The sequence below is a fragment of the Mesorhizobium sp. WSM4840 genome (genome assembly GCF_055811755.1).
On record NZ_JBVVQD010000021.1, the window covers coordinates 1 to 54,746 of the forward strand.

Here is a 54,746-nt window from a genome sequence, read left to right on the forward strand (position 1 = left end):
CTGCATATGCGCAAAACGGATCCTGCGAACGAGATGGTCAGAGTAATATATCAGGGACCCGCAATCTTGGAATGGGCGAAGCTGCCGATTGGCACGGCACAGCGGCATCGCCTGCGCGCAGGTTCTTCGCAACTGCCATTCCTCGGTGGCGATGGACCTGTCCAAACAGACCGAGCGCGCGGCCTCGATCCACACGCGCTACCTCCTGTCTGGCGAGGCCACTTGCATCGACTGCCACAAGGGCATCGCCCACGAGCTTCCGAACATGGAAGGCGTCGATCCCGGCTGGAAAGTTCCACCCGAACTTGAGGGGGAGGAACTGCCGGCGGCGTCTGTATTCGATCGCCTGGAAAGGATTGCGCGGTCCCCACACTGAATGATGTGGAGCTTGGACGACGACGACGCTTCCAGATGATCGGTTGGACGGCGGGCCAGGTCGCTTAAGTTGACGCTGCGAAGCGACATTTGCTTTGGAGCTATCGCCGAGCGACATTGATCTGAGACAACGACGGTAGCCTGTGACGCGCGCATTGTGAGACTTCGATGAGGAGTCCCGCCATGATAATTCGAGAACTATCCCTCGCCCAATGCACCGCCCTGATTACTGAGAATCGGCTCGAGCGGCTCGCCTGCTCGTCCGGCAACCAGCCCTATCGCGGCGGCTATGGCCGGGCTGACGCGGCCAGGGGAGGTTTAGACGACGGCGCCACCCTGGCCCGGGCAAGAAAGTCGCCGACCACCTCCCTTGCGTCCTCCTCGTGCCCCACACGGACATGCCCGCCAGTGTGGTAGACGACCAACTTTGCGTTTGGAATCGTGCTCGCTGCGAACTCAGCCGCGGGCAGCGTGTTGAACAGATCATCTCGGGCCGACATGACCAAAGTTGGCGTGGCGATCTTTTCGAGCGGCAGGCGTTGGAGATCGGGCGTACTGTCGATGTTGATGCCGGGGAAGCGCGAAAGCGGTTCGATGCTCCGAACTATGGTCATCACCCGATTCTGCTCTTCTTCCGAGGCTGCATCGACCAATTGCGGCGGCACGCCGATGAAAAAACGGATGAGGGCCGACGGAGCAATCTTCTCGGTCGCCCACCAGGCGAAGTCAGCTCCGGCATTGACCAGCCAGAAGACAAACGCGCTGCCAGGACTGCCCTCGACCATGACAGGGCTCTCGGGCGCGTATGTTCCAGGGACGATCAGAATGAGCGCCGCCACCTTATCCGGATGGCGAAGAGCGAGTTCGATTGTCGAGCGCGCGCCAGCCGAGATGCCGACAATGATGACCTTGTCGACGTCAAGTGAGGAGAGCAGCGCCGCATGCGCGTCGGCCTGAGCGGCGGGCGAAGCAACGGAGGGGATTGGTGTCCCCAGATAGCCGAAACGCGACGGGGCGATGACCCGAAAGCCGTCCCCGACGAGATCGGCAACGTTGGCCAGGCCCTGGCCAGGAGCCACCCAATCTGGACCTCCGATGCTAGTTTCCGCGTTTCCGATCTCTGAAAGCGTGGACCGGAAAAGGTGCGCCAATTCCAGACTTCCTGGCGCTTCTCCAGAGCCGCCGTGCGCGGCCGCTTGAATTGACCCGAAATGGCATTTGGCTTCCCCCAAAGCACTGCGTCACCAAGCCGACTTTCCGAATATTCTACGGACAATCTCGTCTTCATTTGCATCAAAGCAGCGGCCGTGACTGAGAATTACCCGCCGCGGTTGCCACGACTGGAGTTTGCTTATCACTGCCTGGGCTTTCCGCCGATGCAGGAGAATTGGCAGCCGCATGCCAAAGAAGGTCCGCCCGTGCGGGTAAGCCATCCGAGTCAGCTTGGTCACCGTGCGCCAAGGCTCATCGATCATGTCCAATTCGAGATTGATGATCGTGTCTGTAAGAATCAGCGTCTTTGAAGCTTGGTGGAAAAATAGGAACTCTTTGAAGTAGCCACCGGGAAACAGTGTCTGGTCCATGTCCCGCCGCCACTCCTCAGGCGGATCGGCTTCCAAATCTCGTGCGAACGTCACATCCGCGTGCCGTGCGCGTGCTCTTTGGCGGACTCTGGGTGATGCCCATGTTGTTGCCTCAGGGAAAGCCTTCGACCACTCACCGATATGAGCGTAGTGAAACTGGTTGGGTGACACGAGGTGGCGAATTCTGCCCAAGTTCCGTAACTCTTCGGCCAGCGTCGAAGCAAACGTGATGGGCGAATGAAGGAATAGATCGCCGTTCGATAGGCGCACCACCGTCATCCGAGTGGTGAATGGCAGCGGAAGTTTTATTCCTGCTACGGTCAGATACTCAAACGGACCGTCAACGACGCCAATACCGGGTCCCTGAGGTTTGTAGACGTTCACCGGCTCGTAAAGGGACGCACTCACAGCCACTCCACTTCATCAGCTCGGCGCAAGGCGAAGATTATCTGATTGTTGCATTGGCGATGCAATGCGTCTGGCCTGAAGGTCGGCTCCCCACCACCCTTCTTCGACCCAAGAGATAGACGAAGGATCGCCCCCTACGCCGACCATTGAGGCGGCGTCACGAGTCCGGGTGGCGCAATGTCGACGTGACGTTCCACTCATGTCGGCTTTATTGCAGCAGCGCCCGAATCCATCCGACGAAAGTGACGACCAGAAGGGATAGGCGAAGAACGGCAGCGGCGACGTGGTGGGCGACACTTGCTCGCCCAGAAAATCCCCGCAGCGGTGATCAAGAACAAGGCTGCCTGCGACGATGCCGACCCCGAACCCGGCTCGGGAATTGCTTTGGTATGCTGAAGAGCAGGAGCGCCGTCGCCCATAGCGCAACGCCAGCGCCGAACGAAGGGACGCTCGTGTTCGCGCCCGCCGCCGTTCCGGACATTGTGACGCCCTCGCCGATGCTGAACACGAGAAAGCCGCCGGAAACGATCTCGCTTCCCATCCTGTGGAACTTCAAAGTCAGCAAAGCACAAGCATCACAAGCCCACCGATACCCCGCGCCGTTGCCTGGAGGTTTTGGCTGAGCGGTCATGGTCCCGGCCAAGCCGAACACACCGCCGAAAACGGGAGCGGGTGATGCAGGGCTTCCGATCACGGGGCAGTCTGCAACGCTTCGCATGACTTGTCTCAAACAACTTGACATCGCCCCTGTGAGACATAATTGGCTTAACGAGGAAGGGAGGATTTCTGACTCATCGTAGCCGCGAAGATGAGACAGAAATCGCAAGCGGCGAAGCCCGCCACCCTGGACACATTAGCCCGCGCCAGGCCCCTCTTGGCAACCGACGTGGGCGCTGTTGTCGGAGGGAAATCGTGAACGTCCTGATTGTCTATGGAACGACCGAAGGGCAGACCCGGAAAATTGCCGCGTGGACGGCAACGCATGTTCGCGAGCGCGGGCACCAGGTCGAGCTGCAAGATAGCGCAGCGCTCGCATCCGATTTGAAGCTCGGACCTTTCGACGCGTTCGTCATTGCCGCGTCGGTCCACCAGGAGCACCACCAGGAAATCGTCACGAACTTCGTGTTTGCCCATCACGAACTGCTGAACACTAAGCCTTCAGCCCTCATATCCGTCAGTCTGTCGGCGGCGCTGGAAGACCAAAAGACGGAAGCGCAAAACTACGTGGATCGCTTCGTGTCCGTGACAGGGTGGCAACCACGCATGACCCTCCTTCTCGGGGGTGCTTTGCGCTTCACCAAGTACGATTACTTCCAGGAGCAGTTCGTCAAATTCGTCGTCATGAAACGCAGCAGCGATCAGAGCCCTGAGCGCGATCACGAATTCACTGACTGGAACACTCTCGCCGACTTCGTTGATCGATTTCTTGAGACGGCCGGCTAGACAAGGAAGTGCCAAAGTCGATCTAGTGCTCGCCGATCGGCGATCCCGATGATCCCTTGCGAACGGTTTTTCATGTGAATTGGCACTGGGTTAGAGCCAGCCTAACCAGCCTAACCGGGTCAATGTTTGGCGCTGGTCTACACGACATAGGGTGCGACGCCGTTCCCAGGAATTTAGGAAGCAGCAGCAGGAGGGCGGCGCGAGACGTGTGTCGAACGACGTCGAGCTGCCGCACAGAAGTGAGAGGACGCACAGAATTCCAGCGATCTCATTCAACCGGTGACCCCGTTGCCGCCATATACCGGCGACGAAGCGACCCGGCGCGCGCCCCGACAGTTGCGTTCTTCGGCGGGGGTCGCGATCTTCGTGGCCGAGCGCGATGATAAGGATCACTGGATGCGCGCTGGACGCGCCTACCAGCGCTTCGCGTTGCGCGCGACGGCGCTCGGCCTCAAGCTCGCCTTCATCAACCAGCCCGTCGAAGTCGCCGCCCTGCGGCCCCAACTCGCGAGCCTCGTCGGGATGCCCGGCCGCAGGCCCGACATCGTGATGCGCTTCGGCTACGGACCCACCTTGCCGTTCTCGCCGCGCCGACCGGTGGAAGCAGTCCTGGCTTCCGCCTGACTTTCAAATGGGTGGAAGCAGTGGACGTCGTCGTTCGGCGGCCTACCGTGACAAATGCTCAACGTTTGGCGATCATTCGCGACGTCCACACGGCCGTTTACGTCCTGATGGCCGCGTCCACCCTCCTACTCCTCTACACGGGCATTTCTGGCCCTTAAGTCTCTCCCAAATACGCACAGGAGACCCATCTTGCACACGCTCGTGCATGGTGACACTCTCAGCGGGAGAGGCATTGAATGTCCATCGCAAGCACCCACCAGACTTCGGCAGGTTAAGCATCCCTGGCAACTAACAAGAATAAAAGAGCACACGGCGCGTCGCGCCATCCGGGAGGACGATAATGATCTTCCGCCAGCTTTTTGACAGTGTATCGGGCACCTACAGCTATCTTATCGCCAGCGGACGGGGCGCGGAGGCGCTCATTATCGACCCGGTCCTGGAGAAGGTGGACCGTTACATTCAGCTCATGAATGATCTCGACCTCCGCCTAGTCAAGGCGGTCGACACGCATCTCCATGCTGACCACGTCACCGGGCTCGGTGCACTCAGGGATCGCACCCGCTGCATTACCGTAATGGGCGAGAACACCAAGGCCGATGTGGTCTCGATGCGATTGGCCGATGGCGACAAACTCGACATCGAGGGTGTCAGCCTCGATGTCATATACACGCCAGGTCACACCGACGATTCGTATTCCTTCGCTCTGGATGACCGTGTTTTCACTGGGGACACTCTTTTGATCCGCGGCACGGGCAGAACCGACTTCCAGAATGGCGATGCCCGGGCCCAATATGACTCGATCTTCAATCGCCTGCTAAAATTGCCCAACGACACGCTGGTCTACCCGGCTCATGACTACAAGGGGGATACCGTTAGCACCATCGGTGAGGAAAAGCGCTGCAATCCGCGGCTGCAGGTGAAATGTGTCGATGAGTATGTCGAGCTGATGAACAATCTGAAGCTGCCAAACCCGAAGATGATGGATGTGGCGGTTCCGGCCAACATGCGCATTGGCCTGGCCCAGGACGCCGTCGCCCAGAGGGGCTGGGCGGTTCTTGCAGGCGACGCAGTGGAATTGCTGGGACGGCCGGAAATTGCGCTCGTCGATCTGCGAGAAAAGTCAGAGCGTGAGCGGCACGGGACTATTCCGGGTGCGCTGCACGAGCCCTATCCGAAGCTCAGGGACAATCTGGGAACCGGGGGGCTGCTCAGAGCGCTCGGAACCAGCAGGCGGATTGTCTTTTATTGTGCTTACGGCGAACGCTCGGCCATGGCCGTTCAGGCCGCCCAAGAGGCAGGTATTACTTCCGTCTGTCACATCCAGGGCGGTATCGCTGCCTGGAAGGCTGCCGGTGGACCTATCGAACAATGATACCCAGCGCGAGGGTACCATGACAGAGTTTGCGCCGGTCCCTGGTCTCATCGGCGGAGTTCTCATCGGCATCGCTGCCGTCCTGATGATGTACACCATCGGACGCATCGCCGGAGTTTGCGGTATCGTCTTCAACGCGTTGACCGCCAGAGATCCGGCCAACACGCCCTGGCGAGTGGCGTTTGTCATTGGCGTGCCCTTGGGAGCACTCCTGGTGACCTTTATTGGCCTGAAGGATTGGGGCAGCCTGAGCTTCCCGGCCGCCACACCGACAACGATTATCGCGGGCTTCATCGTCGGCGTTGGGACGACATTCGGGTCGGGCTGCACCAGCGGTCACGGCATCTGTGGGCTCGCCCGGTTTTCGATGCGCTCCCTTGTTGCCACCGCGACATTCGTGGTCACTGCTGCGGTGACCGTCTTCATCATTCGTCACATCGTCTAGCTATAGGTAACCGGCATGCCCATCATCTTATCGCTCCTGGTCGGGATCGTCTTCGGCGCCGGGCTCACGCTCTCCGACATGGTCAACCCCGCTCGCGTCCTCAATTTCTTCGATGTGGCTGGGAACTGGGACCCGACGCTGATCTTTGTGATGGGGGGAGCCCTTGCCACCGCGACGATCGGATACAGGCTGGTCTTCGCTCGCGGCACTCCCCTGATTGGCGGCAAATTCCACCTGCCGACCCTACGGCAGATTGACCTGCCGCTCGTCGGCGGCGCCGCACTGTTTGGCGTCGGATGGGGTCTGGCAGGATTCTGTCCCGGCCCGGCGCTCGCAGCACTCGTGTCGCTGGAGCCGAAGGTCTGGTTGTTCGTAGCAGCCATGCTGGTTGGGATGGCAGCGACAAAGGTCTGGCGGGAGCAGCAGTCATCCTGGAGAGCACAATAGCTGTGATTTTGATCACCGGTGCCAGTACCGTACGTCATGGCAGGGAGAGAGATTTCCCTTGTAGTGAAGCGACCGCAGAACGGCCCCGGCCAGTTGCTTTAATAGACGGACGTGCTCTGGCGCTGCTTCGATGTTGCTGAACCGGAATTCTTGACCCGAATTGTCCTGCCTGCGCTACTGAAATGACCCATGGGGTCGACACCTGCCGGAGCGTGAACTTCCGGTCCGGAGATCCGCGGGAACGGCGGCTCATGGCGCGACCGAGCCGGCCGGGGCATCGGCTCGGATTATACCGGATGGTAACACATTCGTTCAGCGTCTTGCTCAGTGTCCCGCCCGTTTTACCTCGTTCGCAAGTCTATTGGGCGACCTGGGAGACGGCTGACATCAGCTCCTGCGGGTTCGGCGCCCCAAACATGTATCGCCCACCCTCTGGAACCTCCGTGAAGCTCCACCGGACGATCCCCTGCCGGTCCAGCAAGAACTGACCGACCAGTTGACCATGTCCCGTTGCCATCATCTGCTCGTCGGCTTCGGTCAGTTCGTAATGGTCCTTCTTATTGAGGAATTCGGTGGCCGCAAAAGGATCCATCGGACCGGGCAACTCGCTTGGTATGTCGACCCGCAAATCCATTGCCGCTGCCATCGAGACCTTGTGCGGCCAGGTCGTCTCGTTTTCGGTGAATTCGAGATTTGGCAGTCCAAAAGCACGATGCGAAGCGCGCTCAGGGTCGGAGGCCGCAAGCAGATTCGGCATCGGGTGGTAGCGGAAATAGAGACGCGCCCGTTCGATCGGCGTGTTGACCACCGTAAGGCTCTCCACGCCCTTTTCGCGCAGCTCCGGGTCGAGCCGCGCCTGGGCGGCGATATGGCGCCGGCAAAACGCACAATGCAGACCTCGAAACAGGCCGACCAGCACCGGTTTTTGTCCGCGAAAGTCGTCGAGCGCGATCTTGCCCTCCTGGGTAATGGCGTCGAGCACCAAGTTCGGCGCACGGTCGCCCGGTTGAAGCGGTACCGAGTCACTACGCGCGGACATATCAACCTCCCACCCGGCTAGTCGAGAAAAGGCAACACCACAAGCGCTTCCGGGTCGAGCCCGTGCTGGGCGCATATAGCCTGCGCCAGGGAAGAGTAGCGTTCTGCCTCGGCCAGATTGTTGAGGTCGAGATTAAGTGTTGCGAGACCATCATAGCACGGAAACAGCAGTTGCGGTTCACCCGTTTCGCCTGCCACGTCCAGTGCTTCGTGAAACAAAGCCAACTGCAAGTTCCACCATCAACGGCACCGGCAGGTGCTCGCGCTGGTCGAGGGCCGGGTCGATCTCGATGGCCTTCTCCGGGGTTCGGGGTCGGCCTGCCGACGGAATTCCGCCGCACTGTTGTGTCATGTCACTGGGGTACTCCAAGCGAAGGACTGTCCAGAGCTTCCACTTTGGCCTTTTGAACGCCAGAAGCGGCCGGGCTGCTCCGGCCCCAAGGCAGACGTTTCCACATGAAATGCGAACGTCGCGACCGTATAGAAAAGTGGAAGTTTGAGACGCCGTTCGAGATGGCTTGATCGCGCCGCTCCGACGTTCGCCACTTGCTCGTATGCGGACGGTTGCTAGATTCAAAACCTCTGGTCAGGAGCCTAATCATGCTGGGTGTGATCGGCTATTGCCTCGATGATTTTCTTGGTTGCCACTCCGGTTGCCGATCTTTCGTTCACCAGAATAGCGGTTCGGAACGGCACCTCTAAGTCGACCTCTTTGCGAGTGATGCCGAATTCCGAAAAGAAGCGGGCCGCGGATGCTGGAAATCGCGCCGTATCTCGACCGGCGCCCCGGCCAGCTCTCCGGCGGCCAGCGCCAGCGCGTCGCGATCGGCCGCGCCATCGTGCGCAATCCAACCGCTTTCCTGCTTGACGAGCCGCTGTCCAATCTCGACGCTGAGCTGCGCATCTCGACACGCGCCGAACTGGCCGCGCTGCACGAGCGGCTGTCGGCGACGATGGTCTATGTCACGCACGACCAGATCGAGGCGATGACGCTTGCCGACCGCATCGTCGTGCTGCGCGGCGGCCGCATCGAGCAGATTGGCACGCCGCTCGACCTCTACAATCATCCGGCCAATCTGTTCGTCGCCGGTTTCATCGGTGCACCGCGTATGAACTTCCTGCCGGTAAAGGTGGCACCCGGCGGCACTGGCAGGTCAAGCCTCACGCTGGACGGTTCAGCTGGATTCGAGATCGACGGGATCGTCAGCGCGGCCGATCGCGACGTGACGCTCGGGCTGCGGCCGCATCACATCAGCCTCGCCGATGCCGGCAAGGGAGACGTTGCGGCGCGCGTCGCGCTGGTCGAAGCCCTCGGCTCCGAGACAATCGTCCACACCAAGACAAGCGGCGGCCAGACCATGCTCGCGGTTGTCGCCGGACAATGCCCGGTGGCTTCAGGCGACACGGTGGATCTGAAGTTCGATACCAGCCATCTGCATCTTTTCGATAACACCGGCCTGCGCATCGCTGTGAGTTAGAAGTCGGCTAACCCCGTCCGGGATGGCGTTGGAGTATGAATGGGCGTCCCGGCATGACCCTGGATCGCGCTCGTGCGAGAACAATCAAACTGTGCGCTGTAGGGATAGCGGAGCTCGATTGGCCCACTTCAGCGCGAAGTTGGCCATAAGGTATTGACCTTGAAAGGTTTTGGTGGGGCCCGGAGGTGTGCCGGGAACGTTGATTTCATTGGCTTTCTCGTGGGCAAATGTCAGAACTCCTCCCGTATCGTTCCTGTTAGTTCCGCGACAGCCAAACAGTCGAAGATAGCGATCCTATTCCTCCCTCGCGCCAACAGCCGCCGATCTTGCCGTCCTGGTGCAACAGGCCGGAGCGTACCGAACACCTCGCCTGCGCTCGATCGGATACTCGTTGATATGCAGCAGCGCGACGTCCATACAATTGCGCTGCAGGCGCTGCCTCGCATAGATGGTCGCGGTGTCTTTCGCACTTGGAAGCTGCGAATAAGACCGGTCGCCATAGAACTGCACTATAAGGTAATAGGTCCCGTTCACCGGCATCCCGTTTGAGCCGCAGTGCTAACGCGTCTGGTGAGATGGGACGTGTTGGCCCTAATGGTGGTTATTGCTCTCGATCAATGAACGCCCAATCTCGTGCTGCTAGGCTTTCGACATCAACCGAAGGAATGTTTGAAGAGTGTTCCGGCGAGGAGATTATGAGCTGGCCAAATATATCGATGGACGGCAGAACATGAGGATGTCCCCCCTTCTGGTTCTTCTGTCGAATTGACAGTGTGCTGATTGAAGACGGAACCTGGTGCGATACAGAGCAGCCCTGTCTAGCGGCCTGGTTCAGGAACTGAAAGGGAAGGTGGGGGTGCCGGAGGAGAACCCATGAGCGAGGATCTATCTGGTCATCATGCCGACCGCATTCAGGCCGCGATCGCTTCGGATGCCGCTGCGAAGTCCGCGCTGGTTGCCTCCTGGCGACGGTCTTCCAGTTTGCATCGGCTCAATCCGACCGATTGCAGCCCGCCACTCTATCTGACAGAGGCGGAATTGGGGGAGGCCCGGCAACGCATCGAACCACTCGTCCGAGCTGCCCAATCGAGTCTGGACCGGCTCTATCTCGCGGTGGGCGGCGTCGGATGCTGTGTCCTGCTCGCCGATCGTAACGGCGTGCCCGTCGAACGGCGCGGCGCGCCTGTGGATGACGAGACGTTTCATTCCTGGGGTTTGTGGACCGGCGCCGTCTGGAACGAAGAGAGCCAGGGCACCAATGGGATCGGCACCTGCCTGGTTGAACAGCGCGCGCTGACGATCCACCGCGACCAGCATTTTCACACGCGCAACACGGGGCTCAGTTGCACCACTGCACCGATCTACGATCATGAGGGGGATCTTGTAGCCGCCCTTGACGTCTCCTCCTGCCGGGCCGATCTGACCGAAGCCTTCGCCAATCTTATTTCGGTGGCCGTGGTCGACGCGGTGCGTCGGATCGAGGCAGAGAACTTCAGGATGGCGTTTCCCAAGGCGCGAATTCTTCTGGCACCAGTGACCGACAAAGGCTCCGGCGCGCTGATCGCTGTCGATGCGGACGACCTTATGGTCGGCGCAACGCGGTCGGCTCGCCTGGCGCTTGGAATTACGCGACAGGGTCTCGACAAGCCGATGCCAGCGGCCGATCTGCTCGGTTGGGCGGAGAGCGGCCCCGCGGTCCTCGCCGAGGCGGAGCGCGGCGTTCTGCAGCGGGCGCTGGCACGGGCGGACGGAAATGTCTCAGCTGCCGCTCAGGCGCTTGGCATCAGCCGCGCGACGCTTCATCGCAAGCTCAACCGCCTGGACGTCCACAGGTCGCACTGACCATTCGAAACGCCACATGACTGTCGCAATTCTGCGACACATCCCGCCCGGCCACTGTCCTCGGCACGGTGACAATAGCGGCGGAAAACGCAAGTCTCTCTTCCGAAGCGTCGCATCCCGCGACGTCAGCTTTGGGAGGAAGACACATGAACAAGGTTGAATTCTCACGCTCGGTCAAGGCGCCGTTCGACAAGCGTTACGGCAACTTCATCGGTGGCAAATGGGCCGAGCCACGCTCCGGCCGCTACTTCGAAAACTACTCGCCGGTGAACGGTCAGCTGCTGTGCGAAGTGGCGCGCTCTGATGCGCAGGACATCGAGGCGGCGCTTGACGCGGCCCATACCGCCAAGGACGCCTGGGGGCGCACCAGCGTGGCCGAGCGGTCGCTCATCCTCAATCGCATCGCCGACCGCATGGAGGAAAACCTCGATCTCCTCGCGTGCGCCGAAACCTGGGACAACGGCAAGCCGATCCGCGAAACGACAGCGGCCGACTTGCCTTTGGCCATCGACCATTTCCGCTATTTCGCCGGCGCGGTGCGTGGCCAGGAAGGCAGCCTTTCCCAGATCGACGACGATACCGTCGCCTATCATTTCCATGAGCCGCTCGGCGTGGTCGGCCAGATCATCCCCTGGAACTTCCCGCTGCTGATGGCCTGCTGGAAACTTGCACCCGCACTTGCCGCCGGAAACTGCGTGGTGCTGAAGCCTGCCGAGCAGACACCCGCCGCCATTCTGCTGTGGGCTGATTCGATTGGCGATCTGCTCCCGCCCGGCGTGCTTAATATCGTCAATGGCTTCGGCCTCGAGGCCGGCAAGCCGCTCGCGTCGTCGCCGCGCATCGCCAAGATCGCCTTTACCGGCGAGACCACGACGGGCCGGCTGATCATGCAATACGCCAGTCAGAACCTGATCCCCGTCACGCTGGAACTCGGCGGCAAGTCGCCCAACATCTTCTTTAAGGATGTCGTCGCCGAGGACGACGATTTCTTCGACAAGGCGATCGAAGGCTTCGTCATGTTCGCGCTGAACCAGGGCGAAGTCTGCACTTGCCCAAGCCGCGCGCTCATTCACGAATCGATCTACGAGACCTTCATGGAACGTGCGCTGAAGCGCGTCGAGGCGATCGTGCAGGGCGATCCGCTCGATCCGGCGACGATGATCGGTGCCCAGGCCTCGTCCGAACAGCTGGAAAAGATCCTGTCCTACATCGACATCGGCCGCCAGGAAGGAGCCGAGGTGCTGACGGGCGGCGCCCGCAACGAGCTGCCGGGCGATCTCGCCGGCGGTTACTACGTCAAGCCGACGGTGTTCAAGGGTCACAACAAGATGCGCATCTTCCAGGAGGAAATCTTCGGGCCGGTGGTTTCGGTGACCACCTTCAAGGATGATGACGAAGCGCTCAGCATAGCCAACGATACGCTCTACGGCCTCGGCGCCGGCGTCTGGACGCGCGACAGCAACCGTGCCTATCGCTTCGGTCGCGCGATCCAGGCCGGCCGTGTCTGGACCAACTGTTACCACGCCTATCCCGCGCATGCGGCTTTCGGCGGCTACAAGCAGTCCGGCATCGGCCGCGAGACCCACAAGATGATGCTCGACCACTACCAGCAGACCAAGAACATGCTGGTCAGCTATAGCCCGAAGAAGCTCGGCTTCTTCTAATCGTCTCTTGGCTCACAGGCGCGGCTCCGCAGGGGCCGCGCCTCAAGCTGGAAATCGAAAAAAGCCATGCATGCGAAGGTCACGGCAACGCCGACAGCGCTTGAATTGATCGCGGAGATCGTTGCCGAGCACGGTCCGGTGCTGTTCCATCAATCCGGCGGCTGCTGCGATGGTTCTTCGCCGATGTGCTATCCGCGTGCCGGCTTCATCGTCAGCGACCATGACGTGCTGCTCGGCCACATCGGCGACGCGCCGTTCTATATCGGGGCGTCGCAATTCGAGGCCTGGAAACATACCGACCTCATTATCGACGTGGTGCCTGGCCGCGGCGGCATGTTCTCGCTGGACAACGGGCGGGAGAAGCGGTTCCTGACGCGGTCGACGATCTGCGCCGTTCAACCGTGATGAGGGTGCATCGGCCTGTTTCCTCTTTGTCTCAGCGCAACGAGCATCCGGCGAAGCGGATGCAATATGTCCGCTTCCAAAGCGCGGACAAACAAGCATGAAACACAAATTCAGCGACGATGCGACGATGGACGAAATCATGAGTAGGTCGCCGGCGGCCATCCGGGTCGTGCTCCAGCACGGCATGCTTTGCGTCGGCTGCCCGATTGCTTCGTTTCACACAGTTTCCGACGCGGCACGGGAGCACGATCTGAGTGAAGAAGAACTCCGTTGCGACCTGCTGGCGGTGACGAACGCCGGCGACCCGGATTAGCCTTTTTCTTCACGGCCCTCCGCGATTAGAAGGAGTCGGTGAGGTTCGACGACGGTCACCCGCTGGCGTCCGCTTTTGACCAATCCCTGGTCTTCCCATGCCGAGAGCAGCCGGCTCACCGTATGGAGCGTTGTTCCCGTCATCTCGGCAATGTCCTGACGTGAGATCGGGAAGTCGATCAGGATGCCTTCCTCGGTCTTTTTGCCGGTCTGCTTGACCAGCTTGAGCACCGCATGGGCGACGCGCTGATCCACCTGCTCGGTGGACATCTCGATGACGCGCGTATGGGCATCCTGCAGCCTGCTGCCCACGGCCTTGTAGGTGTTGGCGCTGAAACTGGGGAAATCGGCGGCGAACGCCGGCCACAGGCGGCTCGGCCAGGCAAGAACCACGCAATCGACGGCAGCTATGGCATTGGCCGGATAGGTGGTGCGGCCAAGCGCGTGGGCGATACCCATCAACTCGCCTGGACTAATGTATCGCACCGTCACCTCGTGCCCGTCAGGCGTCGACTTGACGACGCGCACATGTCCGTCGAGCAGCAGGAAAAAGGAATGTGCCTCCTGCTCCTGCTCGAATACCGGCTGGTCCTTGGCAATCCTCAGTGACCGGGCCTGGCCGACAATGCGGTCGAGATCCGTTGCGGCTATGCCTTCAAAGACAGACAGCCCGGCAATCAGCGAGCGATCGAGGCTACCCAACTCTATCTCCTCCGTTTTTTGGCGGCCGCCGGTGCACCCCGAGCCCGGTCAGAGAATGTCTCATGGGCGACCGGCGGGCGGCAAGGGGTCGCTTCCGCGGCCCTCCCCCCGAAAATTCAATCTTGTTTGCGCAGCGGCAAATTCCGTCTGCCCAGTCAGGATAGAACGACCGGCGTGGCAGGTCGACATGACCTGTCACGTCCGCCCGTAGCTTCCATTTCAGGGGATATCATGGCAATTCCACGCACGCGGCCAAGCGGCTTTCCGGCAGTCCTCTCTTACGGTTTCAGGCCATTCTTTCTGCTCGGCTCCCTGCAGGCCGGCGCGGCGATCCTGTTCTGGCTGCCTTTGTTCTACGGCAAGCTCGAAGCCTCCAGCGTCTTCTCGCCCGTGGACTGGCATGTCCACGAGTTGCTGTTTGGTTATCTGGCGGCTGTTGTGACGGGTTTCCTGCTGACTGCAATCCCGAACTGGACCGGACGTCTTCCCGTGCAGGGTCTTCCCCTGCTGGCGCTCGCATTGCTTTGGTGCGCGGGACGGTTCGCCGTCTTCTTTTCGGCGGAGACAGGCTGGTTGCTCGCAGCCGTCATAGACTGCGCCTTTCTTCTCGCGGTGGTCGCCGCCGCCGCAACGGAAATCATCGCCGGCCGAAACTGGCGAAACCTCAAGGTCCTGCTACCTGTGACTGCGCTTCTGGCAGCGAATATGACGTTTCATGCCGAGGCGCACTATCAAGGCGTGTCCGACATCGGTCGCCGCCTCGGTCTTGGCGCAGCGGTCGTCCTCATCATGATCATAGGTGGCCGCATTATTCCCTCTTTCACCCGCAACTGGCTGGCGCGCGAGAGACCTGGACGGCTTCCGGTCCCGTTCGGCAGGTTCGATGTGGCAACGATCGCGCTCTCCGCAGCGGGATTGACGGCCTGGGCCTTTCTTCCGGACAGTGCTGGCACCGGGGCAATGCTGATCTTGGGGGCGCTTCTCAATACCATTCGGCTTGCCCGGTGGGCCGGAGACCGAGCGCTGCGCGATCCTCTGGTGCTGATCCTGCATGTCGCGTTCGCCTTCGTGCCGATCGGCCTCCTGATTGCCGGCCTCGCTGTCTTCGTGCCCGAGAAAGTGCCCGCAGTAGCCGGCATTCATGCGTTCGGCGTCGGAGCGGTTGCCTGCATGACGCTCGCCGTCATGACCCGCGCCACGCTCGGACACACAGGGCGCGAACTGCGGGCAGGCATCGGCACTTGTGCGGTCTTTGTCGCGATCGCGCTTGCGGCCCTTTTTCGCATCGGAGCTGCATTCGCACCGGCGCAAGCGATGCTCCTCCATATGTCGGCGGCGTTATGGGTCGCATCCTTCATCGGCTATGCGGGCCTATTCGGCGGGATGCTCATTCGACCACGTTTGCAAGCGAGGCAGCCGAGAACCGCCGTTTGAGGCCGACCGGCTCCTTAGACCAGGCAGCTCTCTCCCATGCACATTTCGCATGCCAATTTGCGCCAGCGCAAATTTCCACGTCTCCCGGTCACGTAGAAGAGCGCAACGGTTGATGCCGTAATGAACAAAGAAAGGATCCCCCCATGAAATTGCCACTGATCGCCGCGGCCATCGCCCTGCTCTCCATCGCCGGTGCGGCAAATGCCGAAGAACATGTCGTGCAGATGCTGAACAAGGGAGAGAAGGGCTCAATGGTCTACCAGCCTGCCTTTGTTCGGGCGGCGCCTGGAGACACGATCAAGTTCGTGCCGACCGACAAGTCCCACAACGCCGAAAGCATCAAGGGCATGATCCCGGACGGAGCGGGAGCCTTCAAGGGCAAGCCCAACGCGGAAATTGCCGTGACCGTGACCCAGGAGGGGGTCTATGGCGTGAAGTGCGCTCCACACTACGGTATGGGCATGGTTGCGCTGATCGTGGTCGGCAAGCCCGTCAACCTGGCAGCAGCGGAAGCCGTCAAGCAGGTCGGAAAAGCCAAACCGGTATTCGCCGAACTGTTCGCCGAAGTGACCAAGACCGCCTCTAACTGACCTTTTTCACAAATCCCCTCCGGTTCGGCGGCCGGGGGGAAGGCCGGGTGGACCAGGGGAGAGGTCCAGCCCGGCCTATTTCATTCCCGACTTCATGCAGCAGAGCCGATGCCTCCGATCCAATGGGAGTTGCCTCTCTCAGGCGCGGCTATCAGCGTATTGGATTTGCGTTAGCGCAAAGACTTGGCCGGAGCCGAGACTATTCTGACGACATCGAATGGCCGAAACCAAGGAGATGGAAATGCTTACGAGACGCGAAGCTTTGTTGGGTTCTGTTCTTACCGCAGCCGCGGTCGTCACCATTGGTGCAATGCCGGCGGTGGCAAGCGCCAAGGATGTCGCCCGGCTGCCCCGTGAAAAGGTAACCCTGGTCCCGCCGCCGTTCGTCCATGCTCATGATCAGGTCGCCAAGGGCGGTCCAAAGGTCGTCGAATTCATCATGACGATCGAGGAGAAGCCGGTGGTCATCGACGCCGACGGCACCCAGCTCAATGCAATGACCTACAACGGCTCGATTCCCGGCCCTCTGATGGTCGTGCATGAAGGCGACTATCTCGAGCTCACGCTCGTCAACCCCGACACCAATACCCTCGCCCACAACATCGATTTCCACGCCGCCACCGGCGCGCTTGGCGGTGGCGAATTGACGCTGGTCAATCCGGGCGAGCAGGTCACGCTGCGCTTCAAGGCGACCCGGAGTGGAACGTTCGTCTACCACTGCGCACCCGGCGGCGCGATGATCCCATGGCACGTGGTCTCGGGCATGAGTGGGGCGATTATGGTGCTGCCGCGTGGCGGCCTCAAGGACGACAAGGGCAAGCCGGTCCGCTACGACCGCATCTACTACATCGGCGAGAACGACTTCTACATCCCGCGCGACGAGCAAGGGCAATTCAAGAAGTACGAGTCGGCCGGCGACAACTACGATGAGACCATGAAGGTCATGCGCGGGCTGATCCCAACGCATGTGGTGTTCAACGGCAAGGCCGGTTCGCTGACCGGCGACAATGCCATGAAGGCGAAGGTCGGCGAAACGATATTGATCGTTCATTCGCAGGCCAACCGCGACACGCGTCCGCACCTGATCGGCGGTCATGGCGACTTTGTCTGGGAACACGGCAAGTTCGCCAACCCTCCGGCCAAGGATCTGGAAACCTGGTTCATTCGCGGCGGGTCGGCTGGCGCGGCGCTCTACACCTTCTTGCAGCCGGGCATCTACGCCTATGTGAACCATAATCTGATCGAGGCCGTCGAACTCGGTGCGACCGCGCACTTCACGGTCGAGGGAAACTGGGACGACGATCTGATGATGCAGATCGAAGCACCCAAGGCAATTGCCTCGTAAACGGGAGATCCGATCCTCAGTGCAACCCTGAGGCGAAGCCAAAGGGTTGCAATCGCAGCCGGACTTGACGCCATGTCCTTCGATCCTGTCTTCACCCTCGGAGCAATTGGGGCTGCCGCACTGATCGGCATGGGCATGACCCATATGTTCGAGGAGAGTCCCCTGGAGTTCTCCCAACCGGTGGCCGTGAGCGAACTGGTGGTCCTGGGACCCGGCTCGTTTGAGCACCCACAGGCTGGGGAATTCCTCAAGGAGAACCGTCCCATCGCGGCGCCCATCGAGCAGGAAACCATCGACGCGCTACTGGAAATCATGAAATACCAAGTAAGCGTATCGGAATATGGACGTTGTGTGGCGGACGGCGCCTGCAAACCAGCAGATGCACGCAACGTCGGTGACCTTCCGGTCACCGGTGTGAGCTATCTCGATGCCGAAGCCTACGCGAGGTGGTTCTCGGCGCGGATAGGAGAGGCATGGCGGTTGCCGACAGACGTGGAGTGGGCCTATGCGGCCAGTGAACGGTTCCGAGGTGACATTGAGGGCGGCGAAAGCGACCCGAAGAACCCGGCGCGCCGGTGGCTGACACAGTATCGTCTGGAGGCCTCGCTCGGACGGAAACCTGATCCAGAGCCGAGGGCTCAAGGGTCCTTCGGCACCAATTCAAAAGGCCTAGCGGATATTGCGGGAAATGTCTGGGAATGGACCTCGACATGTTATTCCCACGCCACGATAGATATTGATGGTAAGCGGACCGCGAGTTCGATCGACAATTGCGGAGTGCACGTCGTTGAGGGGTTCCACCGCACCTACATGTCGAACTTCATCCGCGACGGAAAGAGCGGCGGTTGCGCAGTCGGCACGCCGCCCGACAATCTGGGTTTCCGGCTTGTCCGCGACCAGCCCAGTCTCGTGCAGGTTGCCCTTCGGCGCCTGGGCTTCTCCTGACAGCTTAAAACAAGAGTGCATGATGACATTGAAATCAGCTTTGGTCGATCGGGCGCGCCCGATCGCGGAACAGCCTCTGAGCCATACTGGCGTCGATCGAACATCGATCGGAAAACTGGTCCGTGAATTCTACGCAAAAGTCAGGAGCGACGAGCGTCTGGGGCCGATTTTCGCGCGCGAGATCACCGGCGACTGGGAGCCACATTTCGAGAAAATGACGGACTTCTGGTGTTCCATCATTCTCAAGAGCGGCGACTATCACGGCCGCCCGGTGCCTGCGCACCTCAAACTCAAGGATGTCACCGCGGCCGATTTCGAGATCTGGCAGGCCCTTTTCGGTCGAACGGCGGCTGAACTCTTCGCGCCAGAAACGGCGGCGGTGTTTGTCGACCGGGCCGAACGGATCGCGACAAGCCTGAAGCTGGCGATGTTCTTCCGTCTCGGTCCCGTTGCGACGGCCGAACAGGCTGGCTTCGGCGAAACTCGGCCGGTTTTGATTTCGCGCAAGGAACGCACCCCGAGAGATTCCTAATTTCGTCGCATGGCCCTCAATCTCTTCGTCGGCACGGTCGTCATAAGCCTGACGGTCCTGATTCACACCTTCGGTCTGATCGCCGTTACCCATGCGATGAGGTATCTGGTGGCGCGGTTTCGCATGCATGGCCGCCGCAGCCGTATAGTCGCGATGATCAGCGTCGTGATGGGGCTCTTCGCCGTCATCACAACGGAGGTTTGGCTTTGGGCCGGGATTTACCTGTTGCTCGACATCTTTGCCGACTTCGAAACCGCACTGTATTTCTCGACCATTACCTTTTCGACGGTCGGCTATGGCGACGTCATACCCGCTCACGGGTGGCGCGTGCTGGCGGCGCTCGAGGGCGTCAACGGGTTTCTGCTCATTGGCTGGTCGACCGCCTATCTGATCGCGGCTGGCACCCGAATCGGCCCATTCAAGACCGGGGAGCATTTCTGATCAGGCCGGCGCTCAGACTGCCACCGAATGCTTGGCTTTACCGGTTTCGAAATATTTGTCGAACCTGGCCGCTATACTGCGAACAAAGGGACGATTTTCCACCGGCACTACGAAACTGTCGCCATTCAGTTCCAGCAACCGAGCAGGATCACGAAGGGCGACGGAACTCGCCTGGAGCAGAACCTTCTGGCCGATTTCGCCGAAGCGTTCGACCAGATCGATCGCCGAGAAGGCGAAATCGCACATCAGCCGTTCGATAATCCAGGCGCGCACGCGGTCATCATCGGACAACTCGATGCCGCGCACGGCAGCCAGGCCTCCCTGCTCCACCATGCGTCCGTATTCGGCGGTCGCCGGCATGTTCTGTGCATAGCCTTGGCGAAACTGGCTGATCGATGAAGGACCAAGCCCGATCAGTGTCTCGCAGCGATCCTCGGTATAGCCCTGGAAGTTCCGGTGCAAGGTTCCGGTGCGTGCCGCAACGGCCAGCGCATCACCGGATCTGGCGAAATGATCGAAGCCCACGGCTTGGTACCCTGCCTTCAGCATAAGGCCGGCGGCAATTTGCGATTGCACGAAGCGTTCGGCCGAATCCGGCAGCCACGCTTCGTCGATCATCGTCTGGTGTTTCTTGAACCACGGCACATGCGCATAGCCGAACAGCGCCATCCTGTCCGGCTCCAGGGTCAGGGCCTGTGAGACGGTGGAGGAGATGCCCTGCCTAGTCTGGTGCGGCAAGCCGTAGAGCAGATCCAGGTTGACGGACGCGACGCCGCGCGAACGGACCCCGTCGACGACAGCCTTTGTCTGCAGGAAGCTTTGCTCCCGGTTGATCGCCTTCTGCACTCTCGGATCGAAGTCCTGCACGCCGAGGCTCGCCCGCGTCATGCCGATCTCGGCGAGCGCGTCGAGGCGTGCCTCATCCATGTCGTTCGGATCGATCTCGAGGCTGACGCTGGCGTCCGGAAGAAAATCGAAGCTACTCCGCAAGACGGCTCCTAGTGCCACCATGTCATCGGACTTCAGCATGGTGGGCGAACCGCCGCCGAAATGGACGGCGCGGACATGGCCCTTGCCGCTGACGAGGCCGGCGACGGTTGCGATCTCCGCATGAAGCGAGCGGAGATAAGCAGTCACCGGTTCGTAGTGGCGGGTCTGCTTGGTGTGGCACGCACAGAACCAGCAGAGCCGATCGCAGTATGGGATGTGCAGGTAGAGCGAAATCTCGTCACCGCCTTGGATCGCTTCCAACCAGCCTCGATGGACGGCCGCATCAACGCCTGAATGAAAATGCGGCGCGGTCGGGTAACTGGTGTAGCGGGGGACATTCTCGCCAAGTCTGGCAGCCAATTCCGGTTGCATGTCGCCTTCCATCATCCTTTGCAAGGTTGAATTCTGGCTGCAGCTCCCCAACTTCGCCTTGATTTCTGTCAAAGCCCTGAGCTGCGGACAAACTGCCGCAAGGATTTTTCAGCAGCCGATGCTATCTTGCCGACACTTTGGCTCCGTCGGGACGATCATGATGACAGTGCGGCAGGACGTTCACAGTGCCGGCATTCCGGTGCTTTGCCAGTCTTGCGAGGCACGGCATCGCGGCGTATGCGGCGCGCTCGATCCCGCCCAACTGGTCGGACTCGCCAAGACATCGTCAAAGCACAAGATCGCGCCGGGTATCGAACTGATAGGCGATGCTGAGGCTGTCGACAGCTATTCGAATGTGCTTTCAGGCGTTGTGAAGCTGACAAAGAGCCTTTCGGACGGACGCCAGCAGATCGTCGGCCTACAGTTCGCGCCGGATTTTCTGGGACGGCCGTTCAAGGTGGAAAGCGCGATCAACGCGGAAGCCGCAACCGCCGTTTCCCTGTGCTCATTTCCAAAGGCGGCTATCGAACGGATGATGAAGGAATCGCCGGAGCTCGAACATCGCCTGCTCAAGCAAACGCTGAACGAGCTCGACGAGGCACGCGAGTGGATGGTGACTCTGGGGCGCAAGACCGCTTCGGAGAAAGTGGCCAGCTTCCTGCTGATGATCGCCAGGAACATAGACCCCACGCTTGATCCTGCCACCAGATCGGCGACCTTCGATCTGCCGCTGACGCGCGCCGATATCGCCGATTTCCTCGGCCTGACAATCGAGACTGTGAGCCGTCAGTTGACCAGGCTGCGGACAGAAGGCGTGATCCGGATCGACAACAACCGCCATGTGACAGTGGACAGCCTTGCACGGTTGGAGAGTCGCTCCGGCGCCTAGACTGTGTCAACGATCCCGATCATCGGCAGGACATGCTCGCGTTCAAATGCGATATGCCGGCGCAAGTTCTCGAACAGGCCGCGCAGCATGAAACCGATGGCTTCGGGGTTCTCGACAGTCTTGCCGTGACCGATGGTCAGCAGAATTTCGGTCACCTCGCCGGCAAAGCATTCATCTTCTACATGCTCGGCCCGCAATCGCCGGGTTGAGGCAAGGTTCGCGTTGCTGCCGAGCACGGCCTCCTCGTAAGCAGGGAAAATGATCGCCTCTTCGTACTGGTGAATGCTGCGCAAAAGCGGCACGATCGCGTTGGCCGTGCTGAGGCACGTCAGACGGTCGACGCCTGGTAACGCGTCGGCGATTCTTTCCAAAGCGTCGCAGAGCCGCAGTTTCTCGTCATGCGCGCGCCTGATCACGGCCGCCGGGACTGCCTCTTTGGCGGATCGGTCAGTTAGTATCGAATTCTCGCGGCGTGTTTCGAACAGCGACGATCTCCGCCCTTTGTCTCCGTTCAACTGGTTTCTCCCTTCAACCAACAGGCAACCTACTGACTGTTTGAGACCACGCTGCCCAATCCGAAAGTGACGAGCTTTGACCTGGATCAAGGCGGAGACGAAGCGGCTGCGGATTGGTGTTCGCAGATCGGAATTCAATGTCGGGGACATGCCATGAAATTTGGCACGGAAATTGTCTTGTTGTGCTTCTTCACCTTCCTGGCGCTGGTGGCAGCCGGCTTCGGCGTGGACGAACCGTTTCGTCAGCACATGTGGGTGCTTTTCTTCTTGCTCCTTGGTTTTGTCATCGTCCTCCTGCGCAACACCAGCTTTGCGCCGGCCGCATCGGTCGATCCTTCTGCCTACATGGACGGGCCAATCCGCTACGGCGCCATCGCCACTATGTTCTGGGGTGTTGTCGGCATGCTTGTGGGTGTGGTCATCGCGCTGCAGCTCGCCTACCCAGATCTCAACATCGAGCCCTGGTTCAACTTCGGCCGCCTGCGGCCATTGCACACATCCGGCGTCGTTTTTGCCTTCGGCGGCAACGCGCTCATCTGCACGTCCATGTATGTCGTGCAGCGCACCAGCCGCGCCCGGCTGTTCGGCGGCAATCTCGCCTGGTTCGTGTTCTGGGGTTATCAGTTTTTCATCGTCATGGCCGCGACCGGCTACCTGCTCGGCATCACAGAGAGCCGCGAATACGCTGAGCCCGAATGGTATGTGGACATATGGCTGACCATCGTCTGGGTCGCCTACCTCGTCCTGTTCCTCGGCACCATCCTGAAGCGCAAGGAACCGCATATCTACGTCGCCAACTGGTTCTATCTGTCCTTCATCGTGACCATCGCGATGCTGCACCTGATCAACAATCTGTCGATGCCGGCGTCTCTCCTGGGCTCGAAGAGCTACTCCGCCTTCTCCGGCGTCCAGGACGCCTTGACGCAATGGTGGTACGGCCACAATGCCGTCGGCTTCTTCCTCACAGCCGGCTTCCTTGGCATGATGTATTATTTCGTGCCCAAGCAGGCGAACCGGCCAGTCTATTCCTACCGGCTGTCGATCATCCACTTCTGGGCGATCATCTTTCTCTACATCTGGGCCGGGCCGCATCACCTGCACTACACCGCCCTGCCCGACTGGGCGCAGACGCTTGGCATGGTGTTTTCGATCATGCTTTGGATGCCCTCCTGGGGAGGCATGATCAACGGCCTGATGACGCTGTCCGGCGCCTGGGACAAGCTGCGCACCGATCCGATCATCCGCATGATGGTGATGGCCATCGCCTTCTACGGCATGTCGACCTTCGAAGGTCCGATGATGTCGATCAAGGCGGTCAATTCGCTGTCGCACTACACCGACTGGACCATCGGGCATGTCCATTCCGGCGCGCTCGGCTGGGTAGGCATGATCTCGTTCGGCGCGATCTACTACATGGTGCCGAAGCTATGGAACCGTGAACGGCTCTATTCGCTGCGGCTCGTCACCTGGCACTTCTGGCTGGCGACCCTTGGGATCGTCGTCTACGCCGCGGTGATGTGGGTTTCCGGCATCATGCAGGGCCTGATGTGGCGCGAGTACGACGAGCAGGGCTTCCTGGTCTACTCGTTCGCCGAGACCGTGGCCGCCATGCATCCCTACTATGTCATGCGCGCCGTGGGTGGCGCGATGTATCTCGCCGGTGCTGTCATCATGACCTGGAACATCACCATGACCATCCTCGGCTACCAACGCGAGGAGGAGCCGATGCCAGACTCCATCCCCGCCCTTCAGCCCGCACGATAAGGAGCCAAAAAATGGGCTTGATGGACAAACACGCGATCATCGAGAAGAACGCCACGCTTCTTCTCGTTGGTTCCCTGCTGGTGGTGACGATCGGTGGCATCGTCGAAATCGCACCGCTCTTCTATCTCGACAACACGATCGAGAAGGTCGAAGGCATGCGGCCCTATTCGCCGCTCGAACTCGCCGGGCGCAACGTCTATGTGCGTGAGGGCTGCTACCTCTGCCACAGCCAGATGATCAGGCCGTTTCGTGACGAGGTCGAGCGCTATGGTCACTACAGCCTGGCGGCCGAGTCGATGTACGATCACCCGTTCCAGTGGGGATCGAAGCGCACGGGGCCGGACCTCGCCAGGGTCGGAGATCGCTACTCGAACGAGTGGCACGTTCAGCATCTTGTCGAGCCGCGTTCGGTGGTGCCGGAATCGATCATGCCGAGCTATGCCTTCCTGAAGAATACGCCAATCGAAGTGAAGGACTTCTCGACGCATCTTATCGCAAACAGGCGCGTCGGTGTCCCCTACTCCGATGATATGATCGCTCACGCCGCAGGTGACCTGATTGCGCAGGCCGATCCCAATGCCGATACATCCGACCTGGATGGCCGCTACCCGAAGGCCAAGCTCGGCGATTTCGACGGCAACCCGCAACAGGTGACCGAGATGGATGCCTTGGTCGCTTATCTGCAGATGCTCGGAACGCTGGTCGATTTCAAGACCTACGACGAAGCCGCCGGCTACCGCTGAGGATAAAGACCATGGATTACAATTGGATGAGGGAGTTCGCCGACAGTTGGGCCCTGCTCGCCATGGCACTCTTCTTCGTCGGCACGGTCGTCTTCGCATTCCGTCCCGGGAGTAGCAAGCAGGCCGTTGAAGCCGCCCGCATTCCTCTGAAGGACGACTGATCATGAGCAAAGAGCATATCGACGAAGTGTCAGGCATCTCCACCACCGGCCACGAGTGGGATGGTATCAGGGAGCTCAACAACCCACTTCCGCGCTGGTGGGTCCTAACGTTCTACATCACCATCGTCTGGGCGATCGGCTACACCATCGCCTATCCGGCATGGCCGATGCTGACCTCGGCGACCAAGGGCGTGCTCGGCTATTCGAGCCGCAACGACGTCAAGAACGAGCTTGCTGCGGCCGAAATCGCCAAGGCCAAGTATGCCGCAGCGATACAATCGAAAACCGTTTCGGAGATTGCCGGCGACGACGCGCTGCGCGAATTCGCTGTTGCCGCAGGCAGCGCTGCGTACAAGGTCAATTGCGTGCAGTGCCACGCTTCCGGTGCCCAGGGGTCCAAGGGCTTTCCCAACCTCAATGACGATGAATGGTTGTGGGGCGGCACGGCCGAGCAGATCCAGCAAACGATCACGCACGGCATCCGCTTCGCATCCGCCCCGGAAACACGCCTGTCGGAAATGCCGGCTTTTGGCGAGATCATCACCGGCGATCAGGTCGCACAGGTCAGCACCTACGTCGCCAGCCTGTCCGGCCCGGTTCAAGATGCAAAACTGGTCGACCCGGGCGCCAAGGTTTTCGCCGAAAACTGCGTGGCCTGCCATGGCGACAATGCAAAAGGCAACAAAGAGCTCGGCGCACCTGATCTGACCGATGCGATCTGGCTCTACGGGTCCAACGAAACGGCAATCGCCGCGCAGGTCCGCGCACCCAAACATGGCGTGATGCCGGCCTGGGTTGAGCGTCTTGGCGAGACCAAGGTCAAGGAGCTCGCGGTCTACATCCATTCGCTTGGTGGTGGGGAATAGAGGGGGGGCCTATTCCCCGGCCCTTCGCCAGCCAAGCGACGAGGCCCGGCTTGCGCCGGGCCTCGATTGCATTCGATGTCCGACGATTTGACTTGCATCAACGCGCACCAGGCCACCCTGCGGCAAGGCTTGTTCAACGCGGCATTTCGCGCACCGGCAAAAGAACAAAGTCCGACTGCGCACACCGAGACCATAAGTTGCGCGACTGGAGTTTCTCGTGCTGGACAATACGCAGTTAGAGCGGCTCGAAGCCGAGGCGGTCAACTCCGCCAAGGTCCGCCAGCCACTATATGCACCGCGCAAGAAGATCTTCCCCAAGCGCGCCACGGGCAGCTTTCGTCGCTTCAAGTGGCTGGTGATGGCGATCACGCTGGGCATTTACTACCTGACGCCCTGGCTGCGCTGGGATCGAGGTCCGTTTGCTCCCGATCAGGCCGTGCTGATCGATCTTGCCAACCGCCGCTTCTATTTCTTCTTCATCGAAATTTGGCCGCAGGAATTCTTCTATGTGGCCGGCCTTCTCGTTATGGCCGGCATCGGCCTTTTCCTGATCACATCCACAGTTGGCAGAGCCTGGTGCGGCTATACCTGTCCGCAGACAGTATGGGTCGATCTGTTTCTGGTTGTAGAGCGTGCGATCGAGGGAGATCGCAATGCCCGCATGAAGCTCGACGCCGGACCGTGGACCGCGCGCAAGCTTGTGCTGCGTGTATCGAAACACGCCGTCTGGCTGGCCATAGCGGCAGCGACCGGCGGCGCCTGGATCTTCTATTTCGCCGATGCGCCATCGCTGATTGGCGAGGTCTTCGCTGGCACCGCTGCGCCGGTCGCCTACATCACCATCGGCGTGCTGACGGCAACCACCTACACATTCGGCGGGCTGATGCGCGAGCAGGTCTGCACCTATATGTGCCCGTGGCCGCGCATCCAGGCGGCCATGCTCGACGAAAATTCGCTTACCGTGACCTACAATGACTGGCGTGGCGAACCTCGGTCGCGGCACGCCAAGAAGGTCCAGGCCGCGGGGCAGCTTGTCGGAGACTGCGTCGATTGCAATGCCTGTGTCGCCGTCTGCCCGATGGGGATCGACATTCGCGATGGCCAGCAGCTCGAATGCATCACTTGCGCGCTGTGCATCGATGCCTGCGACGGCGTCATGGACAAACTCGGCAAGGAGCGCGGGCTGATCTCCTATGCGACATTGTCCGATTACAACGCCAACATGGCGGTGGCGACTGCAGGCGGCTCTTGCTCGGTGAACCCGTCGCTCGTCCGGACCGACGGCGGCGCTTTCTCCGACAGGTTAGCCCATTTCCATATCCGCAAGATCTTTCGGCCGCGCACCTTCATCTACATGGGCGCGTGGTCGGCGGTCGGCATTGCGCTGCTCTACTCGCTGCTGACGCGCGACCGGCTCGAGGTCAATGTTCTGCACGACCGCAATCCGCAGTTCGTCACGCTGTCCGACGGTTCGATCCGCAACGGCTACACCGTCAAGCTGCTCAACATGATCCCCGAGCCAAGGACGATCGTTGTCACCATGCAGGGCCTGCGGGGAGCCGAAATGAGCGTCGTTGGTATCGACCTTCCCGCAGACCGGTCCTTCGCCGTCGCGGTCGAACCCGACCGCCTGAAGATGCTGAAGGTTTTCGTGCGCCAGCCGGCGGACCAGGTCGGAAGCGCAACACAAACCTTCAAATTCCGCGTCGAGGACAAGGCGAGTTTCGAAACGGACGAATACACCGCCACCTTCAATGCCCCGGAGATCGCCAGATGAGCGCCAATACGCAAAAAACCCGCGAATTCACCGGCAGGCACATGCTGACCACCATTCTCGCCTTTTTTGGTGTGGTCATCGCAGTCAATCTGACAATGGCGACATTCGCCAGCACAAGCTGGACCGGTCTTGTCGTCGAAAACACCTATGTGGCCAGCCAGCAATTCAACCGAAAGGCCGAAGAAGGCCGCGCACAGGCGGCGCTCGGCTGGACTGGCAAATTGACGATCTCTTGGGGTGAAGTCCGCTACAGTCTCAGCGATGCCGCCGGCAAGCCGGTTCCCTTGCGTAGTGTCAAGGTGCTGTTTCGTCATCCTGCCTACGAGGGCGCGGACAAAGCTGTCACTCTCGCCGCTGCCTCGGGCCAGGAATTTGCTGCTCAGCACACGCTAAGGGACGGCGTCTGGATCGTCGAAGTCGACACCGATGCCGGTCTGGCAGAGCCTTATCGCGACGTTCGCCGAATCATGATTTCTCAGGGAGCACTGCGATGAGCTGCTGTGCGCCGGGCGCTGAAATGGCGCTGGATCTGGGCGGACCGACATCCAGCTTGCCATCGAGCCAGGAGATCAGGTTGGCAAGCCGCTCGCTTGGCGGTGACCTTTGCCAGACCGATCTATCGGTGCCGACGGTTCACTGCGCGGCCTGCATCCAGGCGATCGAGACGGCTCTCGCAAAGCTCGATCGCGTCGAGAGTGTTCGGGTCAACCTGTCGACGAAACGGGTATCGATCCGGTGGCGTGGGGATGAGGTGCCGCCATTCGCCGCCGCACTTGGACGGCTGGGCTACCCGGCACATCTGTTCGACCCACAGGTTGGCGAGAAGGACAAAACACTTTCGGAGCTGATCCGGGCCGTCGCCGTCGCTGGCTTTGCTGCGGGCAACATCATGCTGCTTTCCGTCTCGGTCTGGTCAGGCGCTGAAGGGGCTACGCGTGACCTGTTCCATTGGGTCTCGGCGCTGATCGCTATCCCGGCGCTCGCCTTCGCCGGCGGCATCTATTTCCGCTCGGCATGGAACGCGTTGCGTCACGGTCGCATGAACATGGACGTGCCGATTGCGGTTGGAGTTTCGCTCGCCTACGCGATGAGCCTCTACGAGACCATCAATCATGGCGACCACGCCTATTTCGACGCGTCGGTGTCGCTGCTGTTCTTCCTGTTGATCGGCCGCACGCTGGATCACGTGATGCGAGAGCGTGCCCGGACCGCCGTGAACGGCCTTTCACGGCTGGCGGCGCGGGGCGCCACGGTGCTGCGCGAGGATGGTTCGCGCGACTACCTGCCGGTTGAGGAGATCGAACCCGGCTTGCAGCTGCTGATCACTGCCGGCGAAAGGATACCCGTCGACGGCAAGATCATTCGAGGCTCTTCGGATCTCGACTGTTCACTGGTCTCCGGTGAGAGCACGCCCAGAACCGTGGCGTCAGGGGAAACCGTGCAGGCCGGCACCCTCAATCTCACAGGCCCGCTGACCATGGAGGCGACAGCCGCCGCAAAGGATTCCTTCCTGGCCGAGATGGTCCGGCTGATGGAAGCCGCAGAGGGCGGTCGCGCGCATTATCGCAGGATCGCCGACCGCGTTTCAGCGCTCTATGCTCCAGTGGTCCATCTGACCGCCTTGGTGACGTTCCTTGGCTGGATGGCGGCGAACGGCGATTGGCACCAGGCAGTAACGATCGCCATCGCCGTTCTCATTATCACCTGCCCGTGTGCGCTCGGTCTCGCCGTGCCGATCGTGCAGGTGGTCGCTGCGCGGCGTCTGTTCGAAAGCGGCGTCATGGTCAAGGATGGTTCGGCCATGGAGCGCCTGGCCGCGATCGACACAGCGGTGTTCGACAAGACAGGAACGCTTACGCTCGGACAGCCCCGGCTCGTCAACGCGTCGTCCATCGATCCGGCCATGCTGGCAATCGCTGTCGACATGGCGGCGCATTCCCGCCACCCGTTCTCAAGGGCCATAGCCGACTGTGCGGGCTTTGCCAGTGAGCCGAAGCTCGAGTCCGTCAGCGAGCACCCTGGTTTCGGAATCGAAGCCACCGCCATGGGAAGCACCTGGCGGCTTGGCCGGCGCGGCTGGGCCGGGTGGAAGGCCCGAACCGGCGGCGAAAGCAGATACGGCGGAACGGTTCTGACCAAAGATGGGATCATTGTCGCGTCCTTTGTCTTCGAGGACGCGCTGCGTGCAGACGCCAGAGCGGCCATCGAGCAATTGAACAACGCCCGGATTTCCGTGGAAATGCTGTCGGGCGATACCGCAGCTGCCTGTGGCGAGGTCGCGGCGACGTTGGGCATCCATCACTTTGTTCCGGCGCTGCTTCCTTCGGGCAAGGTCGAGTATATCGAAACGCTGTCGAGGGACGGCCACAAGGTGCTGATGGTCGGCGACGGCCTCAACGACACCCCTGCGCTGGGCGCGGCACACGTCTCGATCGCTCCAGCCACGGCGGCCGATGTCGGCCGCAATGCCGCGGATTTCGTGTTCCTGCGCGAAAGCCTTTCGGCAGTACCCCTTGCCCTCGACGTCTCGCGAAAGGCCGGACAATTGATCCGGCAAAACATCGCCATAGCAATTGTCTACAACGCTGTTGCCGTGCCTATCGCCATCCTGGGGCACGTCACTCCGCTGATCGCGGCAATCGCGATGTCGGCTTCGTCACTGCTTGTCATTGGCAATGCGCTGAGGCTGCAAGGCTTTGCCGCGAGCCCAACGCAGACGGTTCGTACGCGGGGCAAACGTCCCAGTATCGGCGCATTGGCACGATCGTCATGACGACGCTTATCTATCTCATGCCCGTAGCTCTTTTTCTCGGCGCGCTGGGTCTGTCCGGCTTCCTGTGGGCCTTAAGGAGCGGTCAATACGAGGATCTCGACGGAGCCGCCGAGCGGATCCTTATCGATCGGGATGACAAGCTAGACAACTGATCGGGAGCCAAGGTGCGGATAACGGCGCTGGTACCGCAAACTTCGCCACTGCATGTGTCTGGCTCGAATATAAGACAGACCGGATGTTTGGCCCGCCGACGTTGCTGCACCCAGAAAGTGACTCAGATCAAGGCACGCGACGCAGGGACCTCGATAATCAAGGGAAGATATTTGAGGAGGCAGGTATGCAAGCCGAAGCCATAATGACGACACCGGTCGTCGGAATAGAGCCGTCCGCGTCGATCACCGAAGCGGCCGGGCTGATGCTCTCCAAGAAGATCAGCGGCCTGCCCGTCATTCGCAGGGACGGTACGCTAGTGGGCATTGTCAGCGAGGGTGATTTCTTGCGCCGGGGAGAACTCGGCACGAAGCGTAAGCGCTCGCGTTGGCTGGAGTTTCTTGTGAGCCCCGGGCGAGCCGCTGATGAATATGTTCAAGCCAACGGACGACGGATCGAGGAGGTCATGACAGAAGATCTCGTCACAGCATCCCCCGGGGCATCGATCGCCGAGATCGTCGAGCTCATGACACGCCGCCACGTCAAACGCATTCCGGTTGTCGATGGGGGAAAAGTCGTCGGGATCATCACCCGCACCGACCTTCTGCGTGCATTGCTCAACGTCCTGCCGGATGCGGGCCCGGCGTTCGTCGACGACGATCAGATCCGTCAGAAAATTATTGCCGAGCTTGCGACGCAGAAATGGGCCGGCAAGGAAATGATCTGCGTCACGGTGGGCAATGGCGTGGTCGAACTGAGCGGCGCGATCTTCGACGAACGCGAACGCCAGGCAGCCATCGTCGCCGCCGAAAACGTCGCCGGCGTCAAAGCCGTAAAGGATAACCTTTTCTGCGCGGAGCCGCTGTCGGTGGTGCTTGTCTCTTAGTTCAGCACTACAAGAATTTGCGGACTCCGCATTGCGTGACCCCAACATTCGAATTGGAAGAATGTCCGCATTGAACCCTAAGTCGCAGCTACCGCTATTAATGGTCGAAGCAGCAACAAGGCGAATGAGATAAGCACCGCGCCCGCGACCCTGTCTGCCATCTCTCTGGCTCCGTTCAGACGCCTACCGAGCAAAAGCCACATCGACCCGGTGGCAGCTGTGGTCACCAAGAGTACAATCCAGAAGAAGCCCAGTTCGTACGGCCTCGCGTCCACCGGCACGATTGCCAGACAATAGATAAAGGCTTTCGGATTGAGGGCAGTAGTTACTATAACAGAAAGGCCATCCCCGTCTTCGGATGCGTCGATCTGGTCGCGGCCTATCAGACGCAGGCCAAGAATTACAAGCCATAGGGCTGCGACCAGCTTGAGTACCTGGATGGCGCCGGACGGCAGCAAGGGTCGCAGCGAAAACCAGCAGGCGGCTGCGATCCCGTATCCGCAGGCCTGTGCGACCAAGAGTGCGATCGCCTTCTCTCGCTTGGCCGCACCCGCCATCAAAAGAGCATTGGTTGGCCCGGGCGCAATAAAGAGCAGAAATGCTTCTAGAAGAAATAGATTGTCCAAACTGCCTGGTCCCATGGGATGCAAATCTATCGGCATAAGTTCCGTTTGCGTTCACTCGTCAGACGCATTTGTGGTGACCTTTCTAGCGTTGGCCGGCTGCGTGTTGAAGCCGTGCGATCAAGTCGCGGTTGCGGCAGTAATCCGGCGGATCATCGGCTTGCTGGTGTTCGTCGAGCCAGGTCGAGCATTCGTCCTGATGGCCGCAGGAGCGGCAGCGGTCCACCGCCCGATTGGTGACGGCTGCATGGTCCGCCACGACCTTCAATTGTCTGTCGACGCCGAGCCTCCGCATCATGCGGCCCATCAAGGCCGCCCTGGCGTCAATCGAAATCAGGTAGTCGAGAAACGTCATGTCGTTCACTCCTGCATTTTGGCAATCATTGCCACATTGGCGGCAGACGACATTGATCTCGGTCAACAGGATGCTCCGTTGCCGACTCGAGCAGTGGATCTTGCAAACGGTTGCGTTGTCGGTTACCGACTTCAGAGCGCGAAAGCAGCGCCATCTTCGACGAAAACGGGTGCCGGATGGGGCAGATTCCGGCCCGTCGATTAGGGCGGTGAGTGGGTTCGACAGACCTTCAATACGACAGGAAGCGATTGATGCCGTTGTCTTCGATCAGCGTGCGGGTGACGCCGCCGAAGGCCCATTCCCGGAGGCGGCTATGGCCGTAAGCACCGGAGACGATCAGATCAGCGTGGATCGAGCGCGCAAACGCCAGCAGATGGTCGCCATCCGCCTCGCCAGTGAGCAGTTCGGTTTGTGGCATGATGCCATGGTTTTCTAGATAAGCCGCAACATCGGCGAGGCTGTATCGGGCGCTTTCGCTGCGGTCGGTATCGATGGTGGCGACGATGACCTCGTTGGCCCAGGCCAGGAAAGGCAATGCATCCGCTATCGCCCGTCGCGCCTCCCTGGTGTCTTTCCAGGCGACCAGCACGGTCTTTGCCAAAACATGTTCGACATTGGTTGCGGTGACGAGGACTGGCCGGCCTGTGCCGAGAGCAAGGCTGCCGACATCCACGGCGCGATAGACATTTTCTCCCTCCTCGCCGCTGGTAACGATGAGGTCGGCCGCGCGGGCGGAGACGCTAAGGAAGCGGGTCGGGTTGCAGACTTCCTGCCCCCACTCGCTGCCGATCGAAGCAGGAACCAGCCTCTCGAATTCGGCACGCAGTTCGGCAAGCCGCTTTTCGATTTCCGTGCGCTGGATCTGCATGATCTCGCCTTCATAGACCATGCCGTCGCCGGTCGCGATGAGCGGCGGGACGTCTGCAGCCGCCAGGCCGATAAGGTGAGCCCCGAAGCGTTCCGCAAGCTCGATCCCCAACTTCACCATGGATGTAGGAGATGCATCTACGGCAAGGTTTAGAATAATTGACTTGTAGGACATCGCAGTCGCCTTTCGCTGGAGCGCTTGAATGCGATAATGAAGTGCATCCGCCGGCACTCGACGCCTTGATGCGAGTCAAAAACACTACCTACCCACTCGGCCGCGGCTCGCTGTTTTGATCGGTTTGCATTGCTGGTAGAGATGTGCAGCAAAGCGATGAATGATAACTAGACTGCGTTGCGGGTTGCCCGATCAAAGGACTTCATTTGGACGACAAACAAACACGTGACTTATCAACCGGCGCTCGCGGTGAAGGGCCGGCCACGGCCGATCACGACCGGCTCTCCCTGATGTTCGAGCGGGCCCCGGGGTTCATGACGTTGATGCGTGAGCCGGGTCATGTCTTCGAATTGACCAATGCCGCCTATCAGCGCCTGATCGGTGAACGGCAGGTTATTGGAAAGTCGGTACGCGAGGCCCTGCCCGAGCTTGAAGGCCAAGGCTTCTATGAACTGCTGGACCAGGTATACGCAACTGGTGAACCCTATATTGGCCGGGGGGTGAAAGTCGCTCTTCGCAACAAGGATGACGAGCCGACCGAAGCGCATATCCTCGATTTCGTCTATCAGCCCATCAAGGCCGACGATGGTCGCATCACGGCTATTTTTGTCGAAGGCACGGACGTCAGCGAGCTCTCCTATGCAAACGCCGCCCTTCGATTGCGCGAAGATCATTTGCGCTCGATCCTGGCGACGGTGCCCGACGCAATGGTCGTCATCGACGAACAAGGCCGTATTCAGTCCTTCAGTACGGCTGCCGAAACACTGTTCGGTTACCAGTCCAGCGAAGTCCTCGGTCAAAATGTCAGTCTGCTGATGCCGTCGCCCTATCGCGAAGAGCATGACGCCTATCTGCACCGCTACCTGACTACCGGAGAGCGCCGGATCATCGGGCTCGGCCGCACGGTCACGGGAATGCGCAAGGATGGCTCGACCTTTCCCATGGAACTTTCGGTCGGTGAGATGCATCCCGGGACCGGCCGCTTCTTTACCGGCTTCTGCCGCAACCTGACCGAACGCCATAAGGCAGAAGCCAGAATACAGGAGCAGCAGCAGGAGCTTCTCCATATGGCGCGGTTTACCGCGCTCGGCGAAATGGCCTCGACGTTGGCACATGAGATCAACCAGCCGCTCACGGCCATTACGAATTACCTCAAAGGCAGCCGACGGCTTCTCGAAAAAAGCACTGATGATAATGCACCGATGCTGAGGGAAGCGGTTGAAAGGGCAGCCGACCAAGCCTTGAGGGCCGGAGATGTCATTCGCCATCTTCGGGACTTCGTCGCCAGAGGTGAGAGTGAGCGTCAGGTAGAACGCCTGCCTGCAGTAATTGAAGAAGCCTCCTCCCTAGCCTTGGTCGGGGCAAGAGAAATAGATGTGCGCGTCAGCTACAAGCTTGATCCGGCCGCCGAACTGGTCTTGACCGACCGCATCCAGATTCAGCAGGTTCTGCTCAATTTGATGCGGAACGCGGTGGAAGCCATGCAAGGAGCACCACGCCGTGAGCTGCACGTCACGACCGTCGCCCGCGATGACGGAATGGCTGAGGTGAGTGTGATAGACACAGGCACTGGACTAGCGCCGGAAGTCTCTGCCCAGCTTTTCCAGCCATTTGTCACCACCAAAAAGCAGGGCATGGGCGTTGGCCTCTCCATTTGCCGCACTATCGTCGAATCGCACGGTGGTCACATCTGGGCCGAAGCAATGCCCGCTGGAGGAACCGCTTTCCGATTCACCCTGCGCATCGTGCAGAAGGAAGAAGTCGCCAATGGCCGGTAACGATCTTGTGCATGTGGTCGACGACGACGTCGATGTTCGCAAGTCGCTTGGTTTTCTGCTGGCGACGGCGGACTTCGCCGTGCGCCTGCATGAATCGGCGACAGCTTTTCTGGCCGCGGCCACCAGCAGTCTTGACGGCTGCATTGTGACCGATGTGCGCATGCCCGGCATTGACGGCATCGAGTTCCTGCGACAGCTTCGGACCCGCGGGCATACGCTTCCGGTCATTGTCATGACGGGTCATGCCGATGTGGCGCTCGCTGTTCAGGCGATGAAGGAAGGTGCCGCCGATTTCATCGAAAAACCTTTCGACGACGATATTCTTATCGATGCGATCCGCTCGGCGTTAGGCAACCGCCACCAGGTCCATGCAGATCACCCTCAATCCTCGGAAATCTATGGCCGTCTGTCGACGCTGTCAGAGCGGGAGCGGCAGGTGCTGGACGGGCTTGTGTCGGGCCTGCCGAACAAGACGATCGCCTACGATCTAGGCATCAGCCCGCGCACGGTCGAGATCCATCGCGCCAATGTCATGAGCAAGATGGCCGCGAGTAGCCTGTCGCATCTCGTGCGCATGGCTTTGATCGTGGAATCCAAACGTTAAGGCGAGTCACGGAGAGACACGCCGTTATCTGCCGGGACCCTATCAGGCACCCAGTCGCGCCAGTGAGTCGGGCGGATGTCAACGCGTGCGCCGGTCGTGGCGTTCTGCCAGCCCTCTCGGCCCTTTACGCAGGGAAATACAAGCGCATGTTCGCCGTCGTCGTCGAGGACGGCGAGTTCGAGTTCACGACCGAACGGAGCGCTTGAGATTGGCTTCCACATCATTCCCTATGATGCGAGGAAGCGGCAGGCCCGCCTTGATCTGAATCATTTTCCAAGTGGGCGAGAGCCAACAGCAACGTGCCCGTCGGCACCTACTCATCTGGCCGTGTAGCCACCATCCACGAGATGGTAGTTGCCAGTGATGAAGCTTGCGTTCCCGGAGAGGAGGAAGCACGTCAGTGCCGACACTTCCCTTGGACTTCCCAGGCGGCCGATTGGATGCAATGCTGCTAAATGTCCAATCGTTTCCGCATCCAATTCTTCGTCAGCAGAGGCGTATCAATGAACGCCGGCCCAACCGCATTAACGCGAACATTCTGCACGGCATACTCCATGGCCCCTACCTTGGTAAGCCCAACGAGCGCATGTTTGGTCGCCACATAGGCGCAGGTATTTTACCAACCGACCGAACCGAGAATGGATGACATGTTGACGATCGCGCCTCCCCGATTTCAGCATGGCGGCGATCTCATACTTCAGCCCATGGAAGACGCCGTTGAGGTTGACGTCCATGATCCTTTGCCAGTCACTGAGAGGATAATTGGCCGTTGCCTCACCAGGCCCGCCGATGCCGACGTTGTTGACGGCGAGGTGCAGCCCCGCCGATCGTCTCAACCGCGAACGCAACCATCTGTTCGTCCGAGCGCTTCTGTTACGTTCACCTGACAGGCGCGCGTTGCCGGCCGCCGAGACGATCTGCGTCACCTCGCGCACTGCGGATGCCGTTCCAGATCGCGGCGTGACTTGTGCCCCGCGTGCAGCCAGCTCAATTGCGATCGCAGCGCCGATACCTCACCCGGCTCCGGTCACGATGGCGGTCTTCCCTTCGGAATCCTTCACAGTGGCATTCATTGTTTGCGTGCTGCTGTTAGCGGGCGGCGCATACCGGGAAATTGATCGCGCCATCCACCGCGCGAAATCATCTCTGGCCATGCGGCGCAAGGTATATCTGCGAGTAGTGGCGGCATTGAACCGGCGAGACATTGCTTGGATCCCACAAAATCCAATAACTCTAGCTAGAAAACCGCACCACTGTTCTGGTTGCGCCAGATCAATTCCACGAGCGCTTGTTGGGCGTGGGTCTTTGCAAGCTTCCGATATAAGCGATGATTGCCTCTATCTGGTCGGGGGTGGCAACCCACTCAGGCATATCCGGATGACCGGTTGAAATGCCTTCGGCCAGTGCCTCCTCGAGATCAGTGAGCGGATAACGCTGCGAAAGTTTGCGAAGTTCAGGTGCGTCGGGATGGCTGCTCACGTCTGTTTGTCCAACCGCATGGCATCGCGCGCAATTGACCTCAACCAGTGCCCTTCCGTGCGCGATAGGATCGGCGCTCACCAACACGGTAGTTAGCCCAAGCACTCCAGCGACAATTGCCGCGTGGGCAGAATACACCGAAAGACAAGTCACCCACTTCAAACTCATCGGAATGCCTTTGCCCTCGGGTGTCTTTGGCTTTGATTCGATCAAAGTTCGTCAGGCCACCGTGCTTGCTGCCATGTCCTCGATCGTCGCCTCAGCTTGCCTGCGAATATGCCTTGCGATTTCCGAAGCAAGTCTGGAGCTGATCGAGGCTACCTTGCCGGCTTCCATTGCATATTCCGAGGTCGCGTTCTGAAGGAAGTTGCTGAGCACATCGAAAGCGTCGTTGAATTCGCTACCCGCGACGAGATCATCGACCATTTTGACGTTCTGCTCGCAGCGGTGCTTCAGGAAAGATAGCGTCTCGACCTGATACCGCGTCATTGCCTTGAGAGCGTGGGCCTGAAGGCCAGCTGCTGCGATGAGCAACTTCTGGCCATTCGTCGCTGTCGGCAAGGGCTGTAAGGCGAAGTGCGAGGACCCGGCATTGGTTTTCATGGCGATTACTCCCTGTGGGGCCGCGACCGTGAACCTAAATGTTTGCCAAACAACACTAGCCGCCGTCATCGACTGGTCGTTGATCGAGATCAACGACGCAAGTGAAGCGACCAGCACTATTTGAGTTCATCCGTTTTTGATGCGCATCAAGGTCCTTGGCCCGTTTTCGTGCCCTCTTGCGCCAAGTGCGAAGGAGCTTGGGTGATGGCTTTCAGGACGATTATGGTTCAGCTGGACATTGACGCCATCGCTGCGCCGCGCGTTGCGTTCGCATGGGAGCTTGCACAAACGCATGACGCCGATCTTATCGCCTTCTGCGCGGCTGAAGGGCATTTCGTCATGCCAAGGGGCATGGAGGACGGGTCTACCGCGCAGGCGATATGGTGTCAGGTCGATGAAATAGAAGGTCATTTAAATTGCCTGAAAGAGGAATTCCTCTGTACCGTCAACGGCAGTGACCGGGCCTCATGGCGGGGCGTAGTCGGCAATCCGACCCAGCAGCTTGCGCTCAACGCTCGCGCCTCCGATCTGATTGTTGTCGGGCCTCCGATGCAGGATTTCATGATCGACCATCACCGGACCGTGGATGCGGGCAGCCTGATTCTGTCCGCGGGCCGCCCCGTTCTTGTTGCGTCGGATACACTTGCGCCAGACAGGCCCGAGAGCGTTCTGATTGCGTGGAATGACACACGCGAGGCCAGGCGCGCCGTCGTTGACGCTCTGCCATTCCTGGTCGACGCTAGAGACGTGGTGATCGCCACCGTTGAAGATGGTGGTGAGGTGACGTGCCGTGCCGGCGTGGAGGACGCGCAGCGTTTTCTGGCAAGTCATGGAGTGAAGGCACGATCCGAAGTGATGGATAGCCGCCGGTCAGCGCCGGCAGAAATTCTTCTTCAGATTGGGCAGCAGATTGCAGCTGATCTCATTGTTCTGGGCGGTTATGGTCATAGCCGGGCTCGGGAATGGGCTTTCGGAGGCGTGACACGCTCTGTCCTTCAGGCTGGATCTTTCCACCGACTTTTATCGAATTGAGATCGCGCGCGCTGGCGCCGCACCTATGTAGGTCAAAGGAAACTCGACCCATGTAAGAAGCCTCCAGATGCTTTCCAAAATACGCCGAGCCGAATTGAGCGATATGAAACGACGACCGACAGGATAGCCGAGAAAAGAAAACAGGAGATCCCACCGATGCTGATCCGCACACTTTCGGTCTTGGAATGCAGCAAAGTGCTGGCGAGCAATCGCGTAGGCCGGCTGGCATGTTCCAACGACGACCAGCCCTACGTCGTGCCATTCTACTATGCCCACGCAGACAATCATCTTTATGCGTTTTCCATGCCGGGCAAGAAAATCGACTGGATGCGTTCCAATCCGCGGGTGTGCGTCCAGATCGACGAACGCGGCCAAGGGCGGGGATGGAGAAGCGTGGTGGTCGATGGCCGCTATGAAGAGCTGCCTGACCGGATCGGCTACAAGGCTCAACGCGACCATGCGTGGTCGGTGTTGAGCAAGCACTCTGACTGGTGGGAGCCTGGCGCACTCAAGCCGGTCACCCCCCCGGTGTCGGACAGCATATCCCACGTATTCTTCCGGATTCTCATCGAACAGGTGTCGGGCCGGGAAGCAAGCGAGTAGACTGTTCCGCCAGCTCTCGGCCCAGCAAGTTGCTCCAAAAGCATGGGCCGGCAGTATTGCGCCGGCCCGACTGCTTCTTGGAATGGCTACCGGGCCATCATGATCGGCAGCGATGGATTCTCAAGCATCGACTTGGTGACGCCACCGAAGATGCGCTCGCGCAGCCGCGAATGACCGTAGGCGCCCATAACCATCAGGTCGGCGGCGGTGTCGACAGCGTGCCGGCGAAGAACGTCGGCGACTGAATGGTTCGAGCTCGGCAGCCGGTCGACCGTAACCTTCACGCCGTGCCGTGCGAGAAAGGCCGCAGCATCTGCGCCCGGTTCCGCGCCATGGTGGTATTCATCTTCAACCGGATCGATGATGGCAATGTGCACCTCTTCAGCGCCTATCAGCAGGTCCAGTGACTCGCGCACGGCACGCGAAGATTCCAGACGAGCGTCCCAAGCGACGAGCACGCGTTTCGGCTTCAGTGTCGGCCGCGAGCCCTCGGGGACGAGCAGAAGGGGCCTGCCGGACGAAAACAAGACGCCCTCGATGACCTTATCCTTCAGTATATGGCTTGCGAGCAGGTCTGGCCCCAGAATGGCCAGATCGGCGTAGCGGGCACGCCTTCCGATGATCTCGTCCGCCCAGGCGGTATCGGGATAGTCGTCGCTCAGATCAACCGATACGGCAGTTTGGGAAACAAATGCCGCGACCTCCGAAATTCGTTTCTTGAGCCTTTTCAGGTCGGCCTGACGCTCCTCCAGCCAGGTTGGTGAGAGGACAACAGCATACTCACCGCCTGAGGGCGGCGCGGCAAGCTCGAGAACCAGCACGGAGAGATGGGCATCTATCTGTTCGCACAGCGAGGCGGCGAGCTTCAGATCGCCCTCGCCCTGGTTCGGTCCGGTAATCGTAAGCAGTGTCCTGAAAGTCACGGCGGCAACTCCTCATTCTAAGGGAAGGATCAGTCGTGGTTTCAGTCATTAACGAGTGCAGCCGGCGCGTTCATTGCGCTGAATCAAACACCGTGAGCGTGGCGGCATTTGATGCGCATCAATGTGCTCGCTAACCCGGCCTGTAGCTTTCACCCAAGCAAGCAATTGGTGGATTCGTAAGTGAAAATCCTGATCGCAGTAGCTTTTGCAGGTTTGGCCTTCAACGCGGCCGGCGCCCAGGAAGTCGGCAACGGCAAGTTGGAATACATGAACTCCTGTGCCGTTTGCCATGGTCCCGAAGGTAAGGGCGACGGACCCCTTGCCGATGAACTGTTGAAGCGCCCGGCGGACCTGACGCACCTGTCCAAGCAGAACGGCGGCGAGTTCCCCTACTGGCGCGTTTTCGCGGTGATCGACGGCCGCACCATGGTGCCGGAGCATGACGATCGCGACATGCCGGTCTGGGGTCGACAGTTCCTTCCCGGGGACGCCCGGAAATACGGCCGGAACGCTGGAGAAATCGTCACCAGGGAACGGATCCATGAACTGGCCGGTTACGTCCAGACCCTGCAGCGATAACTCGAGGGACAACTTCCTCGGGAGGGCTTTGGTCATTTCGCAGGCGCAGGCGAACAGGAGGCAGGCAATGATCGTAGAAGACCAGCAGGCCACCGTCGCATTTCTGCATAGCTCTGCCACGTATGGCGAAAGCGGACCGGTCGAGGCGATCGAAACCCATATCTCGCGTATCTTCCTGGTTGGCGGGCGCGCCTACAAGATCAAACGAGCGGTCAAGCTGCCCTATGTCGACTTCTCGACCCCGGCCCTGCGGCTCGCCGCTTGCGAGAAAGAGGTCGAGCTCAACTCCAAGACCGCGCCCGGCCTCTATCTGGGTGTGCGGCGCATAACGCGAGAGGCCGGCGGCAAGCTCGCCTTCGACGGAAGCGGCGAACTGGTCGATGCGGCAATCGAGATGGTCCGCTTCGATCAGTCGAAGCTGCTCGATCGAATGGCAGTCGGCGGCGAACTGACGCCTGCGTTGATGACGGCGGTCGCGCGCATGATCGTGCGCTATCATCGCGGCGCGCCGGAGGTCCACAAGGGCAGCGGATCCTCGAACCTGGCAGGCGTGCTCGCCATCAACGAAGCCGGCTTTGCCACCAGCCATGTTTTCGAGCAAGCCGAGATCAAGGCATTCACCGGGATTTTTCGCACCGCCCTCGCCCGTCATTGTGAACTGCTCGACCGGCGGGAGGCGGCAGGCAAGATCCGGCGATGCCACGGCGATCTGCATCTGCGCAACATCTGTCTCTTCGACGGAGAGCCCCGCCTCTTCGATTGCATCGAATTCAATGACCAGATCGCCAGCATCGATGTGCTTTACGACCTGGCCTTCCTGCTGATGGACCTCTGGCATCGCGGCTTTCCGGAACTCGCCAACCTGGTGATGAACCGCTACCTCGACGAAGCAGACGACGAGGACGGTTTCATCCTCCTGCCGTTTTTCATGGCAGTGCGGGCCGCGGTGCGCGCGCATGTCACCGCAACCCAGATCGAGGAAGGCGGTGACGATTCCGGCGGCCTGATTGCCGAGGCCAAATCCTATTTCGAACTTGCCCGAACACTTCTCCAGGAAAAGCCTCCGCGGCTGAACGCCATCGGCGGCTTGAGTGGTTCTGGCAAGACGGTCGTTGCCGAGGCACTCGCCGCACATGTCGGCGCGCCGCCCGGCGCGCGCATTGTCGAGAGTGACCGCATCCGCAAAGCCATGCATGGGGTACCGGCCGAGACGAAGCTGCCGGACAGGGCTTATCGACCTGAGGTGTCCGACCGCGTCTACCGCGAAATGGCATGGCGCGCCGGCCTGATCCTTTCCGAAGGCGGCTCGGTGATCGCCGATGCCGTCTTTGACAGGCCGGCCGATCGCGACCGCATCGAAAAGGCGGCAAATGATAGAGACGTTGCTTTCGCCGGATTCTGGCTGGAGGCGGATCCGCTTGTTCTTTGGCGACGGGTAAGCGAGCGCCGGGGTGGTCCTTCCGATGCCACCATCGATATCCTTTCGCGGCAATTGCAACGAAAGGCCACCCCGTCCGCCTGGCGCAAGGTCGACGCCGATCGAAAGCTCGCCGACATCGCCGCCGAGTTGAGAAGGTTCTCCGAAGGAGACACGTCCCAAAAGGAAGGATCGTCACTACACACGGCCTTCTGACTGGTTGCCGCAGGGTGATCGGCCTCAACGGAGTTCGAGCGTTGCCTCAGCTAGGCCAGGCTCGCTCGGATGATGCCCTACCGAAAAGCCGAACTCGCGGCACATTGCCAACATCTTGGTGTTCTCGTTGAGCATAATACCTTCGATCCGACCGATCCCATCGGCCTTTGCATAGTCGACGATCTGCCTGAGCAGCTCCCAGCCGAGACCATGACCCTGCAGGTCCGTGCGTACGAGCAACGCGTATTCGGCGACAGAGTGATCCGGATCGCAGGACAGCCGGCTGACCCCTGCCAGCGCGCCGGTGCTCGCTTCCAGCGCGACGAAAGCCATGTCGCGGTCATAATCGAGCTGTGTGAGCCGTTTCAGCATCTGGTCCGAGAAGCTCTTGCGCGACGACAGAAAACGCAGTCGCAAATCATCCGGAGAAATCCTGGCGAGGAATTGCGGATAGAGCGCGATGTCGGCCGGCTTGATCGGCCGAATGTGATAGTGCGCGCCGCCCACCGAAACATCCCTATTCCAGCCCGACGGGTAAGGCCTGATGGCGAGCGCCGGGTTCGGTCCCGGTTCTTCGACGCGTCCCCGCTCGATCTCGATGCGGGCATCGAGTGCGATCACGCCATCAGCGTCGGCCAACAATGGATTGATGTCCAGGGAGACGAGGCATGGAAAGTCTACGATCATCTGCGACAGCCCATTGAGCGCCGCAACGATTGCCCCACGATTAGCCGGCTTGTGGTCGCGGAACCCGGCAAGCAAGCGGCCAGTCCGCGTCTGCTCGATCAGGTCGCCGGCAAGCACATCGTCGAGCGGTGGCAGTGCGAACGCTATGTCGTCCATCACCTCGACCGCGACGCCGCCGGCACCGAAGAGGACGACGGGGCCGAAAATGGGATCGCAACTCATACCCAGTATGAGTTCCTGCGCTTGTTTCCGGACCACCATGGGTTGGACCGTATAGCCTTCGATAATGGCTTGCGGAGCTTGCTTGCGTACGCGCGCCTCGATTAACCTGGCGGCCTTTCCGGCCGCTGCGGCGGTCGCGAGGTTGAGCACCACGCCACCGATGTCGGACTTGTGCGAAATCGCCTTCGACAGCAGCTTGACGACGACCTCTTCCGCCCTCTTCAAAAGGTGGCCGGCGGCTTTTTCCGCTTCGCTGGCGGTTTTGGCGACAATGGTCTCGGGCACGGGAACGCCATAGGCGGAGATCGCCGCCTTGGCTTCCGGTTCGGTCAGCATTCGCCGACCCTCTTTGGCGACCTGCCTGAAAATGGCAAGCACGGCTTCTCGATCGCTCATCGTGTGCTCGCCGCGGCTCGGCGGCACTCGCATCAGCGCCCGCTGGGCTCGCGACCAGTCGCTGAGATAGGAGACGGCTGTTGCGGCGTCCGCAGGCGTCTCGAAACTGGCAATTCCGGCATCCTGAAGAACACGGCGTCCTTCGCGCGCCGTGTGTTCGCCAAGCCAGCAGGTCAGGACCGGTTTGCTGCCTATCTTGCCGTCCCGCGCGAGTGTCGCCACGGCGCTTGCCGCAGCAAGCGGCGAGCCGAGCCCGGTCGGGCAGTTCATAACCAGCACAACGTCGGTCCCGGTATCGGCCGCGACGGCCTCGATCGCGACCCGATAGCGCTCCGGCGAAGCGTCCCCAATGATGTCGACCGGATTGGCGTGGGACCAGGTGGCAGGCAGGACGGCCTCCAATCGGGCGATTGTTTCCGGCGAGAGCTCTGCCAGTTCGCCGTTACAGTCGATGAGTTGATCGACGGCAAGCACACCGGCGCCGCCGCCATTGGTGACAATGCCGACGCGGGCTCGTTGCAACGGAGCGAAACGGGCTGTCGTCTCAACAGCATCGAACAGTTCGGTCAGACCTTTGACGCGCAGGATACCGGCGCGCAGCAACGCAGCTTCGACGACACGGTCGGCGCCCGACAGCGCTCCGGTGTGGGTCGCCGTGGCTTTCGCCGCCTGCTCGTGCCGGCCGGACTTGATCGCGATAACCGGCTTGATGCGCGCCGCCGCGCGTGCCGCAGACATGAACTTGCGTGGATTGGATATGGTTTCGAGGTACATCACGATGGCGCGCGTGCGCGCATCACCCGCCAGCATGTCGAGGCAGTCTCCCACATCGACATCTGCCATGTCGCCCAGCGAGATGATCTGGGAGAAGCCGACATTGTTGTCCGCCGCCCAGTCGATCACCGATGTGGCGATGGCGCCGGATTGCGACAGCAGCGCAATGTTGCCGGGCCTGGCCGCCATATGTGCGAATCCAGCATTAAGCTTCACAGGCGGGATCATCAGGCCGAGCGTGTTGGGTCCGATGATGCGCAAAAGAGTGGCCTTCGAAGCATCGAGCATGGCCTGCCGCAATCCGTTCTCGCGCGTCAGGCCGGCGGTGATGACGACCGCCGCCCGCGTGCCCTTCTCGCTGAGGTCCCGTATGATGCCGGGAACCGTCTGCGGAGGCGTCACGATGACGCCGAGGTCGGGAATGGTTGGCAGATCGGCCGCCTTCGCGTAGCAGCGTCGGCCAGCCACTTGCGAATATTTCGGGTTGACCGGCCAGATCTCGCCCTCGAAGCCGCCGTTCACGAGGTTGTCGAAGACGACACGCCCGACAGAGCCGTCGCACCCCGATGCTCCGAAGACGCCAACCGACTTCGGAGCGAATGCATGTTCGAGATTTCGGATGGTCAACCCTGTGCCTCCTATTCCCGGCGATAATCACCAGTCGATCTTGCCGGTTCGTTGCGTTGAATCAAAGCGTTTTGCGGTTATCGCGATTAGCTGTTGCGCGAGATCGACGCTGCCCCTCAGCGATTGCAAGCATCGATCAAAATCGGAAAGCATCGCATGAACGAGTCCACCCTGCGACGCGCATTGCTGGTCATTGCCATCCTGGGTCTCGCCCTTGGGGTCGGAGTCTGGCGAGCCGGGTTCGGATCCCTTGTGGCCGACACGATCTGGACGGTTGCGACCCTGCCCGTGGTGGTGGCTCTCGCCATTTCTATTTTGCGTGATTTCTGGATCGGCCGCTTCGGCGTTGATGCCATTGCGTTGGTGTCGATGTCCGCCGCGCTGCTGCTCGGTCAATCCCTGGCGGCAGTGGTGGTCGCGATCATGTATGCCGGCGGCACGGTACTCGAGGATTTTGCCCGCGGACGCGCGGAGCGAAACCTCAAGGCATTGACCGACCGGTCACCGCGTGTCGCCCATCGGACGTCAACGCTGGGAACAGAAACCATCTGCGTCGAAGACGTTGCTGTCGGCGACGAGCTTTTGGTACGGGCCGGCGAACTGCTCCCAGTCGATGGCATCCTGCTTGATGCTTCGGCCTCTCTCGACGAGTCCGCGGTAACCGGCGAACCACTGCCCGAACGGCGGAGCGCAGGCGACACGCTGCGCAGCGGCACCCTCAACAACGGTGAGGCCTTCAGCATGCGGGCTTCGGCACTCGCAGAACAGAGCACATATGCGGCAATCGTGCGCATGGTCGCTGCAGCACAGACCGCGAAATCCCCGTTCATCCGCATGGCCGACCGCTTTGCCCTGTTCCTGCTGCCAGCCACTTTGCTGGTCTCCGGTACCGCCTGGTACATCTCTGGCGATCCAATCAGAGCGCTCGCCGTTCTGGTGGTCGCGACACCTTGCCCGCTCATCCTCGCTGCCCCCGTGGCCTTCATCGGCGGCGTATCGCGCGCCGCGCGTGCCGGCATCTTGATGAAAGGCGGCGTGGCTCTAGAGGCCCTTGCGCAAGTCCGAACCGCGATCTTCGACAAGACCGGGACCTTGACCATCGGCGGCGCCGAGCTCATCGAAATCGAAGCTGCGCCCGGCCGTGATGCCGACCATCTGCTGCAGTTGTTGGCATCGTTGGAACAAGCCTCCCACCATGTGCTCGCTGATTCGATCGTCCGGGCGGCGCGCGGCAGAAAGCTGATGCTGTCGCATCCGTGCAATGTCCGCGAGCATCGCGGTGCGGGCCTGAATGGACGGGTCGACAACATGTCGATCGCGGCGGGATCGCGGGCTCTGGTGCTCGCCGACAAACCGCTGCCCGGCTGGGCGAAAAGCGGCGAAAGGCGATACCAGAACGATCCGGTACTCAGGGTGTTTGTGGCGCTCGACGGGCGACTTGCCGGCATATTCACTTTCGGGGACGCGCTGCGCGTGGATGCTCGCGATGCCCTCAGCAACCTGCGCTCGGCCGGTATTGCGCGTATGGTCATGCTTACAGGCGATGACGGCCTGGCGGCCAAGCGCATTTCGGCCTTGCTCAGCCTCGATGCGGTCGTGGCCGACGCTGTCCCCGCTGAGAAAGTCACGGCGGTCGAAGCCGAGAAAGCCTTGGCACCAACGATGATGGTTGGCGACGGCATCAACGATGCCCCTGCCCTCGCCGCCGCGACGGTGGGTGTCGCCATGGGCGCGCGCGGTGCAACGGCCTCTTCGGAGGCAGCGGACGTCATCGTGCTGGCTGACAGGCTGCAGCCGGTCGCTGATGCGGTTCGGATTGCGCAACGCACCCGTACGATCGCCTTGCAGAGCATCATCGCCGGGCTGGCACTCTCAGCCGTGGCGATGGCCGTGGCGGCCATGGGGCAGATCACGCCTGTGGCGGGAGCATTGCTTCAGGAGGGTATCGATGTCGCGGTCATTCTGAACGCGTTGCGCACCCTTGGCGATGGGCGTCCTGAACGCGCATAATTGATGATACGAATGGGTGAATGGCCATGGCGCAGGAAAAACTGGTGGTCTGCGGCAAATGCGGCGGGGTCAATCGCCTGCCGCCGGCACGCAATGCCGGGGACGCGAAATGCGGAAAATGCGGCTCCAAGCTGTTCTCGGGTCACCCGGAAGACGTCGACGCACAGAACTTCGATCGCCAGGTCCAACGATGCAGCCTCCCCGTTGTCGTCGACATCTGGGCACCGTGGTGCGGCCCCTGCAAGATGATGGCGCCGGCCTATGAAGCGGCAGCCAACGAACTGGAGCCGCATGTTCGCCTGATCAAGCTCAATTCCGACAATGAGCAGGCCGTTGCAGCCAGGCTCGGCATTCGCGGCATCCCGACCATGGTCCTCTTCCATGGCGGACATGAGGTTGCGCGCACATCCGGCGCCATGACGGCGGGGCAGATCGTCAGGTGGGTTCGCGATCACCTGCCGACGGCCGCAGCCTGAAAGCAGCCACGCCATGGATTCGCTCATCGCACGGCTCGGACTGGCACTGGCAATAGGCCTCCTCGTCGGACTGGAGCGTGGCTGGCGCGAGCGGGACGAACCCGATCACAGCCGCACGGCCGGAATTCGAACGTTCGGCATATCCGGCCTTCTCGGCGGCATTCTCGCGGCTCTGGCCGGAGCGCTCGACGCGGTATCGGTGCTGGTCGGCGGATTCGTCGCCTTTGCTGCAGTCTTCGCCTGGTACAAGGCGCGCGAGGCGGCACATGACGAGGATTTCAGCGTTACGGCAGTGATAGCGGGCCTTGGCGTGTTCTCGCTCGGTGCCCTTTCCGTCGCCGGCGATTTCCGGGTCGCGGCTGCCGGAGGGGCGGCACTGGCGGCGGTCCTTGCCAGTCGCGAGATCCTGCACGGTCTCTTGAAGCGATTGACCTGGATCGAGCTCCGCTCGGCGCTGATTCTGGCGGTGATGACCGCGATTATCTTGCCCTTGCTGCCAAACCGGACGATGGACCCGTGGGGTGGCTTCAACCCGTGGGAAGTTTGGTTCCTCACGGTGCTGATGGCGTCGATATCGTTCGCTGGCTATGTCGCCATTCGCGTCCTGGGAACCACGCGCGGTCTGCTCGTCAGCTCGCTTGCAGGTGCCGTCGTCTCGTCCACCGCCGTGACCATGGCGATTGCCCGCAACGCCACATCCGCAAGCAACCCACGGCCGCTCGCCGGCGCTGCTTCGCTGGCGGCGATGGTCTCGGTGCTGCGCGTTTGCGCTGTCGTACTGATCGTCGAGCCAAGCGTCTTCGCTGCGGTCGGCATCCCGGCGATTGCCGCAGCGCTTGTCTTCGCCGCCTGCGGACTATTCTTGTTGGCCCGCGCCGGCGGGGATCAAAAGAGTGGTGCACTGGCACGCAATCCGTTCGAATTGGGCCCGTTGCTGCTTTTCGCCTTGCTCTTTGCAGTTGTCGCCACCGCGAGCGCTGCATTGGCTGCTCAATTCGGCGGGCGCGGCTTGCTGGCGAGCGCGACGCTTGCAGGCACGTTCGATGTCGACGTCTCGGTGCTCAGCGCGTTGCGCCTGGTCAAACATTCGGTCCCGGTCGAGATCGTGAGCCAGGCGGTGCTAGCGGCGTTGGCGGCAAACGCGATCGGCCGGCTGTCGCTGGCGGTGTTTGCCGGTCCGATCAGGTTCTGGTTGCCGCTGGCGGGCGCAGCCCTGCTGGCAGCGATCACCGGTTACTTGGCCACGGTCCTGCTGCCGAACGCCTGAGCCCGGTCAAACTCTCCAGCTTCTTTGATGCGGATCAAGGTCAGGCTCGACCGCCAGGTTATCAACTCCATGAAAAGGAGTTTGCCATGACCAGCTTGAACGACCTCACCTCGAAATTCCGCCATGTCCGGCTGCTGCTTGCCCGTGAAAAGGGCCACCCGGAAGGTGACCGCGAGGAGGGCTATGACGTGCTCGCTCCGTTGAATGGTGACGGTCGGATCGATCCGGACGAGTGGAAGGAGCATAAGGCCGCATGTCGCGTGCGCCGGTTTCGTGCCGGTGAAGAAGACCTGGTCGGCCGTCTGCGGCGCAAGCCCGGCGGACAATGGTATTTTGACTATGCCGAAGGCGACCGCGACGACGAGATCGGCTTCCATCTCGGCGACGAACGTTTCGTGACCGGTGAATACGTGTCGATCGAACGCAACGGAGCCATGCACACCTATCAGGTGGCACGGGTCGAGCGGCCTTAGCGTTTCAAACGAGACGCCTCGGGAGCAACTCATGTCGCGACGCATCCTGGTTGTGGTCGGCCATCCTGACCCGTCTCCGGACCGGCTCTGCCGCGGTCTGGCGCAAGCCTATGCCGAGGGCGCGGAACGGGCGGGACATGTCGTGCGGCAAATCGATCTGGCAGAGCTCGATTTTCCTATGCTGCGTACGATGCAGGAGTTCGAACACGGCGCGATACCCGACAGCCTCAAGGATGCCGCCGAAGCGATCGTCTGGGCGGAGCACATCGTGTTTGTCTTTCCGCTTTGGCTCGGAACCATGCCGGCCTTGCTCAAGGCTTTTCTGGAACAGGTCATGCGGCCGGGAACGGCCTTTGCCTACCCGGACAATGGCGGCTTCCCCAAGACACTGCTTCGCGGCCGCTCCGCCCGTATGGTGGTGACGATGGGCATGCCCTCCATTTTTTACCGGCTTTGGTTCCTCAGCCACGGCATTGCGGGCATGCGGCGGAGCATTCTGCGCTTTGCCGGCATCAGCCCGGTGCGCGAAACCCTGTTCGGCATGGTCGCGGGCGCCAGCGATGCGACGCGGGCGAAATGGCTCGGACAAATCCGCAAGCTCGGTGAGCGGGCCAGATAGTCCGGTTGGAGTCGATCACGGCACCAGGACGGCACTTTACCGCCCTTGCGCACAGCACGCAACGCGATCGGGACCAAGTCACCGACGGGAGCGAAGATGATCGCGGCGTGACGGGTAAGCTCAGTGATGGATACGGCGGCGAACCCGGAGTTTACACGAAAAGGTACCAAAACGGCGGGAAGGTTAGTAGGAATCCTATCCCGAGCAAGATGAGCGCTGCGACGTTGACGGTGCGCATGTTCACCGTTTCCCTTTGCCAAATCCGTGACAGCCCGTACCAAGCAATGAGCCAAACGATGATTGTTACGGTCGTCTTGCCGGAGAGCGGGCCGACAGGATTGTAGAAATTCAATAGACCCCGCAGTCCGGGCGACAGCTCGGACGCGAATGCTAGAACGCCGATGGCAGCACAACCGATGCCCGCTGCCAGAATGGCCGCAGCTCCGGGGCCATTCGGGATCGTCTCAACGGTCTTTCCAAACTCGACCGCATTTTGCGACGTAGTCATGGCCCTTCCTCCTGCATCAGAATGATCACATCGCCACCCCGTATCGGAGCGTATTTGTTCAGGAATGCACCGAACGCTCCGGCGATTCCCGTGGCGACAAAGGCAGCCACGGCGAAACTTAGTACGGAGATGCGCATATTCCGGTGTTGAATGATTGCTCGCCCGTATTTCATGGTGACGTAGGCCACCATGGTCATGGCGATCGGTGCTAGCCAGCCTACATGCTCTTTCCATTCCATGCCGACGTTATGCCACTCGGATGTCTTCCCGCTGGACAGGAGCAATCGCCGCGGATAGTCCGCGAGATCGGTGACGCCTTCCGGCGGAACGGCTCGATACCAAGGATAGATGACGTAGGTGCCAGAGAACACAGTGAGCCACGCGAGTATCACCATCGCCACGAGGTAAAGACCAAGCAGTGTTTGGCCTCCCGCGCTCATCGCCGACGGCGCGCCAGGCGCAGAAATTCGATAGAGTTCGACCAGCGCGCCGGAGAACGCCAGCATGAACAGAGCTCCAAACCCCATTCCATGCAGCACCGTCATGAGGTCGTGCGTTGTAATTTCCATGACAGACCCCTTTCATGCGTGGCAATATATTAGCGACCTCGTATGTTGCGGCGTTGATCCATGTCAAAATCTCCCACTTACGGGCGTTACACTGCTCACCGCAGGCGACGTTTCACCCTTTCTGCGGTCGACCTAGCGACGCTCGATTGCCGATTCGGCGGGCGATGCAAAAGTTCAAGGCCGACATGCTGCTCATGCTGACAGACGTCGACGCAGTCTATGTCGATTATGGCACCGCTACCGCCCGTGCGCTCCGGAGGGTTAGCCCGACAGAGATATCAGGCCGGGATTTTCCCGCTGGCTCCATGGGGCCAAAGGTCAGCGCCGCAATCGAATTCACTGAGGCAACCGGCAAGCTTGCCGCTATCGGCAGGCTTGATGACGCCGTCGAAATTGCCAAAGGTGAACGCGGCACATGGTTTGAACCAGCGCTCGGGTATGACCGATCCTCAGCGCCGGGCTGCGGCTCTTGCCAATGAGTCGGACAAGGCCCGCCTCGATCAGCTGGTCGACGCGACTGTCTGCGCCCCTGTCTTCTCGAAATAAGCTGCTGCGTCTTTCGCCATCCGGTCAGTACACCAACGTGCGTAGATATCGGCAAAAATCAGGCCGACCCAACGGGACGGCGCTGTTTGTGGCAGGTCGTAGTCGATGAACACCCGAAGCCGGCAGCAGCTCGATTCGGGGACGATCTCGAAACCCATGCGGTAGCGGCCGATCACCCAGAGATTTGGGACACCGATGATTTCCCAGACCTTCAATCTGGGAGGCACCCGGATCGTAACCACCTGTTCCGCAGACAGTGCAATTCCAAGTATCTTGCCATGGAATCCAAATTTTGAGCCGACCAAACGAGCTTCATGTGCATCGAAGTCGTAGTCCATTTTCGAGCCGAGCATCATCCACGACGAGGCGCTCATATGAGTCCCGAGATGCCTGTGATCATCGAGATAGGCGAACACGGTCTCGGCCGCGGCTTCTATCCTGACGGTGGTCTCGGTGGAACGCGGCGTTGCTGGCATCACCTCACCTCCGGTTCATTCCCGGTTTTGGGGCCTGGGAAAACGTCCGATCCGTACTGGATAAGACCCGGCAACCTAAGCGCTCCCCCGGAGCCGCGGCTTTGATTTGCGTCAAAGCGGCGATGCGCAGCTATGCCACACTGGGAAGATGGAAATTGGACTGACCCAGCTTCGCGCCTTGCTTTCCATGCTCGTTCTGATCGCGGGCAGCGTCGTCATGGGCGCTGGTCTTGCCGGCCAGGGTCCGGGTATGGGCGCTGATATCGGCGCCATTGCCGAGTTTGCAGTTCCCCCCATTGGCGGCTCCAGCCAGGTGACAGGCGATGTCACGGCAACTGATCACAACGATGGCTGTTGCGAGCACGGCGCCGACTGCGCGTACTCAGCCGCATCGGGCTGTTGTGCTGCAAGCATTTCCGCCACCGGCGAATGTGGGGTCGTCAATTGCCCGTCCGGCACCGCCCGCTTCATGGAGGGCAAGGCGCTTCTGGCAACAGGCATCGACCCCGAGGCCCTCCTGCAACCTCCCCAGACCTTCGCCTGATATCGCGCCGTCGCGGCCTTGGGACTGTTGAACCCAGCAGCGCACGCCAAGGCCGATAACGCGCGAACGATCCGCGTAGTCAAACCGGTATTCGCGATCCGGCTGTGCCTTGCGCACCCATTCTCAGAGTTCGCCTCGGCTTCACACCAACGAAAGGAAACAGTCATGAAGACCCACCTTCGAATGATCACGCTTGCCGCATTCACAGCTCTTTCGGGCGCGGCATTTGCCCAGACGGATCCGCACCATCCCGAGGGCGACGCACCGCAAGCCACGACAACGGCTCCGGCAGCTGACGCGGTGCCGGGCAAGCTGCCTGAACAGTGCACAACGATGATGTCAACGATGCAGAAGATGATGCCCATGATGCAGCAGATGATGCAAGGCGGCCAGGGCGGCATGATGCAGGGCGGCGGCATGATGAAGAACATGCCAATGGACACTGCCAACATGCCCGAGGCCTCCAGGACTTACATGGACGCCATGAAGCGAATGGACGGGCCGATGATGCAGGCCATCCAGGCCGAAGATCCCGATATCGCCTTCGTCCAGTCGATGATTCCGCACCATCAAGGGGCGATCGACATGGCCCGGGCGGTCCTGCAATTCGGCAAGGATGATCAGGTCAGGAACTGGGCCAATCAGATCATAACGGCTCAGCAGGCCGAGATCGCCGCAATGCAGGAATGGCTCAAGCAACACGCGAAGTGACGGGAGGAACCCATGAGTAAATTTAGCATTCTGTCCGTCGGCATTGCGCTGGGCGTGACGCTGGCCCTGATGAGCATGCTCTGTGCTTTGGCCTTCGCCATTTGGCCGGACGCGACGCTCGATTTCTTCGGCGCCTTCATGCACGGGCTCGACTTCAGCGCGGTTAGACTGGCGGCGCAGATGAGCCCTGGCCGTGTTCTCTACGGCATCGTCGGCCTTGGCGTCGTCGGCCTCGTGGCGGGTGTCGTCTACGCCTCGATCTACAACGTCGTCGCCACCGGGCGCCGTTAGGGCGGGCCTCATGAAAGCTGCAGCCAATCCATGGACGATGTCGTCCGCAACGCTTGCCCTGGCGGGAATGATCATCGCGGGGATCGGACTGTATTTCATCGCCCTCAGGCCGCCACTGCTGCCCGAGGATGTCCGTTATATGAATCTCTCGGCCGCCGAGCTGGAAGCCTTCGGTCCGCGTGTTGCGATGTGGCTCACGCAGGTTTTCCGGGTGCTCGGCGGCTACGCCCTCGCTACCGGCGTTCTGCTGATTGCGCTGGCGCTCACAGCGTTCCGGACTCGTCACCCGGTCGCGTTGGCTGGCGCTCTGGTCGGAGGGGCATCGTCCATCGGCTTGATGTCGGTGGCGAACTTCACGATCGGCTCCGATTTCAGGTGGGTACTGTTTGCCAGCGCGCTGGTCTGGGCCCTCAGCCTCGCGCTTTACGGCTTCGAAAGCCGCGCCTCGACCGCCGTGGCCGGCAACGGCAACCGCTGACATCAAAGGGAATTCAACCCGTGAACCCCAACGCACACCGCATATCCGATACCCCGACCGGCTCCGAACCAGAACAGGAGGCCGAGGCAGGAACGGGTGGATTCTGGACTTCGAAGACTGGCCTGGCCGCGATCGCCTTCCTGCTGATCGCCGCGTTTTTCCTTCTCTCTGAGCACCGGGCGCACACGCTCGGCGCCCTTCCCTTTCTGCTGCTGCTCGCCTGCCCTCTGCTTCACATGTTCATGCATGGCGGCCATGGCGGTCACGGCAGTCATGCAGGGCACAAGAAACAAGCCGGGCACAGGGAAACCGAGCCGAACGCGCAAAACGGCCCCAAACACCACAAAGGAGCATGATCATGGTCGAGCAATCTTCCGCCTACGGCCTCTGGGACCTGGCTATTATCAACTCGGTGATCTTCATCCTGTTCGCCTTCAGCTTCTTTAAGCCGCAAACCGGCCGTGATTGGCGCTCCTTCGGTGCATTCAGCGCCTTCCTGGTGGCGCT

Annotated in this window: 60 protein-coding genes and 4 pseudogenes (1 of these 64 running past the window's edge); 46 read left to right on the top strand and 18 right to left on the bottom strand. The window is 60.7% G+C overall.

Going from position 1 to position 54,746, the window contains the following annotated elements; translation table 11 throughout:
- Window positions 1-127 precede the first annotated feature (127 nt).
- Window positions 128-376, top strand: a pseudogene (locus AC0L3I_RS24700) (NapC/NirT family cytochrome c); the annotation flags it as partial.
- A 286-nt stretch (window positions 377-662) separates the two neighbouring features.
- Here AC0L3I_RS24700 and AC0L3I_RS24705 read toward each other — a convergent pair.
- Together AC0L3I_RS24705 and AC0L3I_RS24710 are read right to left on the bottom strand one after the other, a co-directional pair.
- Complete coding sequence (locus AC0L3I_RS24705) at window positions 663-1,607, bottom strand: alpha/beta fold hydrolase (protein WP_473528535.1); 945 nt, start codon at window positions 1,605-1,607, stop codon at window positions 663-665.
- 9 nt (window positions 1,608-1,616) lie between these two features.
- The gene (locus AC0L3I_RS24710; RefSeq protein ID WP_473528536.1) at window positions 1,617-2,366 is read right to left on the bottom strand and encodes a DUF4336 domain-containing protein; all 750 of its coding nucleotides are present in this window, start codon (window positions 2,364-2,366) and stop codon (window positions 1,617-1,619) included.
- A gap of 389 nt (window positions 2,367-2,755) precedes the next feature.
- Between AC0L3I_RS24710 and AC0L3I_RS24715 the strand changes: the two genes are divergently transcribed.
- From AC0L3I_RS24715 to AC0L3I_RS24740, 6 genes are all read left to right on the top strand, one after another.
- Window positions 2,756-2,989: a hypothetical protein gene (locus tag AC0L3I_RS24715; protein ID WP_473528537.1), complete on the top strand. Its 234-nt coding sequence runs from the start codon at window positions 2,756-2,758 to the stop codon at window positions 2,987-2,989.
- 289 nt (window positions 2,990-3,278) lie between these two features.
- A complete protein-coding gene (locus tag AC0L3I_RS24720) occupies window positions 3,279-3,809 on the top strand; it encodes a flavodoxin domain-containing protein (protein ID WP_473528538.1) in 531 nt (176 codons plus the stop codon).
- A gap of 288 nt (window positions 3,810-4,097) precedes the next feature.
- A complete protein-coding gene (locus tag AC0L3I_RS24725; protein WP_473528539.1) occupies window positions 4,098-4,433 on the top strand; it encodes a hypothetical protein in 336 nt (111 codons plus the stop codon).
- Between the two features lie 340 nt (window positions 4,434-4,773).
- A complete protein-coding gene (locus tag AC0L3I_RS24730; protein WP_473528540.1) occupies window positions 4,774-5,805 on the top strand; it encodes an MBL fold metallo-hydrolase in 1,032 nt (343 codons plus the stop codon).
- Window positions 5,806-5,824: 19 nt separating this feature from the next.
- Window positions 5,825-6,250: a YeeE/YedE family protein gene (locus AC0L3I_RS24735; protein WP_473528541.1), complete on the top strand. Its 426-nt coding sequence runs from the start codon at window positions 5,825-5,827 to the stop codon at window positions 6,248-6,250.
- Between the two features lie 15 nt (window positions 6,251-6,265).
- A complete protein-coding gene (locus AC0L3I_RS24740) occupies window positions 6,266-6,697 on the top strand; it encodes a DUF6691 family protein (protein ID WP_473528542.1) in 432 nt (143 codons plus the stop codon).
- A 358-nt stretch (window positions 6,698-7,055) separates the two neighbouring features.
- Here AC0L3I_RS24740 and AC0L3I_RS24745 read toward each other — a convergent pair whose 3' ends face one another.
- Both AC0L3I_RS24745 and AC0L3I_RS24750 read right to left on the bottom strand, forming a co-directional pair.
- Window positions 7,056-7,736 carry a redoxin domain-containing protein gene (locus AC0L3I_RS24745; protein ID WP_473528543.1) on the bottom strand — a complete coding sequence of 227 codons (681 nt, stop codon included), beginning with the start codon at window positions 7,734-7,736 and terminating at the stop codon, window positions 7,056-7,058.
- Between the two features lie 17 nt (window positions 7,737-7,753).
- A pseudogene (locus tag AC0L3I_RS24750) lies at window positions 7,754-8,084 on the bottom strand (adenylate/guanylate cyclase domain-containing protein); the annotation flags it as partial.
- 400 nt (window positions 8,085-8,484) lie between these two features.
- Here AC0L3I_RS24750 and AC0L3I_RS24755 point away from each other — a divergent pair.
- From AC0L3I_RS24755 to AC0L3I_RS24775, 5 genes and pseudogenes are all read left to right on the top strand, one after another.
- Window positions 8,485-9,213: pseudogene (locus AC0L3I_RS24755) on the top strand (ABC transporter ATP-binding protein); the annotation flags it as partial.
- An 873-nt stretch (window positions 9,214-10,086) separates the two neighbouring features.
- Window positions 10,087-11,055, top strand: a complete 969-nt coding sequence (locus tag AC0L3I_RS24760) for a helix-turn-helix domain-containing protein (protein WP_473528544.1) — start codon at window positions 10,087-10,089, stop codon at window positions 11,053-11,055.
- A gap of 146 nt (window positions 11,056-11,201) precedes the next feature.
- Window positions 11,202-12,719 carry an aldehyde dehydrogenase gene (gene adh, locus AC0L3I_RS24765; RefSeq protein ID WP_473528545.1) on the top strand — a complete coding sequence of 506 codons (1,518 nt, stop codon included), beginning with the start codon at window positions 11,202-11,204 and terminating at the stop codon, window positions 12,717-12,719.
- 66 nt (window positions 12,720-12,785) lie between these two features.
- Complete coding sequence (locus AC0L3I_RS24770) at window positions 12,786-13,124, top strand: DUF779 domain-containing protein (RefSeq protein ID WP_473528546.1); 339 nt, start codon at window positions 12,786-12,788, stop codon at window positions 13,122-13,124.
- Between the two features lie 97 nt (window positions 13,125-13,221).
- Entirely contained in the window at window positions 13,222-13,437 is a 216-nt protein-coding gene (locus tag AC0L3I_RS24775) for a DUF1858 domain-containing protein (RefSeq protein WP_128285192.1), read from the top strand.
- Here the strand turns inward: AC0L3I_RS24775 and AC0L3I_RS24780 are convergent.
- The gene (locus AC0L3I_RS24780) at window positions 13,434-14,138 is read right to left on the bottom strand and encodes a Crp/Fnr family transcriptional regulator (protein ID WP_473528547.1); all 705 of its coding nucleotides are present in this window, start codon (window positions 14,136-14,138) and stop codon (window positions 13,434-13,436) included. The genes AC0L3I_RS24775 and AC0L3I_RS24780 overlap by 4 nt on opposite strands.
- 231 nt (window positions 14,139-14,369) lie before the next feature.
- Here AC0L3I_RS24780 and AC0L3I_RS24785 point away from each other — a divergent pair, with 231 nt between their 5' ends.
- The 6 genes from AC0L3I_RS24785 to AC0L3I_RS24810 all read left to right on the top strand — a co-directional run bounded on the left by AC0L3I_RS24785 (window position 14,370) and on the right by AC0L3I_RS24810 (window position 19,425).
- The gene (locus tag AC0L3I_RS24785) at window positions 14,370-15,572 is read left to right on the top strand and encodes an NnrS family protein (RefSeq protein WP_473528548.1); all 1,203 of its coding nucleotides are present in this window, start codon (window positions 14,370-14,372) and stop codon (window positions 15,570-15,572) included.
- Window positions 15,573-15,715: 143 nt separating this feature from the next.
- Window positions 15,716-16,162, top strand: coding sequence for a pseudoazurin (locus AC0L3I_RS24790; RefSeq protein WP_473528549.1), 447 nt, complete (start codon window positions 15,716-15,718; stop codon window positions 16,160-16,162).
- A 241-nt stretch (window positions 16,163-16,403) separates the two neighbouring features.
- Window positions 16,404-17,507 (top strand): copper-containing nitrite reductase, encoded by a 1,104-nt coding sequence (gene nirK, locus AC0L3I_RS24795; RefSeq protein WP_473528550.1) that lies wholly within the window; start codon window positions 16,404-16,406, stop codon window positions 17,505-17,507.
- A gap of 72 nt (window positions 17,508-17,579) precedes the next feature.
- Window positions 17,580-18,452: an SUMF1/EgtB/PvdO family nonheme iron enzyme gene (locus tag AC0L3I_RS24800; protein ID WP_473528551.1), complete on the top strand. Its 873-nt coding sequence runs from the start codon at window positions 17,580-17,582 to the stop codon at window positions 18,450-18,452.
- Window positions 18,424-18,984 carry a group III truncated hemoglobin gene (locus AC0L3I_RS24805; RefSeq protein ID WP_473528552.1) on the top strand — a complete coding sequence of 187 codons (561 nt, stop codon included), beginning with the start codon at window positions 18,424-18,426 and terminating at the stop codon, window positions 18,982-18,984. Before AC0L3I_RS24800 ends, AC0L3I_RS24805 begins: the two co-directional genes overlap by 29 nt.
- A gap of 9 nt (window positions 18,985-18,993) precedes the next feature.
- Window positions 18,994-19,425, top strand: a complete 432-nt coding sequence (locus AC0L3I_RS24810) for a potassium channel family protein (protein WP_473528553.1) — start codon at window positions 18,994-18,996, stop codon at window positions 19,423-19,425.
- Between the two features lie 12 nt (window positions 19,426-19,437).
- On the opposite strand, the gene hemN is transcribed toward AC0L3I_RS24810, so the two are convergent.
- A complete protein-coding gene (gene hemN, locus AC0L3I_RS24815; RefSeq protein WP_473528554.1) occupies window positions 19,438-20,787 on the bottom strand; it encodes an oxygen-independent coproporphyrinogen III oxidase in 1,350 nt (449 codons plus the stop codon).
- A 160-nt stretch (window positions 20,788-20,947) separates the two neighbouring features.
- Between hemN and AC0L3I_RS24820 the strand changes: the two genes are divergently transcribed.
- On the top strand, window positions 20,948-21,676 hold the full coding sequence (locus AC0L3I_RS24820) for a Crp/Fnr family transcriptional regulator (protein ID WP_473528555.1): 729 nt from the start codon (window positions 20,948-20,950) through the stop codon (window positions 21,674-21,676).
- On the opposite strand, the gene AC0L3I_RS24825 is transcribed toward AC0L3I_RS24820, so the two are convergent.
- Window positions 21,673-22,089: a hemerythrin domain-containing protein gene (locus AC0L3I_RS24825; protein WP_473528635.1), complete on the bottom strand. Its 417-nt coding sequence runs from the start codon at window positions 22,087-22,089 to the stop codon at window positions 21,673-21,675. The genes AC0L3I_RS24820 and AC0L3I_RS24825 overlap by 4 nt on opposite strands.
- Before the next feature lie 255 nt (window positions 22,090-22,344).
- Here AC0L3I_RS24825 and ccoN point away from each other — a divergent pair, with 255 nt between their 5' ends.
- From ccoN to AC0L3I_RS24870, 9 genes are all read left to right on the top strand, one after another.
- On the top strand, window positions 22,345-23,955 hold the full coding sequence (gene ccoN / locus AC0L3I_RS24830) for a cytochrome-c oxidase, cbb3-type subunit I (RefSeq protein ID WP_473528556.1): 1,611 nt from the start codon (window positions 22,345-22,347) through the stop codon (window positions 23,953-23,955).
- Window positions 23,956-23,966: 11 nt separating this feature from the next.
- Window positions 23,967-24,698, top strand: a complete 732-nt coding sequence (ccoO, locus tag AC0L3I_RS24835; RefSeq protein WP_473528557.1) for a cytochrome-c oxidase, cbb3-type subunit II — start codon at window positions 23,967-23,969, stop codon at window positions 24,696-24,698.
- Window positions 24,699-24,709: 11 nt separating this feature from the next.
- Window positions 24,710-24,859 carry a cbb3-type cytochrome c oxidase subunit 3 gene (locus AC0L3I_RS24840; protein ID WP_473528558.1) on the top strand — a complete coding sequence of 50 codons (150 nt, stop codon included), beginning with the start codon at window positions 24,710-24,712 and terminating at the stop codon, window positions 24,857-24,859.
- A 2-nt stretch (window positions 24,860-24,861) separates the two neighbouring features.
- Window positions 24,862-25,725, top strand: coding sequence for a cytochrome-c oxidase, cbb3-type subunit III (gene ccoP, locus AC0L3I_RS24845; protein WP_473528559.1), 864 nt, complete (start codon window positions 24,862-24,864; stop codon window positions 25,723-25,725).
- A 217-nt stretch (window positions 25,726-25,942) separates the two neighbouring features.
- Window positions 25,943-27,502, top strand: coding sequence for a cytochrome c oxidase accessory protein CcoG (gene ccoG, locus AC0L3I_RS24850; RefSeq protein ID WP_473528560.1), 1,560 nt, complete (start codon window positions 25,943-25,945; stop codon window positions 27,500-27,502).
- Complete coding sequence (locus tag AC0L3I_RS24855) at window positions 27,499-27,996, top strand: FixH family protein (RefSeq protein ID WP_473528561.1); 498 nt, start codon at window positions 27,499-27,501, stop codon at window positions 27,994-27,996. Before ccoG ends, AC0L3I_RS24855 begins: the two co-directional genes overlap by 4 nt.
- Window positions 27,993-30,275 (top strand): cation-translocating P-type ATPase, encoded by a 2,283-nt coding sequence (locus tag AC0L3I_RS24860; protein ID WP_473528562.1) that lies wholly within the window; start codon window positions 27,993-27,995, stop codon window positions 30,273-30,275. The genes AC0L3I_RS24855 and AC0L3I_RS24860 overlap by 4 nt, the downstream gene beginning before the upstream one ends.
- The gene (gene ccoS, locus AC0L3I_RS24865; RefSeq protein ID WP_287228079.1) at window positions 30,272-30,427 is read left to right on the top strand and encodes a cbb3-type cytochrome oxidase assembly protein CcoS; all 156 of its coding nucleotides are present in this window, start codon (window positions 30,272-30,274) and stop codon (window positions 30,425-30,427) included. The genes AC0L3I_RS24860 and ccoS overlap by 4 nt, the downstream gene beginning before the upstream one ends.
- Before the next feature lie 185 nt (window positions 30,428-30,612).
- On the top strand, window positions 30,613-31,311 hold the full coding sequence (locus AC0L3I_RS24870; protein ID WP_473528563.1) for a CBS domain-containing protein: 699 nt from the start codon (window positions 30,613-30,615) through the stop codon (window positions 31,309-31,311).
- Window positions 31,312-31,388: 77 nt separating this feature from the next.
- Here AC0L3I_RS24870 and AC0L3I_RS24875 read toward each other — a convergent pair whose 3' ends face one another.
- From AC0L3I_RS24875 to AC0L3I_RS24885, 3 genes are all read right to left on the bottom strand, one after another.
- On the bottom strand, window positions 31,389-31,937 hold the full coding sequence (locus tag AC0L3I_RS24875) for a hypothetical protein (RefSeq protein WP_473528564.1): 549 nt from the start codon (window positions 31,935-31,937) through the stop codon (window positions 31,389-31,391).
- Between the two features lie 82 nt (window positions 31,938-32,019).
- Window positions 32,020-32,289, bottom strand: coding sequence for a DUF6455 family protein (locus tag AC0L3I_RS24880; protein WP_473528565.1), 270 nt, complete (start codon window positions 32,287-32,289; stop codon window positions 32,020-32,022).
- A 229-nt stretch (window positions 32,290-32,518) separates the two neighbouring features.
- Window positions 32,519-33,331 carry a universal stress protein gene (locus tag AC0L3I_RS24885; RefSeq protein WP_473528566.1) on the bottom strand — a complete coding sequence of 271 codons (813 nt, stop codon included), beginning with the start codon at window positions 33,329-33,331 and terminating at the stop codon, window positions 32,519-32,521.
- A gap of 290 nt (window positions 33,332-33,621) precedes the next feature.
- Here AC0L3I_RS24885 and AC0L3I_RS24890 point away from each other — a divergent pair, with 290 nt between their 5' ends.
- Both AC0L3I_RS24890 and fixJ read left to right on the top strand, forming a co-directional pair.
- Complete coding sequence (locus AC0L3I_RS24890) at window positions 33,622-35,109, top strand: PAS domain S-box protein (protein WP_473528636.1); 1,488 nt, start codon at window positions 33,622-33,624, stop codon at window positions 35,107-35,109.
- Window positions 35,099-35,713: a response regulator FixJ gene (gene fixJ / locus AC0L3I_RS24895; protein WP_473528567.1), complete on the top strand. Its 615-nt coding sequence runs from the start codon at window positions 35,099-35,101 to the stop codon at window positions 35,711-35,713. Before AC0L3I_RS24890 ends, fixJ begins: the two co-directional genes overlap by 11 nt.
- A gap of 317 nt (window positions 35,714-36,030) precedes the next feature.
- On the opposite strand, the pseudogene AC0L3I_RS24900 reads toward fixJ, so the two are convergent.
- The 3 genes and pseudogenes from AC0L3I_RS24900 to AC0L3I_RS24910 all read right to left on the bottom strand — a co-directional run bounded on the left by AC0L3I_RS24900 (window position 36,031) and on the right by AC0L3I_RS24910 (window position 37,795).
- Window positions 36,031-36,723 (bottom strand): annotated as a pseudogene (locus AC0L3I_RS24900) (SDR family NAD(P)-dependent oxidoreductase).
- Between the two features lie 262 nt (window positions 36,724-36,985).
- Window positions 36,986-37,405, bottom strand: a complete 420-nt coding sequence (locus AC0L3I_RS24905; protein WP_473528568.1) for a c-type cytochrome — start codon at window positions 37,403-37,405, stop codon at window positions 36,986-36,988.
- Window positions 37,406-37,411: 6 nt separating this feature from the next.
- A complete protein-coding gene (locus AC0L3I_RS24910; protein WP_473528569.1) occupies window positions 37,412-37,795 on the bottom strand; it encodes a phasin family protein in 384 nt (127 codons plus the stop codon).
- A gap of 204 nt (window positions 37,796-37,999) precedes the next feature.
- On the opposite strand from AC0L3I_RS24910, the gene AC0L3I_RS24915 reads away from it, so the two are divergent.
- Window positions 38,000-38,827, top strand: coding sequence for a universal stress protein (locus tag AC0L3I_RS24915; RefSeq protein WP_473528570.1), 828 nt, complete (start codon window positions 38,000-38,002; stop codon window positions 38,825-38,827).
- 156 nt (window positions 38,828-38,983) lie between these two features.
- Entirely contained in the window at window positions 38,984-39,430 is a 447-nt protein-coding gene (locus AC0L3I_RS24920; RefSeq protein ID WP_473528571.1) for a pyridoxamine 5'-phosphate oxidase family protein, read from the top strand.
- Window positions 39,431-39,516: 86 nt separating this feature from the next.
- Here AC0L3I_RS24920 and AC0L3I_RS24925 read toward each other — a convergent pair whose 3' ends face one another.
- The gene (locus tag AC0L3I_RS24925; protein ID WP_473528572.1) at window positions 39,517-40,353 is read right to left on the bottom strand and encodes a universal stress protein; all 837 of its coding nucleotides are present in this window, start codon (window positions 40,351-40,353) and stop codon (window positions 39,517-39,519) included.
- 180 nt (window positions 40,354-40,533) lie between these two features.
- Between AC0L3I_RS24925 and AC0L3I_RS24930 the strand changes: the two genes are divergently transcribed.
- Complete coding sequence (locus AC0L3I_RS24930; protein WP_473528573.1) at window positions 40,534-40,932, top strand: c-type cytochrome; 399 nt, start codon at window positions 40,534-40,536, stop codon at window positions 40,930-40,932.
- 67 nt (window positions 40,933-40,999) lie between these two features.
- The gene (locus AC0L3I_RS24935) at window positions 41,000-42,565 is read left to right on the top strand and encodes a bifunctional aminoglycoside phosphotransferase/ATP-binding protein (protein WP_473528574.1); all 1,566 of its coding nucleotides are present in this window, start codon (window positions 41,000-41,002) and stop codon (window positions 42,563-42,565) included.
- Between the two features lie 24 nt (window positions 42,566-42,589).
- Here the strand turns inward: AC0L3I_RS24935 and AC0L3I_RS24940 are convergent, their stop codons facing one another.
- Window positions 42,590-45,271 (bottom strand): bifunctional acetate--CoA ligase family protein/GNAT family N-acetyltransferase, encoded by a 2,682-nt coding sequence (locus tag AC0L3I_RS24940; protein WP_473528575.1) that lies wholly within the window; start codon window positions 45,269-45,271, stop codon window positions 42,590-42,592.
- Window positions 45,272-45,427: 156 nt separating this feature from the next.
- Here AC0L3I_RS24940 and AC0L3I_RS24945 point away from each other — a divergent pair, with 156 nt between their 5' ends.
- The 5 genes from AC0L3I_RS24945 to AC0L3I_RS24965 all read left to right on the top strand — a co-directional run bounded on the left by AC0L3I_RS24945 (window position 45,428) and on the right by AC0L3I_RS24965 (window position 50,116).
- A complete protein-coding gene (locus AC0L3I_RS24945; RefSeq protein ID WP_473528576.1) occupies window positions 45,428-47,281 on the top strand; it encodes a heavy metal translocating P-type ATPase in 1,854 nt (617 codons plus the stop codon).
- Between the two features lie 26 nt (window positions 47,282-47,307).
- Entirely contained in the window at window positions 47,308-47,757 is a 450-nt protein-coding gene (trxC, locus tag AC0L3I_RS24950) for a thioredoxin TrxC (protein ID WP_473528577.1), read from the top strand.
- Window positions 47,758-47,770: 13 nt separating this feature from the next.
- Window positions 47,771-49,024, top strand: a complete 1,254-nt coding sequence (locus tag AC0L3I_RS24955) for an MgtC/SapB family protein (RefSeq protein WP_473528578.1) — start codon at window positions 47,771-47,773, stop codon at window positions 49,022-49,024.
- An 86-nt stretch (window positions 49,025-49,110) separates the two neighbouring features.
- Entirely contained in the window at window positions 49,111-49,497 is a 387-nt protein-coding gene (locus AC0L3I_RS24960; protein WP_473528579.1) for a hypothetical protein, read from the top strand.
- A 31-nt stretch (window positions 49,498-49,528) separates the two neighbouring features.
- Window positions 49,529-50,116, top strand: a complete 588-nt coding sequence (locus tag AC0L3I_RS24965; protein WP_473528580.1) for an NAD(P)H-dependent oxidoreductase — start codon at window positions 49,529-49,531, stop codon at window positions 50,114-50,116.
- Between the two features lie 151 nt (window positions 50,117-50,267).
- On the opposite strand, the gene AC0L3I_RS24970 is transcribed toward AC0L3I_RS24965, so the two are convergent.
- Window positions 50,268-50,624, bottom strand: a complete 357-nt coding sequence (locus AC0L3I_RS24970) for a hypothetical protein (protein ID WP_473528639.1) — start codon at window positions 50,622-50,624, stop codon at window positions 50,268-50,270.
- Complete coding sequence (locus tag AC0L3I_RS24975; RefSeq protein WP_473528581.1) at window positions 50,621-51,193, bottom strand: hypothetical protein; 573 nt, start codon at window positions 51,191-51,193, stop codon at window positions 50,621-50,623. The genes AC0L3I_RS24970 and AC0L3I_RS24975 overlap by 4 nt, the downstream gene beginning before the upstream one ends.
- Window positions 51,194-51,357: 164 nt before the next feature.
- Between AC0L3I_RS24975 and AC0L3I_RS24980 the strand changes: the two genes are divergently transcribed.
- Window positions 51,358-51,672: an amino acid kinase family protein gene (locus tag AC0L3I_RS24980; protein WP_473528582.1), complete on the top strand. Its 315-nt coding sequence runs from the start codon at window positions 51,358-51,360 to the stop codon at window positions 51,670-51,672.
- 21 nt (window positions 51,673-51,693) lie between these two features.
- On the opposite strand, the gene AC0L3I_RS24985 is transcribed toward AC0L3I_RS24980, so the two are convergent.
- Window positions 51,694-52,215, bottom strand: coding sequence for an SRPBCC family protein (locus AC0L3I_RS24985; RefSeq protein ID WP_473528583.1), 522 nt, complete (start codon window positions 52,213-52,215; stop codon window positions 51,694-51,696).
- Between the two features lie 148 nt (window positions 52,216-52,363).
- Between AC0L3I_RS24985 and AC0L3I_RS24990 the strand changes: the two genes are divergently transcribed.
- The 6 genes from AC0L3I_RS24990 to AC0L3I_RS25015 form a co-directional block, all read left to right on the top strand.
- Complete coding sequence (locus AC0L3I_RS24990) at window positions 52,364-52,759, top strand: hypothetical protein (RefSeq protein ID WP_473528584.1); 396 nt, start codon at window positions 52,364-52,366, stop codon at window positions 52,757-52,759.
- 165 nt (window positions 52,760-52,924) lie between these two features.
- A complete protein-coding gene (copM, locus tag AC0L3I_RS24995) occupies window positions 52,925-53,470 on the top strand; it encodes a CopM family metallochaperone (RefSeq protein ID WP_258122812.1) in 546 nt (181 codons plus the stop codon).
- 12 nt (window positions 53,471-53,482) lie between these two features.
- On the top strand, window positions 53,483-53,761 hold the full coding sequence (locus tag AC0L3I_RS25000; RefSeq protein ID WP_419695596.1) for a DUF5676 family membrane protein: 279 nt from the start codon (window positions 53,483-53,485) through the stop codon (window positions 53,759-53,761).
- Window positions 53,762-53,798: 37 nt separating this feature from the next.
- Entirely contained in the window at window positions 53,799-54,239 is a 441-nt protein-coding gene (locus tag AC0L3I_RS25005) for a hypothetical protein (RefSeq protein WP_473528585.1), read from the top strand.
- Window positions 54,240-54,259: 20 nt separating this feature from the next.
- The gene (locus tag AC0L3I_RS25010; protein WP_473528586.1) at window positions 54,260-54,595 is read left to right on the top strand and encodes a DUF2933 domain-containing protein; all 336 of its coding nucleotides are present in this window, start codon (window positions 54,260-54,262) and stop codon (window positions 54,593-54,595) included.
- A gap of 2 nt (window positions 54,596-54,597) precedes the next feature.
- Window positions 54,598-54,746: the start of a methyltransferase family protein gene (locus AC0L3I_RS25015; RefSeq protein ID WP_473528587.1), read on the top strand. 520 nt of this gene lie beyond the right edge of the window; the window shows 149 of its 669 coding nt (coding positions 1-149); the start codon lies at window positions 54,598-54,600; its stop codon lies off the right edge, out of view.

What these genes read in the sequence shown, in the direction of transcription:
- AC0L3I_RS24715 (WP_473528537.1), top strand. Translation starts at nt 2,756, where the DNA reads ATGCTGAAGAGCAGGAGCGCCGTCGCCCATAGCGCAACGCCAGCGCCG.
- AC0L3I_RS24730 (WP_473528540.1), top strand. Translation starts at nt 4,774, where the DNA reads ATGATCTTCCGCCAGCTTTTTGACAGTGTATCGGGCACCTACAGCTAT.
- AC0L3I_RS24735 (WP_473528541.1), top strand. Translation starts at nt 5,825, where the DNA reads ATGACAGAGTTTGCGCCGGTCCCTGGTCTCATCGGCGGAGTTCTCATC.
- AC0L3I_RS24740 (WP_473528542.1), top strand. Translation starts at nt 6,266, where the DNA reads ATGCCCATCATCTTATCGCTCCTGGTCGGGATCGTCTTCGGCGCCGGG.
- AC0L3I_RS24745 (WP_473528543.1), bottom strand. Translation starts at nt 7,736, where the DNA reads ATGTCCGCGCGTAGTGACTCGGTACCGCTTCAACCGGGCGACCGTGCG.
- AC0L3I_RS24760 (WP_473528544.1), top strand. Translation starts at nt 10,087, where the DNA reads ATGAGCGAGGATCTATCTGGTCATCATGCCGACCGCATTCAGGCCGCG.
- adh (WP_473528545.1), top strand. Translation starts at nt 11,202, where the DNA reads ATGAACAAGGTTGAATTCTCACGCTCGGTCAAGGCGCCGTTCGACAAG.
- AC0L3I_RS24770 (WP_473528546.1), top strand. Translation starts at nt 12,786, where the DNA reads ATGCATGCGAAGGTCACGGCAACGCCGACAGCGCTTGAATTGATCGCG.
- AC0L3I_RS24775 (WP_128285192.1), top strand. Translation starts at nt 13,222, where the DNA reads ATGAAACACAAATTCAGCGACGATGCGACGATGGACGAAATCATGAGT.
- AC0L3I_RS24785 (WP_473528548.1), top strand. Translation starts at nt 14,370, where the DNA reads ATGGCAATTCCACGCACGCGGCCAAGCGGCTTTCCGGCAGTCCTCTCT.
- AC0L3I_RS24790 (WP_473528549.1), top strand. Translation starts at nt 15,716, where the DNA reads ATGAAATTGCCACTGATCGCCGCGGCCATCGCCCTGCTCTCCATCGCC.
- nirK (WP_473528550.1), top strand. Translation starts at nt 16,404, where the DNA reads ATGCTTACGAGACGCGAAGCTTTGTTGGGTTCTGTTCTTACCGCAGCC.
- AC0L3I_RS24800 (WP_473528551.1), top strand. Translation starts at nt 17,580, where the DNA reads ATGTCCTTCGATCCTGTCTTCACCCTCGGAGCAATTGGGGCTGCCGCA.
- AC0L3I_RS24810 (WP_473528553.1), top strand. Translation starts at nt 18,994, where the DNA reads ATGGCCCTCAATCTCTTCGTCGGCACGGTCGTCATAAGCCTGACGGTC.
- hemN (WP_473528554.1), bottom strand. Translation starts at nt 20,787, where the DNA reads ATGCAACCGGAATTGGCTGCCAGACTTGGCGAGAATGTCCCCCGCTAC.
- AC0L3I_RS24820 (WP_473528555.1), top strand. Translation starts at nt 20,948, where the DNA reads ATGACAGTGCGGCAGGACGTTCACAGTGCCGGCATTCCGGTGCTTTGC.
- ccoN (WP_473528556.1), top strand. Translation starts at nt 22,345, where the DNA reads ATGAAATTTGGCACGGAAATTGTCTTGTTGTGCTTCTTCACCTTCCTG.
- ccoO (WP_473528557.1), top strand. Translation starts at nt 23,967, where the DNA reads ATGGGCTTGATGGACAAACACGCGATCATCGAGAAGAACGCCACGCTT.
- AC0L3I_RS24840 (WP_473528558.1), top strand. Translation starts at nt 24,710, where the DNA reads ATGGATTACAATTGGATGAGGGAGTTCGCCGACAGTTGGGCCCTGCTC.
- ccoP (WP_473528559.1), top strand. Translation starts at nt 24,862, where the DNA reads ATGAGCAAAGAGCATATCGACGAAGTGTCAGGCATCTCCACCACCGGC.
- AC0L3I_RS24855 (WP_473528561.1), top strand. Translation starts at nt 27,499, where the DNA reads ATGAGCGCCAATACGCAAAAAACCCGCGAATTCACCGGCAGGCACATG.
- AC0L3I_RS24860 (WP_473528562.1), top strand. Translation starts at nt 27,993, where the DNA reads ATGAGCTGCTGTGCGCCGGGCGCTGAAATGGCGCTGGATCTGGGCGGA.
- ccoS (WP_287228079.1), top strand. Translation starts at nt 30,272, where the DNA reads ATGACGACGCTTATCTATCTCATGCCCGTAGCTCTTTTTCTCGGCGCG.
- AC0L3I_RS24870 (WP_473528563.1), top strand. Translation starts at nt 30,613, where the DNA reads ATGCAAGCCGAAGCCATAATGACGACACCGGTCGTCGGAATAGAGCCG.
- AC0L3I_RS24880 (WP_473528565.1), bottom strand. Translation starts at nt 32,289, where the DNA reads ATGACGTTTCTCGACTACCTGATTTCGATTGACGCCAGGGCGGCCTTG.
- AC0L3I_RS24885 (WP_473528566.1), bottom strand. Translation starts at nt 33,331, where the DNA reads ATGTCCTACAAGTCAATTATTCTAAACCTTGCCGTAGATGCATCTCCT.
- AC0L3I_RS24890 (WP_473528636.1), top strand. Translation starts at nt 33,622, where the DNA reads ATGTTCGAGCGGGCCCCGGGGTTCATGACGTTGATGCGTGAGCCGGGT.
- fixJ (WP_473528567.1), top strand. Translation starts at nt 35,099, where the DNA reads ATGGCCGGTAACGATCTTGTGCATGTGGTCGACGACGACGTCGATGTT.
- AC0L3I_RS24910 (WP_473528569.1), bottom strand. Translation starts at nt 37,795, where the DNA reads ATGAAAACCAATGCCGGGTCCTCGCACTTCGCCTTACAGCCCTTGCCG.
- AC0L3I_RS24915 (WP_473528570.1), top strand. Translation starts at nt 38,000, where the DNA reads ATGGCTTTCAGGACGATTATGGTTCAGCTGGACATTGACGCCATCGCT.
- AC0L3I_RS24920 (WP_473528571.1), top strand. Translation starts at nt 38,984, where the DNA reads ATGCTGATCCGCACACTTTCGGTCTTGGAATGCAGCAAAGTGCTGGCG.
- AC0L3I_RS24935 (WP_473528574.1), top strand. Translation starts at nt 41,000, where the DNA reads ATGATCGTAGAAGACCAGCAGGCCACCGTCGCATTTCTGCATAGCTCT.
- AC0L3I_RS24945 (WP_473528576.1), top strand. Translation starts at nt 45,428, where the DNA reads ATGAACGAGTCCACCCTGCGACGCGCATTGCTGGTCATTGCCATCCTG.
- trxC (WP_473528577.1), top strand. Translation starts at nt 47,308, where the DNA reads ATGGCGCAGGAAAAACTGGTGGTCTGCGGCAAATGCGGCGGGGTCAAT.
- AC0L3I_RS24955 (WP_473528578.1), top strand. Translation starts at nt 47,771, where the DNA reads ATGGATTCGCTCATCGCACGGCTCGGACTGGCACTGGCAATAGGCCTC.
- AC0L3I_RS24960 (WP_473528579.1), top strand. Translation starts at nt 49,111, where the DNA reads ATGACCAGCTTGAACGACCTCACCTCGAAATTCCGCCATGTCCGGCTG.
- AC0L3I_RS24965 (WP_473528580.1), top strand. Translation starts at nt 49,529, where the DNA reads ATGTCGCGACGCATCCTGGTTGTGGTCGGCCATCCTGACCCGTCTCCG.
- AC0L3I_RS24970 (WP_473528639.1), bottom strand. Translation starts at nt 50,624, where the DNA reads ATGACTACGTCGCAAAATGCGGTCGAGTTTGGAAAGACCGTTGAGACG.
- AC0L3I_RS24975 (WP_473528581.1), bottom strand. Translation starts at nt 51,193, where the DNA reads ATGGAAATTACAACGCACGACCTCATGACGGTGCTGCATGGAATGGGG.
- AC0L3I_RS24980 (WP_473528582.1), top strand. Translation starts at nt 51,358, where the DNA reads ATGCAAAAGTTCAAGGCCGACATGCTGCTCATGCTGACAGACGTCGAC.
- AC0L3I_RS24985 (WP_473528583.1), bottom strand. Translation starts at nt 52,215, where the DNA reads ATGCCAGCAACGCCGCGTTCCACCGAGACCACCGTCAGGATAGAAGCC.
- AC0L3I_RS24990 (WP_473528584.1), top strand. Translation starts at nt 52,364, where the DNA reads ATGGAAATTGGACTGACCCAGCTTCGCGCCTTGCTTTCCATGCTCGTT.
- copM (WP_258122812.1), top strand. Translation starts at nt 52,925, where the DNA reads ATGAAGACCCACCTTCGAATGATCACGCTTGCCGCATTCACAGCTCTT.
- AC0L3I_RS25000 (WP_419695596.1), top strand. Translation starts at nt 53,483, where the DNA reads ATGAGTAAATTTAGCATTCTGTCCGTCGGCATTGCGCTGGGCGTGACG.
- AC0L3I_RS25005 (WP_473528585.1), top strand. Translation starts at nt 53,799, where the DNA reads ATGTCGTCCGCAACGCTTGCCCTGGCGGGAATGATCATCGCGGGGATC.